The following is a 57,671-nucleotide window of genomic DNA, read 5'->3' as shown; positions in this document are numbered from 1 at the left end:
TCGATATGCCCACCGGCGTAGCAGTCGCTGGCGACCACTTCGCGGATGCGCTCGGGCGGCACCAGCCGGGTTTCATGCGGGTAGTCCGACGTGCTCAGCGACTCCTGCTCGCGGACCATGGCGGCGTACTGCGCCGGGGTGTTGGCCAGCTCGCAGAAGCCCCAGCGCAGGTCGCACTCGATACCCAGTTCGGCGATGCGCCCGGCGACCAGGGCCACCGAATCGACACCGGCCTGCTCCAGGTAGCGCACGCCGTCTTCACCGACGTACTTGGCGAAGCCGCTGACGTCGTGGCCGATGCCGCGGATCAACTGCCCGCCGTTGCGCCCGCTGGCGCCCCAGCCGATGCGCCGGGCCTCCAGCAGCACCACGGAGTGGCCGCGCCGGGCCAGCTCCAGGGCGGCGTTGACGCCGGTGAAGCCGCCGCCGATCACGCAGACGTCCGCGTGCACATCGCCCGCGAGGGAAGGGTACTGCTGGCGGTCGCGGGCGGTGGCGGCGTAGTAGGACGCGGCGTGTTCGGCGGTCTGCTTCATGGGTCTTTCTCGCGTCATTGGTTGAACTTGATCTTGCTCCAGCTGCGGGTCATCAGGCGCATGATCTTGGGCGGCGGCGCCTTGGCGATGTACAGCTTGTCGAGCACGGCCTGGCTCGGGTAGACCTCGGGGTTGTTCTGCATCTCCTCGGGCAGCAGGGTCTTGGCGTCAGCGTTGGCGCTGGGGTAGCCGACGTATTCGCTGATACCGGCGATCACCTTCGGATCGAGAACGTAGTTGATGAACGCCAGGGCCTGCTCCGGATGGCCGGCATCGGACGGGATGGCCATCAGGTCGAACCACAGGTTCGCGCCTTCCTTGGGAATGCTGTAGGCGATCTCGATGCCGTTCTTGGCTTCCTTGGCCCGGGCAGCAGCCTGGAACACGTCGCCGGAGTAGCCGAAGGCCACGCAGATATTGCCGTTGGCCAGGTCCGAGATGTACTTGGACGAGTGGAAGTAGGTGACGTACGGGCGCACCGCCACCAGCTTCGCCTCGGCCTTGGGATAGTCCGCCGGGTTGGTGCTGTTGGGATCCAGGCCCAGGTAGTTGAGCACCGAGGGGATCATCTCGTCGGGCGAGTCCATGAAGGCCACGCCGCACGCCTGGAGCTTCTTGATGTTCTCCGGCTCGAACAGCACCGCCCAGGAGTCGATCCTGTCGACGCCCAGCACCTGCTTGACCTTCGCCACGTTGTAGCCGATGCCGTTGGTGCCCCACAGGTAGGGCACCGAGTGCTTGTTGCCCGGATCGTTCTGCTCCAGCAGCTTGAGCAGCGTCGGGTCCAGGTGCTTCCAGTTCGGCAGCTTGCTGCGGTCGAGTTCGAGGAACACGCCGGCCTGCACCTGGCGGGTCAGGAAGTGGTTGGAGGGCACCACCACGTCGTAACCCGAACGGCCGGCCAGCAGCTTGCCTTCCAGGGTCTCGTTGGAGTCGAAGACGTCGTAGACCGGCTTGATCCCGGTGGTCTTCTGGAAACCGGCGAGGGTGTCCGGGGCGATGTAGTCGGTCCAGTTGTAGATGCTGACCGTCGGTGCAGCGTGTGCGGCCGAGGCGATGGCTGCCAGGGCGAAGGGCGCAAGGGTGCGCAGCAGTCTCATGGGGACTCCCGAATTGTTGTTGTGAAGTCGGTGACGCGGAATCAGACGCTCAGCAGGAGGAACTCGCGCTCCCAGGAGCTGATCACCCGCTTGAAGTTCTCGTGCTCGGTGCGCTTCACCGCCACGTAGCCCTGGACGAATTTCTCGCCGAGGAATTCCTTGAGCACGGCGCAGTCTTCCATCTGCTGCAGCGCGTCCTCGATGGTGATCGGCAGGCGCAGGTTGCGGCGCTCGTAGGCACGACCCTGGACGGCGGCGCTGGGGTTGATCTGCTCGATCATGCCCAGGTAGCCACAGAGCAGGCTGGCAGCCAGCGCCAGGTAGGGGTTGGCATCGGCGCCCGGCAGGCGGTTCTCCACGCGCATGGCGGCCGGCGGCGCGGCGGGGACGCGCAGGCCCACGGTGCGGTTCTCTTCGCCCCACTCGACGTTCACCGGCGCGGAAGTATCCGGCAGGAAGCGGCGGAAGGAGTTCACGTTGGGCGCGAACATCGGCAGCACTTTCGGGATGTACTTCTGCAGGCCACCGATGTAGTGCAGGAACAGCTGGCTCATGCCGCCGTTCTCGTCGGCGAAGATGTTCTGGCCGGTGGCGATGTCCAGCACGCTCTGGTGGATGTGCATGGCGCTGCCGGGCTCGTCGGTGATCGGCTTGGCCATGAAGGTGGCGCTGACGTCATGCTTGAGCGCGGCTTCGCGCATGGTGCGCTTGAACACGATGATCTGGTCCGCCAGGCTCAGCGCGTCGCCGTGACGGAAGTTGATTTCCATCTGCGCCGGGCCGTCCTCGTGGATCAGCGTATCCAGGTCCAGGCCCTGCAGTTCGCACCAGTCGTAGACGTCTTCGAACAGCGGGTCGAATTCGTTGGCGGCATCGATGGAGAAGCTCTGCCGGCCGCTTTCCGGGCGGCCCGAGCGACCGACGGGGGCTTCCAGCGGGAAGTCCGGGTCGCTGCTGCGCTTGGTCAGGTAGAACTCCATCTCCGGCGCCACCACCGGGCTCCAGCCCTTGTCGGCGTAGAGCTTGAGCACGCGCTTCAAGACGTTGCGCGGCGACAGTTCGATGGGGTTGCCGACCTTGTCGAAGGTGTCGTGGATGACCATCGCGGTCGGCTCCAGCGCCCAGGGCACCAGGTAGATAGCGTCCGGATCGGGCTTGCAGACCATGTCGATGTCCGCTTCGTCGAGCAGGTCGTAGTAGATGTCGTCGTCGACGAAATCGCCGGTGACGGTCTGCAGCAGGACACTTTCGGGGAGTCGCATGCCCCCTTCGCCGAGGAACTTGTTGGTGGGGGAAATCTTGCCGCGGGCGATGCCGGTGAGATCGCTCACCACGCATTCGACTTCGGTGATTTTCTGTTGCTTCAGCCGTTGCTCCAGTTGCTCGGCGGGGGTGGTCATACAAGCCTCGGACGTTTTTTGAATTTGTAATGGGTGCACGTGCAGCACAGGGCTGCCAGGCGAGGCTAGTTTCAGCGGGCAGGGCGGGGCGTTTCTATCCATTTTGCGCAGGTGTGCGCGCCGGGGCCGAGCAGGCTGCACCTGAGCTCCTGGGCCTGGAGGATCCGATATCAGGTGAGTGATCCAGTGAATGGAGGACAACCTGATGAGGATTCGTCCGGTTCGAATCGCGCTTTATCTGAAGGAAAAGTCTCAATAAGAGCAATGGAGCCTGCTCAAATTCGTTCGGAAAATGCCTGCCAATGGAATTTTCAACAAGAGAATTCCTACACACAGTTGAGAGTTCAAGGACCGCGGGAAGTGGGGGGTGATTTCTAGAATCGCCCCCAAAGCGCTGAGGGCTGTCCCCTTGGCGTGGCTCCTTCCCTCTTCAGGTGGCCCCATGAACATCAAGCATCTTGCGCTCCCGGCTGTAATCCTTGTCCTTGCAGGCTGTGGTCCCCAGGGCGTTTCCACTTCGCCTGCGGCGACCCGTGGCTGGGTCAGTGTTCCTGCCTTGCCACTGATCCAGGATGCGGTACGGGATCTGTCGCCGACCTTCAACGGCAAGCGTATCCCCGTGCTGATCAGCCAGCTCTGCGCGCTGGGGGCGGGCCAGGTGAGCCAGCAGCAGGCCGATGCAAAACTGACCCAGCTCGGCATCGACGCCAAGGCGCTGTCGCGCGATGGCAAGGATGCGATTGCACTGCTGGTCAATGGCGACCGCGCCGGTCAACTGACCGCTTGCGCCGCTGCGCAGGCGACTGCCGGGCTGACCCCGCTCAATCCGGGCGATGTGATGCGCAGCCAGCCCGCCAGTGCCGACAAGAATGCCAAGGCCGAGCAGGTCGTCGACCAGGCCGTGCTGGGCCGGCTGCTGTCGCAGAAGGTCGGCCAGGCACGGGCCAACGCCGACATCTTCGCGATCATCGCTGCCCGCCTGTCCGCCACGCCCGGCCTGACGGAGGAGCAATACCGCAGCCAGGCGCAGGGTATGTTCCGCGAACTAGCGCCGGATTATCTGCGGCGTATGAACCAGTTGCTGCCCCCTGAAGATACCCGCTACACCCTGCTCAAGCTGGATTACAGCCAATTGGCGTTTACCACAGATACTGGGCTGCGATATGAGCTGTCCACTAGCGATGGCTTGATGCTGATGAACAATGGTCAGCTCTGGTACGGCAAGGGCCAATTGCTTGGCGCGGACTACGGCCTTCATATGGTCGATCTGGCGAAGATCAGCAAATCCCCATTGGCAGTTAAGAAGTATTAGTCGGCGATCGTTCCGACTGACAATCCCTTAGTTGTACTTCAGCAGCAAGCCGGGGCCTGGTTGTAAGTAATTGATCAGGCAAGCCCCGGCTTTTTACTGAAAGATTTCTTTACTGCCTACCAAGTTGTCGGTGAGTCAGCGCAGAAGTCTTTTTTCGACTTGTGATTTATCACTTCGGATTTCTCTCCGTAGGTCGAGTTTTCGATTTTTCTTGAAAATTCTTTAGCAGAGAAAAGTACTACATACCCTTCAGGCGTCTACGACTTCGACCTTTTGACCTCCTCCTTAGCATCAGGCCAAACCAGCGGCGTGTTCATCAGTCGTCGCGGTGGCTCAGTGATATGGAGGAGCGGCAGCCATGCATTCAGGCAGTTGTCTTGTTGGCAAGTCGAGCAGAAATACAACCTCTCCCGCAGCGGCGCACTTGCGAGCATTTGCTTGTGCGCTAGCTCTCCTGTCCTGCGCCCACCTTTCCGTTCAGTACCCGAGCGACTCGCTCGAATCAACTCAGCAATGACTGGCGTGAAGGCCAGCAAGGACTATCCATGAACAAGAGCTATCAAATCGTCTGGAGCGCGGCGCGAGGACAATGGGTGGTCGCTTCGGAAGTTGCCAAAGGCATGAAGAAGAAGTCGATTCGACGCGTAATCATCGCTCTGGGTCTGGTTGCAGGAGCAACTTCCGCTGGCGAGGCGTCTGCAGCTGCTACTGGTACCAACGCTGTAGTACTGGGAACCTGCTCCACTGCCAGCGGTAACGGCTCGATTGCGATTAACAATAACGTGACGAGTCAGCCCTGTGCCGTAGCCAGCGGTATTAACGCATTCGCCATGGGCGCTGCCTCTATTGCCGGCGGTGCTGGTACAGGGACGTCGCTGGGCGGCGTAGCGGCAGGGGACTGGGATCAAGTTTCCTTTGGCATTCGCTCACGAGCCACCGCTTCAGGGGCGCTATCGCTTGGTACCGATGCCAAGGCCGAGGGCATCACTTCAGTTGCTGCAGGCTCTAACGCGAGTGCATCGGCCAACTCGACAGTAGCGATGGGCGAATCGGCATCTGCCAGCTCCCTGGGTGCGGTTGCATTGGGAGCGCTTTCTGCGGCTACCGGAGTGAACAGCGTCGCGTTGGGGGCTAAATCGGTTTCCGACCGGGATAACAGCCTTTCTGTGGGTAGTTCCAGTCAACAGCGCCAGATCATCCAGTTGGCCAAGGGCACTCAAGATTCCGACGCGGTAAACGTCGGCCAGCTGAAGGGGGTCACCGAAGCATTGGGCGGTGGAGCTCACGTGAGAGCAGATGGCACCATCAACGCTCCAAGCTTCGTTCTGGGGAATGCAAATCTCATTGGTGGTAACACCGGTGCTGCCGCCGACGTCGGCAGTGGCTTCGACAAGGTCGATGCTGCCCTGGGTGGTTTGAATACCCGAGTCACCACTAATGAAATCAATATTGCCACCATCGATGCTCAAGTTGCGCGCAACTCCTCGGACATCATCAATATCGATGGTCGCGCTATCAGTATTGATGCGCGTACCGTACAGAACACCTCCGATATCAGCTATCTGATATCCAATTTGAATAGCGGCACCATCGGTCTGGTGCAGCAGTCTGCTGCCGGTGAAAACCTCACCGTGGGCAAGGACACCGATGGCGCGGCCGTCGATTTCGCGGGTACTGACGGTGCACGCAAGCTGGTCAATGTAGCGGCCGGTACCCTGGCAGAAGATAGCCAGGATGCGGTGAATGGTTCTCAGCTGTTCGCAACCAATCAACAGGTGGAACAGAACACCACCGATATCGCCAACAACACCACGTCGATTTCCAATCTGGATAACCGCGTGACGGTCAACGAAGGCGATATCAACGTCCTCGACAACCGCGTTACCAACGTCGAAGGCGATATCTCCACTATCACCAACAACATCAATAGCGGCAGCATTGGTCTGGTGCAGCAGCTCGCTGCCGGTGAAAACCTCACCGTGGGCAAGGACACCGATGGCGCAGCCGTCGACTTCGCGGGCACCGACGGTGCACGCAAGCTGGTCAATGTAGCGGCCGGTACCCTGGCAGAAGACAGCCAGGATGCGGTGAATGGCTCGCAGCTGTTCGCGACCAATCAACAGGTGGAACAGAACACCACCAACATCGCCAACAACACCACGTCGATTTCCAACCTGGATAATCGTGTGACGATCAATGAAGGCGATATTTCTTCGATCAACACCACCATCAACAACATGGGTGGCGTACTCGCCGACGCGGTGAGTTACGACTCGGCGGATCACGACAAGGTTTCCTTCGGCAGTGTTGGTACGCCGGTCCGGTTGACCAACGTTGAAGCTGGTGAGCTTTCTGCCGAAAGCAGCGACGCCGTGAATGGTTCGCAGCTGTTCGCAACCAATCAGCAGGTGGAACAGAACACCACCAACATCGCTAACAACACCACGTCAATCTCCAACCTCGACAACCGCGTGACGGTCAACGAAGGCAATATCAGCGTCCTCGACAACCGCGTTACCAGCGTTGAAGGTGATATCTCCAACCTCACCAACAACATCAATAGCGGCAGCATCGGTCTGGTGCAGCAGTCTGCCGTGGGCGAAAACCTCACTGTAGGCAAGGACACTGATGGCGTGGCTGTCGACTTCGCCGGCACCGACGGTGCACGCAAGCTGATCAATGTGGCAAACGGCACTGTCGCCAAGGACAGCCAAGACGCCATCAATGGCGGCCAGCTGTTCGGCGTGAGCGAATCCATCGCCAACGCCATGGGCGGCGGTTCGTTGGTCAACGAAGACGGCTCTATTTCCGCGCCCAGCTACACGGTGACCAACGTCGATGGTTCGACCACCACCATCAACAACGTCGGCGATGCGTTGAGCAACATCGATAGCCGTACGTTCCAGAACACCACCGATATCTCCAACAACACCACGTCGATTTCCAATCTGGACAATCGCGTGACGGTCAACGAAGGCGATATCAGTGTTCTGGACAATCGGGTAACGGTTAACGAAGGCAATATCAGCGTCCTCGACAACCGCGTTACCAGCGTTGAAGGTGATATCTCCAACCTCACCAACAACATCAATAGCGGCAGCATCGGTCTGGTGCAGCAGTCTGCCGTGGGCGAAAATCTGACCGTGGGTAAGGACACCGATGGCGCGGCTGTCGACTTCGCCGGCACCGAAGGTGCACGCAAGCTGGTCAATGTAGCGGCCGGAACCCTGGCAGAAGACAGCCAGGATGCGGTGAACGGTTCGCAGCTGTTCGCGACCAACCAGCAGGTGGAGCAAAACACCACCTCGATTTCCAGCCTCGACAACCGCGTGACGATCAACGAAGGCGATATCAGCAGCCTGGACAATCGCGTCACCGTTAACGAAGGCAATATCAACGTCCTCGACAACCGCGTTACCAGCGTTGAAGGCGATATCTCCAGCCTCACCAACAACATCAATAGCGGCAGCATCGGCCTGGTGCAGCAGTCTGCCGTGGGCGAAAATCTGACCGTGGGTAAGGACACCGATGGCGCGGCTGTCGACTTCGCCGGCACCGAAGGTGCACGCAAGCTGATCAATGTGGCAAACGGCACTGTCGCCAAAGACAGCCAGGACGCCATCAATGGCGGCCAACTGTTCGGCGTGAGCGAATCCATCGCCAACGCCATGGGCGGCGGTTCGTTGGTCAACGAAGATGGCTCTATTTCCGCGCCCAGCTACACGGTGACCAACGTCGATGGTTCGACCACGACCATCAACAACGTCGGCGATGTGTTGAGCAACATCGATAGCCGTACGTTCCAGAACACCACCGATATCTCCAACAACACCACGTCGATTTCCAATCTGGACAATCGCGTGACGGTCAACGAAGGCGATATCAGCGTCCTCGACAACCGCGTTACCAACGTTGAAGGTGATATCTCCAACCTCACCAACAACATCAACAGCGGCAGTATCGGTCTGGTGCAGCAGCTCGCTGCCGGTGAAAACCTCACCGTGGGCAAGGACACCGATGGTGCAGCCGTCGACTTCGCGGGCACCGACGGTGCACGCAAGCTGGTCAATGTAGCGGCCGGAAACCTGGCAGAAGACAGCCAGGAGGCGGTGAACGGTGCGCAGCTGTACGCGACCAACCAGCAGGTGGAGCAGAACACCACCTCGATTTCCAGCCTCGACAACCGCGTGACGATCAACGAAGGCGATATCAGCAGCCTAGACAATCGCGTCACCGTCAACGAAGGCAACATCAGCGTCCTGGACAGCCGTGTAACGGTTAACGAGGGCAATATCAGCGTCCTCGATAGCCGAGTCACCACTGTCGAAGGTGATATCTCCACCATCACCAATAACATCAACACCGGCAGCATCGGTCTGGTGCAGCAGTCTGCCGTGGGCGAAAACCTCACTGTAGGCAAGGACACCGATGGCGCGGCCGTCGACTTCGCGGGCACCGACGGCGCACGCAAGCTGATCAATGTGGCGAACGGCACTGTCGCCAGGGACAGCCAGGACGCCATCAATGGCGGCCAACTGTTCGGCGTGAGTGAATCCATCGCCAACGCCATGGGCGGCGGTTCGTTGGTCAACGAAGATGGCTCGATTTCCGCGCCCAGCTACACCGTGACCAATGCCGATGGTTCGACCACCACCATCAACAACGTCGGCGATGCCTTGAGCAACATCGATAGCCGTACGTTCCAGAACACTACCGATATCTCCAACAACACCACGTCGATTTCCAATCTGGACAATCGCGTGACGGTCAACGAAGGCGATATCAGCGTCCTCGACAACCGCGTTACCAACGTTGAAGGTGATATCTCCAACCTCACCAACAACATCAATAGCGGCAGCATTGGTCTGGTGCAGCAGTCCGCTGCCGGTGAAAACCTCACCGTGGGCAAGGACACCGATGGCGCGGCCGTCGACTTCGCCGGCACCAACGGTGCACGCAAGCTGGTCAATGTAGCGGCCGGTACCCTGGCAGAAGACAGCCAGGATGCGGTGAATGGTTCGCAGCTGTTCGCGACCAATCAGCAGGTCGAGCAGAACACCACTGAAATCGCCAACAACACCACCTCGATTTCCAGCCTCGATAACCGTGTGACGATCAATGAAGGTGATATCAGCAGCCTGGACAATCGCGTCACCGTCAACGAAGGCGACATCAGTGTCCTGGACAATCGTGTAACGGTTAACGAGGGCAATATCAGCGTCCTCGATAGCCGAGTCACCACTGTCGAAGGCGATATTTCCACCATCACCAACAACATCAACACCGGCAGTATCGGTCTGGTGCAGCAGTCCGCGGCAGGTGAGAACCTCACCGTGGGCAAGGACACCGATGGCGCGGCCGTCGATTTCGCGGGCACTGATGGTGCGCGCCAACTGGTCAACGTAGCGGCCGGTACCCTGGCAGAAGACAGCCAGGATGCGGTGAATGGTTCGCAGCTGTTCGCGACCAATCAACAGGTGGAGCAGAACACCACCTCGATTTCCAGCCTCGACAACCGCGTGACGATCAACGAAGGCGATATCAGCAGCCTGGACAATCGCGTCACCGTCAACGAAGGCGACATCAGTGTCCTGGACAATCGTGTAACGGTTAACGAGGGCAATATCAGCGTCCTCGATAGCCGAGTCACCACTGTCGAAGGCGATATCTCAACCATCACCAACAACATCAACAGCGGCAGCATCGGTCTGGTGCAGCAGTCTGCCGTGGGCGAAAACCTCACTGTAGGCAAGGACACCGATGGCGCGGCCGTCGATTTCGCGGGCACCGACGGTGCACGCAAGCTGGTCAATGTGGCGAACGGCACTGTCGCCAGGGACAGCCAGGACGCCATCAATGGCGGCCAACTGTTCGGCGTGAGCGAATCCATCGCCAACGCCATGGGCGGCGGTTCGTTGGTCAACGAAGATGGCTCGATTTCCGCGCCCAGCTACACGGTGACCAACGTCGATGGTTCGACCACCACCATCAGCAACGTCGGCGATGCCTTGAGCAACATCGATAGCCGCGTGGCGGACAACTCCACGTCGATCAATGCCATCAACACCACCATCAACGGCATGTCTGAACTGATGGGCGATGCGGTGATGTACGACTCCCTGGCCCACGACAGGGTCAGCCTGGGAAGCGCCGGCAAGGCCGTTCAGTTGACCAACGTCAAGGCCGGCGAACTGAGCGCCGAAAGCCTGGATGCAGTCAACGGTGCGCAACTGTTCGAGACCAATCAGCAGGTCGCGGTCATCGACAGCCGTGTGACCAACCTGGAAGGCAGCGTGACCAGCATCGTCAACGGCGGAGGCGTCAAGTACTTCCATGCCAACTCCGTCAAGGCCGACTCGGTCGCCAGCGGTGCGGACTCCATTGCGATCGGTGCCAATGCCGTTGCCAGTGGCGTTGCAGCGGTCGCCGTGGGCGAAGGCGCACAGGCTTCGGCCGACGGCAGCGTCGCCCTGGGGCAGGGTGCCAGTGACAATGGTCGTGGTGCGGAAAGCTACGCCGGCAAGTACTCGGGCGCGGACAACGCGTCTGCCGGTACGCTGTCCGTCGGCAACGCCGAGACCAGCCAGACCCGCACCATCAGCAACCTCGCCGATGGCCGCGCGGCGACCGATGCGGTCAACCTGCGCCAGCTCGACGGTGCGGTGGCAGAGACCAAGGCATACACCGACAGCAAGGTCGACGGCATGATCGGCCAGATGGGGGGCAGCGTCACCGAGGTCACCGAGCGAGTCACCAAGGTGGAGAGCGACGTGGCCAATGTGCAGAACGGCACCGATGGCATGTTCCAGGTGAAGAACAGCCAGAACCTGCCCAAGCCCAAGGCGACCGGTGAGAATGCCGTGGCCGGTGGTGCCGGTGCCCAGGCCAGCGGGGCCAACAGCACCGCGATCGGCACGGGAGCCCAGGCCAAGGGCAAGAACTCGGTGGCCGTGGGCGCCAACTCGGTGGCCGAACGCGACAACAGCGTGGCCGTGGGCAATGCCGGCGCCGAGCGCCAGATCACCCACGTGGCCGCCGGAACCCAGCGTACCGATGCGGTCAACCTGGGCCAGGTTTCGGATGCCCTGGACGCCATGGCCAGCGCCACGGACAGCCGTCTGAACAGCCTCAAGCGCGACATCGACCAGCAGGGCGATGAACTCAGCGCGGGGATTGCCGGCGCCATCGCCATCGCCAGCCTGCCCCAGCCGATGATCAACGGCGGCAGCACCACAGCCGTGGGCGTGGGCACCTTCAATGGCCAGTCGGCGGTCTCGGTGGGTGTGTCGCATGTTTCCAACGACGGCAAGTGGACCACCAAGCTTGGCGGCAGCACCGATACCCAAGGCAAGTTCTCCGCGGGTGGCTCGGTGGGCTACAACTGGTGATCCGCAACTGATTGCCAGCCTGCTGGCGATCAGCGCAGCGGCCCTGCAATGAAAACGCCCTGGTGTCCTGCACCAGGGCGTTTTTCATGCGCTCACTCGTCTTTGGGCAGGCGTCTGAGCAGGTAGGTATCCATGATCCAGCCATGGGCGTCGCGGGCCTCGCGGCGCACGCGCTGGATTTCCCCGGCGACGTCGCTCAGGCGTCCTCTTCGCAGGATTTCATCCGCTGTGCCGACGTAGGCGCCCCAGCAGATTTCCAGCTGCGGGTCGTCCAGCTGACGGTAGGTGTCCTCGGCGTCGAGCATCACCACAACGCTTTCGGCATTGTCCGGGAAGCCCTCGGCCAGGCGCCGGCCGGTAGTGATCTGCACCGACTGGCCGATGGCATTCAGCGGCACCCTGTGGCGCGCGGCGAGGGCCTGCACGCTGGTGATGCCGGGGATCACCTGGTAGTCGAACTGCACGCGGCCGCTGCGCAGGATGGCGTCGAGGATGCGCAGGGTACTGTCGTACAGCGACGGGTCGCCCCAGACCAGGAAGGCGCCGCATTCACCGTCCTGCAGCTCCTGGTCGATCAGGCGCTCGAAGACCTGCTGCTTGGCGTCATTGAGGTCGCGCACCTGCCCGGCGTAGTCGCCTTCGCGCACGCGCTCGGGACTGTCGGCTTCGACGATGCGGTAATCGGGGGCGGTGACGTAGCGCTGGAGGATGTCGCGGCGCAGCTGGATCAGCTTGTCCTTGCTGCTGCCCTTGTCCATCAGGAAGAAGACGTCCGCGCGGTTCATCGCGTTGATCGCCTGGACGGTCAGGTATTCGGGATCGCCGGCGCCGATGCCGATGATGAGCAGCTGTTTCATGCGAGGGCCTGCGTGCCGGTGGTTGGGAAGGCCTGCAGATTACCCCGGTTGGACGCTGGGCTCACCTGCCGGATGGCCGCGGCCCGCATAGTGGGCATCACCCGCGCCGATATTACGCTGCGGGCGGATGTCGATCGCGGACGGAGTCCGCTCCTACGCGCGTGGCAACTTCCGTAGGAGCGGACTCTGTCCGCGATGTTTCAACGCCATGCCGATGATTCCACGGCGGATAACGCTTGGGGCGTTATGCGCCCTACGTGCTGCCGGATGGCCGCGGCTCGCAAAAGCGGACATGACCCGCGCCGAAATTCCGCTGCGGGCGGATGCCCATCGCGGACGGAGTCCGCTCCTACGGGCGCGACCACTTCCGTAGGAGCGGACTTTGTCCGCGATGTTTCAACGCCATACCGATGATTCCACGGCGGATAACACTTGGGGCGTTATGCGCCCTACGTGCTGCCGGAGGGCCGCGGCTCGCAAAAGCGGACATGACCCGCGCCGATAGTGCGCTGCGGGCGGATACCGATCGCGGACGGAGTCCGCTCCTACGGGCGCGACCACTTCCGTAGGAGCGGACTCTGTCCGCGATGTTTCAACGCCATGTCGATGATTCCACGGCGGATAACGCTTGGAGCGTTATCCGCCCTACGGGACCTCATCGAACGGCGCTCAACCCAGCAGCGCGACATCCCTGCGCAGCTCGCGGGCCGCCGCGACCATGTTGACCAGCGCCGCTTCGGTCTCCGGCCAGGCGCGGGTCTTCAGGCCGCAGTCGGGGTTGACCCACAGGCGCTCGGCGGGAATGCGTTGGGCGGCCTTGCGCAGCAGCTTGACCATCTCGTCCTTGCCCGGCACCCGCGGCGAGTGGATGTCGTAGACGCCCGGGCCGATCTCGTTGGGGTACTCGAACTTCTCGAAGGCTTCCAGCAGCTCCATGTCCGAGCGCGAGGTCTCGATGGTGATGACGTCGGCATCCATGGCGGCGATGGACTCGATCACGTCGTTGAACTCGCTGTAGCACATGTGGGTGTGGATCTGCGTTTCGTCACGCACGCCGCTGGCGCACAGGCGGAAGGCCTCGGTGGCCCAGTCCAGGTAGCGACCCCAGTCGTTGCGGCGCAGCGGCAGGCCTTCGCGGAAGGCGGCTTCGTCGATCTGCACGATGCGGATGCCGGCGGCTTCCAGGTCCACCACTTCGTCGCGGATCGCCAAGGCCAGCTGGCGCGCCTGCACCTCGCGGGGCAAGTCCTCGCGCGGGAAGGACCACATCAGCATGGTCACCGGGCCGGTCAGCATGCCCTTCATCACCTTGCCGGTGAGGCTCTGGGCGTACTTGATCCACTCGACCGTCATGGCTTTCGGGCGGCTCAGGTCGCCGAAGATCACCGCCGGCTTCACGCAGCGCGAACCGTAGCTCTGCACCCAGCCGAAGCGGGTGAACAGGTAACCGTCGAGTTGCTCGGCGAAGTACTCGACCATGTCGTTGCGCTCGGCTTCGCCGTGCACCAGCACGTCCAATCCGAGGTTTTCCTGGATCTGCACGGCGTGGCGAATCTCGCTGTGCATCGCCTCGGTGTAGTCGGCGGCGCTCAGCTTGCCCTGCTTGAAGGCCTGGCGCGCCAGGCGGATGGCCGAGGTCTGCGGAAAGGAGCCGATGGTGGTGGTGGGGAAGTCCGGCAGGTTGAGGCCGGCGCGCTGCTGGCCGATGCGTTCGGCGAAGGGCGACTGGCGCTGGCTGTCGGTAGCCTTCACGGCGGCGAGGCGGGCTTGCACCGCGGGCTTGTGGATGCGCGGAGAGGCGGCGCGGCTGGCCTGTACGGCGCGGCTCTGCTCCAGCGCCGCGATCACCTGCGGCGCCTCGGGCTCATTGACGGCGCGGGCGAGCAGGGCGACTTCGGCGCATTTCTGCACGGCGAAGGCCAGCCAGCTTTTCAGCTCGGCATCCAGCTTGTCTTCGCGCTCCAGGTCCACCGGGCTGTGTAGCAGCGAGCAGGACGGCGCGACCCACAGGCGCTCACCGACACGCTCATGGGCATAGCGCAGCACGTCCAGCGCCTTCTCCAGGTCGCAGCGCCAGACGTTGCGGCCGTTGACCACGCCCAGGGAGAGGATCTTGTAGGCCGGCAGGCGGTCGAGGATGCTCGGGAACTGCTCCGGCGCGCGCACCAGGTCCAGGTGCAGGCCGTCCACCGGCAGGCCGGCGGCCAGCCCCAGGTTGTCGTCCAGGCCGCCGAAATAGGTGGCCACCAGCTTCTTCAGCGGTTCGCTTTGCAGCAGGTTGTAGGTGCGCTCGAAGGCGTTCTTCCAGTCCTGCGGCAGGTCCAGGGCGAGGATCGGCTCATCGATCTGCACCCACTCCGCGCCCTGCGCGGCGAGGCGCCGGAAAATCTGGCCGTAGAGCGGCAGCAGGCGCTCCACCAGGTCGAGCTTGTCGAACTCCTGGCCCTTGGTCTTGCCCAGCCAGAGGTAGGTCAGCGGGCCGATCACCACCGGCTTCACCGCGTGGCCCAGGGCCTTGGCCTCATCGACCTCTTCGAACAGCTGTTCCCAGCTCAGCTCGAACTGCTGGTCCGCGGTGAATTCGGGGACGAGGTAGTGGTAGTTGGTGTCGAACCACTTGGTCATCTCTTGTGCGTGAGCGCCACAGCAGCCAGCACTGACACCCCGCGCCATGGCGAACAGGGTCTGCAGGGTCGGCTTCGCTTCGCCATGGGCGCGGAAGCGCTCGGGGATCACGCCGAAGGTCAGCGAGTGGGTCAGCACCTGGTCATACCAGGCGAAGTCGCCCACCGGCAGCAGCTCGATGCCGGCATCCTTCTGCGCCTGCCAATGGGCGGCGCGCAGTTCGCGGCCCACGGCACGCAGGCCGGCTTCGTCCAGTTCGCCCTTCCAGAAGGCTTCCTGGGCCTTCTTCAGCTCGCGGTCGCGACCGATGCGGGGGAAGCCGAGGTTGTGTGCCAGTGCCATGGGAATCTCTCCATTGAATCAACGATGGCGAGATTTTCGGGGTGAGCGCTTCATGAGACAAACTCAATGTTCTCGTGATGAAAACAAGTTTTCCTCATGATGAGGTGGGCGAATCAAGAAATGTCTCGAGCCAGATCAAGGTGAGTCTTGCGCTGAGGCAGCGGATGACTGGCAGTCGAAAGAACGGATTTCCTGCAAAATTTTCTCTACGGCGAGTAGGAAATGATCCTCTCCTGGTAAGGAAATCCGACCATACTTCCACTCGCCAGGCCCAGCCGGATGCGCCGGCTCCTCCCACTTCTTCAAGGCCCGGATTCATGAGCAAACGTGCGCTGATCGTCGATGACCACCCCCTGATCTGCCAGGCGATCCGCCAGGCGCTGGAATCCCTCGGCCATGAAGTGGCGGGTGAGTGCGCCGATGGCGTCGAGGCGTTGCGCCTGATCGAGTCGCTGCGACCGGAGATCGTCGTCCTCGACATCGGCCTGGAGAAGATGGACGGTCTCTCGGTGCTCAAGCGCATCACCCGCGAGCGGCTCGATACCCGCGTGCTGGTGTACACCGCGCAGCTCAAGGACTCCTACGCCATGCGTTGCCTGCAGGCGGGCGCTGCCGGCTTTGTCAGCAAGAGCGAGCCGGCCGGGCAACTGCTGAAGGCCATCGAGACGATCGTCGACGGCTATGTGTTCTTCCCCCGGGATGCCATTCCTTTCCACAGCAACACCGCAGCCTCGGCGGAGGGCGATCTCAGCGAGCTGACCGATCGCGAGCTGGAAATCCTCAAGCTGCTGGCCGAGGGGCAGTCCAACCGCGAGATCGCCGACAAGCTGCACCTGAGTTCGAAAACGGTGAGCGGCCACAAGATCAACATCCAGACCAAGCTGGCTGTGTCTTCGGTCGTCGACCTCGCCAATATCGCCCGCCAGAACAAGCTGATCTGATGGTCGCGCCGCTGACGCGCCTGGTCCTGCTTCTGCTGATGCTGCTGACCTCGGCGTCGGCCTGGGCGGAGGACTTGCAGCCACGGGCACGGCAACCGCTGAACGAACTGAAGGTGCAACTCACTGCAGCCGAGCGCGACTGGCTGCGGCAGCGGGGCGAGCTGTGGGTCGGCGTCCGCCGGGACGTGTTTCCGCCTTACCGGATCTTCACCGAGGAGCACGGCTTCGAAGGCATCGCGGCGGATTACCTGGTGGCCCTGCAGCGCGAACTGGGCGTGCCGATCCGCGTGCGCACCTTCGATTCGGCGCAGTCGGCCTACGCGGCTTTGCATGCCGGGCAGATCGACCTGCTTGCCAGTGCCACCGTTGTTGAGGCGCAAGAGCAGGGCCTGGATCTGACGCCGCCCTTTGCGCGCACGGAGCTGTCGCTGTTTTCGGAAGGTGGGGATTTGCGCGAGTACAGCACGCGCGATCCGCAGACCCGCATCGCGGTAGCCCATGACAGCGCCCGCGATCTCTATCTGCGCCGCGGCGGCCTGGGCATCCTGAAAGACTTCGACTCGCCCCTGGCGGCCATGGCGGCGGTGCTGACCGGCGAAGCCGATGTCTACCTCGGCGATACCTTTTCCACCCATTACCTGTCCAGCCAGCTGTTCAGCAACCAGCTGGTGGTGAACCAGAGTGCGCAGTTGCCGGAGATCGACCTGGGTTTCGCCACGGCGCCGGGGCAGACAGTACTCGCCGGCATCCTCCAGCGCGCGCTGGGTGGGCTCAACCGCTGCCAGGTACTCTCGGCGCAGGACGTCTGGGGCGATACCCGGAACTGCGACCCGAACGCTTTCCGCGGCAGCCTGAGCGAAGCGCAACGCGCCTGGCTGGCGCAGGCGCCGCGGGTGAAGCTGGCAGTCAGCGAAGACCTGGCGCCTTACGCTTTCTTCAACAGCCGGGGGCGCTTCAATGGCATCGCCTCGGACCTGCTCGACCTGATCCGCCGCAAGACCGGCCTGCGCTTCGAGATCACCCGCGTCAGCTCGCTGAGCGAAGCCGCTGCGCAACTGGCGAAGGGCGAGGCGACGCTCAGTGTCCTCCCGGACAGCGACCTGAGCGCATCGCCATTGCTGCATTCGCGGGCACTGTCCACTGCGCCGTACCTTTACGTGATCCGCCAGGCCGACGACCTGCAGCGCCTGCAACAGGGCGAATTCAGGGTGGCGGTGCCCCGTGGCTACCTCTCGCGCGAGCGCCTGGCCGGCCGTTATCCCAAGGCGCGCATCCTCGAGATCGATACCGTCGGCGAGGCCTTGAAGCAGGTCCGTGACGGCGAGGCGGACATGGTGCTGGCGCCGGCCAATGTCGCCCGCTACTACCTGTCCTACAAGTACGAGAACAGCCTGAAGATCGGCGGCATGCTCGAAGGCGTGGGCGCGCGCATCGTCTTCGCAGCACCGCGGGACCAGGCCATGCTGATCGCCATCCTCGACCAGGCAATGACCGAAATCCAGCCCCGGCAGTACCTGCAGATCACCGGGCGCTGGCGCGCCAACTCGGCCACCGACGACAAGTACTGGGAAGGCGTGGCGGGCTATATCTGGCGCTCCTTCGAGGTGCTCGGCGTGCTGCTGCTGGTGGCTGGCCTGCTGATCTTCATGCAGCGTCGGCGCATCCAGCGCAAGCGCCAGGACCTCGCCCAGCGCCAGTTGCTGCTCGACGAGCTGCAGGTCGCCAAGGAGTCGGCGGAGAAGGCCAGCCGCGCCAAATCGGTATTCCTCGCTACCATGAGCCACGAAATCCGCACGCCGCTCAACGCCATCATCGGCATGCTCGAACTGGTGCTGACGCGTCGCGACGATCCCGAACTGAACGCCCAGTCGGTGCACATCGCCTACGAATCCGCGATCAGCCTGCTGGCCTTGATTGGCGACATCCTCGACATCTCGCGCATCGAGTCGAGCAAGCTGAGCCTGGTGCCGGAACCGGCGCGCATGCAGGACCTGCTCGAATCGGTGGGCAACGTGTTCTCCGGCCTGGCACGACAGAAGCAGCTCAAGCTGCGACTCGACATCGATGCCCTGGCCGGCGAACAGGTCTGGGTCGATGGGGTCAAGGTCAAGCAGATCGTTTCCAACCTGGTGAGCAACGCGATCAAGTTCACCGAGCGCGGCGAAGTGCAGCTGCAGTGTGCGGTAGAGCCCCACGGCGACTCGGCGCTGCGTTTCGTAGTCAGCGTCAGCGACAGCGGCGCGGGGATTCCTGCGGCCCAGCTGGACCAGGTGTTCAAACCCTTCTTCGTGGTCGACGGCGCGGTCAACGACCCCAATGCCGGCGCCGGCCTGGGGCTGGCCATCAGCCAGGCGCTCTGTCTGCTGATGGGCGGTGAGCTGAAGGCGTACAGCGAAGTGGGTCAGGGGACTCGGATGACCTTCAGCGTCGAACTGGAGCGTGTAATCGCCGAACAGGTTCGGCCGCGCGCAGCTGCTTCCGACCAGACTGCGCCGGAGGTGAGAGGGCCGATGACTGTGCTCATCGTCGAGGACCACCTGCCCAGCCAGTACCTGCTCTACCAGCAGATCAGCTACCTCGGTCACCGTGTGCTGAGTGCCAGCAACGGCCTGGAGGCGTTGGCGATCTGGCAGGAACAGGAGATCGACACCGTCATCACCGACTGCAACATGCCGGAGATGGACGGCCATGAACTGACCCGCAGCATCCGCCGCCTGGAACAGACGCAGGGGCTGCGACCGTGCCTGATCATCGGCCTCACCGCCGATGCCCAGCGCGAGGAGCTGGAGCGTTGCCGCGACTCCGGCATGGACCACGCCCTGGCCAAGCCGATCAACCTCGCGGCGCTCAATCGCCTGATTCCGCTGTACGGCGAGGAGCAGGCGCGGGCAGCGGCGAACGCTTCACCCACCAGCGACATCCGCTCGGCCATGGCCGCGCAGGTGGTGCGCAGCAACGACACCGAGCAGGCAGCTCTGCGTCGTGCACTGGCAGAGGCGGATGTGGTCGAAGTACGGCGCATCGCCCACAAGCTCAAGGGCACCGCTTACCTGCTCAATCACCAGGGTTTGCTGGAGCGCTGCGTGGAGGTGGAAGACCTTTGTGCTGAAGGCGACCGTGAAGCGATAGCGGCAGCGGTGCAGGAACTGGATGACCTGTTGGTGACCATCAGTCAGTCGCTGCGGGGCGCCTGAAGCCCTTGTCGGCCTGAACGAAAAAGGCCGGGGATTTGCCCCGGCCTGGAATCAGTCGTAATCGATGATGTAGTTCAGCGTGGCGTTCGCCACTCCAGCTTCGGGTTTCTCCGAGCCCTTGCGCGCATAGCCGGCGCTGATCGGCAGGCGGTAGACCTCTCCGCCAGGTTCGCTGTGCTGCCATTGCATCGACAGCGCGCCGCCTTTGGAAAAGGGCAGCAGCGTACCGCTGTCGTTCTCCAGGGAAATCTCCACCCCTTTCGCGCCACCGGGCACGAGGTTCAGGCGGCCCGGCCCATTGGAATCGCCTTCGAAATAGACCTTCACCGGAATCTGCGTGCCCGCTGGCAGGCCGGAGCAGATCACGTCCAGGTTGAACGGCTTGCGTACCTTGCCGATTTCGCCCTGGGCCACGCGGCCCAGGGGAACCGTGAGCATCTCGACCCCGGCACAGCCGGAAAAGTAATTCTCGTTCTCCAGCACGGTGCTGCCACTGACGCTGATCTGTGCGGCTTCCCAGCCGTTGATGTCCTGCTCGATGCGGAAGTTCATGACGGCTGTGCCCTGGGCGACGTCCCGGGCCGTGCGGATGTATTCGAGTTGCACTGATTTGATCGTGTTGATGTAAGTGCGATCCGCGTTCGCATGGCCCAGGGCCATCGGCACGGTGTAGGTCGTGTTGCCCACCGTGCCCCGAACGCGGACGCCGATACCGGCGACACCGGTCTTGTAGACGTCCGTGTAGCCTTCAACCAGTTCGGCGCCGACGACGTAGTATTCGCCGGAGTAGCGGGGTGTGGCTGGGTAGGGGCACTTGATCTGCCAGATCTCGTTGTGGATGGTGGCCGGGGAGGACGTGGCCAGCGTCCCGCCGACGGAGACCTTCTTCAGCTCCATTTTTGCTGGAGCGACCATGGAGAAGAAGCGCTTGTTCGAACCGGAGCTGCCAGTGTTCCAGTAGCAATTGTCCGGGTTCGCCGCCTGGGCGGTGTTCAGGGCCAGGGCGGCGCAGGTGGTGGCCAGGGCCAGTACCGTCAGTTTCATCTCAGGACTCCATTGCCGGCTGGGCGACGCAAGTCGCCTGTGCCGGTCGTCCAGCAGGAACGTGGCCTGCTCGGGGAAAGGGTGGGCGCGTTCGCGCCCGATCAGGATTTCGGCGCCGGCTGGGGCTGCACGCCACAGATCGCCTTGACTTCGTCGTACACCAGGGTCGCGTCGGGCTCGGGCAACTTGTAGGGCACCGAGCAGCCACCGGCCGCCCAGCGCACTTTCAGCCAGCCTTGCTGGGGGATGCCGAACACCAGGGCGCGGGACTGGTTGTCCACCACCGCCAGCAGGTTGTCCTTCTCATCCAGCAGTTGCGCACCGAAGGGCAGGGTGGCGCCGTCGGCCAGGCGCAGGACGAACTGCACGCGGCGGCCGGAAGCCGCGGCGAAGCGCGCCTTGACCACTGCACCGCGGCGCGGCACTACCTGCTGCGAGGTGTCGCTGACTTCCACGTCGCTGCCCAGGGTCTGGGTATCGAGGTTCATCCAGTTGTAGCGGTAGGGCTGTACGTAGCCCTCGATGGTGTAGCCGGCGCTGTCAGTGCGGGCGGTGGCGTTTTCCAGGCCGACGTTCTTCACGCCCGGCACCTCGACCAGTGCGAAGGTCTCGCCCACGGGTTGGCCGAAGGTCACCCCGTCGCTGTGCGCCACCACTACCCCGGCGGCAGTCAGGTCGATGTGCCGCGAGTCGCCGGACTTCGAATAGTTGCCGGCGAGTTTGCTCGACGGCGCGTCCCAGCTCAGGCCGACGCTGCCCGACTGCTCGTGGCCGTAGCGCCCGGCCTGGGCGCTGTAGGCCAGGGCGCCGGCATCGTCCAGGTAGCCGGAAACGCCGGCCTGCAGATCGGTATCGCCACGGTTGGACTTGGTCGCGCTGCTGTACAGGCGATGGGAGCGCGCACGGGAGCCGAACGGCACGCTGAAGGACACTGCCAACTGGTTGTCCGAGCCGCCGGAGCGCCCCGCGTCCTGGGTATGCGAGGCCGAAACACTGTAGCTGACGTCGCGGTAGGTGCCGCTGTAGCCCATCTGCAGACGGCGCATGCTGCCGCCGCGGTTCCAGTAGTCGGTCTCGCCGGCGCTGAGGAACACCGAGCCATTGCCCAGCGTCTGGTTGACGTTGAGGTCCAGGCGGTTCTTCGGCCGGCCGCCGGCGTAGCCGTCGCGGTCCTGGTAGTCCAGCTCGTCGATGTGCTCGGCGAGGGTGCGGTAGCCGGAGGTCGAGTAGCGATAGCCGGCCATGGTGAAGGTGGTGTCGGTGGCGTTGAGCGTCTTCGAATAGAGGAAGCGCACGCTCTGCCCGCTGTTGGAGCGGCCGTGGCCGGCATTCGAACGGCTGTTGGTGACGTCCACCGACATGCCGCCCAGCGCCGAGTTGACGCCCACGCCCAGGTTGAGCGCGTTGTAGCGCTCGGCACTGAGCACGCCGCCGTAAGTCGTCAGGTTGTCGGTTGTGCCATAGACCGCAGTGGCCTGCAGCAGGTTGGGCGAGGGCGCGCCATCGCTGTCGTACTGGCCGGCCGACAGGCTGTACTGGAAGTTGCCGCGGCGGGTCATCACCGGCAGGTAGGAATAGGCCTGGGTGTACTTACGCTCGCGCCCGTCGGACTCGATGATGGTGATTTCCATGTCGCCATTCGAGCCGCTGGGGTAGATGTCGTGGATCTCGAAGGCGCCCGGCGACACCGTGGTCGAATAGATCACGTAGCCGTTCTGGCGGACTTCCACCGTCGCGTGGGTCTCGGCGATGCCGCGCACCACCGGCGCGTAACCGACTTCGTTGTCGGGCAGCATGCCCAGGTCGGAGCTCAGCTGCACGCCCTTGAAGCGGCTGCTGTCGAAGATGTCGCCGTTGCTGAACAGCTGGCCCAGGGCGAAGCGGCCCTTGAGCGAGCTGACATCGCGCTCAAGGTAGGTGCGGTTGCTGGAGAAGGAGCGCGTCATGCCGGTGCCCTGGCTGATCGACGAGTCGTTGCGCAGGCGCCACAGGCCGAAGTTCAGGCCGTTGCGCAGGCCCAGGTAGCCGTAGTCGCTGGAATAGCCATCGCCGCTGTTGCGGTTGAAGTTCGCCTGGTAGTTGGTGAACGCCGCGGTGATGCCTTCGTCCCACAGCGAAGGGTCGACGTAACCGCGCGAACGGCGCTGGATATAGGCCTGCGGCACATCGACGAACAACGCGAGCTTGTTGGCGTCGTATTGCACCGCCGCGCCCTCGATGCGCAGCAGGTACACCGGCTCGTCGTCGGCGCTGTCGGGCGCAACGATGCCTTCGTGCACCAGGCGCTCGATGTTCACGCCCATCTCGCGCAGCAGGCCCAGCGGCAGCAACGGTTGCGCGTCGGCGTGCTCGGCCTCGCTATCGGTACGGAAGCTGATCTCCTGGCGCCGGTCCAGGCGCTGGTTCAGGTACAGGTCGACGCTGTAGGTGCCGGGCACCACGCCGTTGTTCTGCTCGAAATAGCGCAGGTCCACCGCCGAGCCCTTGTCCTGCAGGAACATCGGGTTGAATTGCGCCGCGGCCAGGTCGCTGGAGCCGAGCAGGCTGGCGGCGGCCAGGCAGGACAAGCGGGCAGGGGAATTCAACTTGGAAGTTTTCATCGGTCGGCAGTGGAGTAAACGCAAGTCCAAGACAGCACCTTCCTGTGCAGGGAATATCCCGGGGCCATGATTCCCAAGGAGAGAAATTCAATAAGTAGTGAGTACTTAGAAGTTCACTGGCGCCTGGTGATCGACCAGTCCGCCGTAATCATTGATCGACTGCCAGTGCACTTGGGCAGTGCCGCGAAATGAACTGGGAAGTCCTTTCAATTTGAACTTTGCCGTGCCTCTTGGGTTGAGCATTCTGGCGTCGGCGAAGTATTCCTTGTTGTCCGCGACGACTTTTATCTTGGCCAGGGAAACATGGAATACCGAAGGGTTGGCGGCAAGTAGCAGCGGTTGCCCGGCCTCATTGAGGAAGTTCCAGTTCAGGTTCTTCGCCGCTTCTTCCGCCGTACCGGGAAGATGGTGCGGCCGATAGAACAGTTTGAGGCGCTGGCGGAAGGCGATCTGCAGGCTGTTGGAGTCCTCCGCGACCTGCGGAATCTCCTGCACGCTCAGCCAGAACACCGACTCCTGGTCTTCGGGCAGGCCCTTGCCCTGGTAGAAGATGCGCAGCATCTGCTGCTGCTTGCCGCCCAGGCGCGCCAGGGACGGGGTAATGGCGAAGGGCACGGGGGACCCTTTGGCCTCTGGCGCCGGCTCGACCCAGGACTGGATCATGATGTCTTCGCTGCCCTCGTTGCGCACCTGGATGGAGGCCTCGCGGCTGCTGGCGGGGAACACCACGCGCGTGCCACCGACCTGGATGCCGGCCGGGCTGGAACTGGAAAAGGCAGAGAGCCCCAGCAGCAGGCTGAAGCACAGGAGATTGGAGGCTTTCATCATCGGCTCGCGAAAATAGAGCGGGGGCGTTGCGCCCCCGCGGGCAGGGCTTATTCGTAGGACAGGGTGAACGGCAGGGTGCCGTTGGCCGCGCCCGGAACGATGGTGTCGCCGTTGGCCACATAGCCGGCGCGCAGGTTCAGGGTGGCCTTGTAGCTGTCGTCGGCTTCCTTGACGATCTCGCCGGTGTAGCCTTCGTTGGCCGCCAGGTTGATCAGCTGGTTCTGGTCGTTGTACAGACCGATACCCACGCCGCCGGCACCGCCGGTGACCTTGAGCAGGGAGTTGTTCTTCAGGTCCAGGCCCGAACCCGAAGCCGGGTCGAAGGCCAGCTTGACGTTGCTCAGGTCCTTGCCGGTGGCGCCGCAATCCAGGCTCAGGCTGATGTTGGTGCCGGCAGCGATGCCGCCGCCTGCGGTACCCGAGATGGAGTCCGCGCTGACCTTGCCCAGCTTGACGTCGACGGTCTGATGGCCCACGTCGCCACCCACGACGGCGCCGGTGTTGGCGCCGACCTTGCAGGAAGCGGCGATGATTTCACCGGTGAAGTTGATGGTGCCATCGGCGGCCAGGGCGTTGCCGGCCAGAGCGGTCATGGCGGAAGTCAGCAGCAGAAGTTTGAAAGCTTTCATTGAAACTTATGTCCTTGAGGAGTGTTTAGCATTAACAAATGGCCCCATCTGGAGCGCCGGGAAATGTTAAGTAGCTCGCTAAACAATGACCACAAGGTGAAACTTGGCGTGGGGCAAGAAATTTCTTGAGTTGATACTTTGCAGGGATTTCGTAGAAGCGCTGATTTGCTGGGATTGCGGGCAATAAGACGTTTCTTATTCTTGGTTTTACGCAGTGCGGTGGTAACTTCGGCGCCGTGGATAGTGCCGCTGAATATCAAGTAAGGCAATGCACATGACTTGATATTCAGACCAGCTGTTCTGTTGGCTTCAGTTCTTCACTTCGCTGAAGTACGGAATCTGCTCCCACGGCACCCACAGCTCCCCCTGCCAATCCAGCAAGGTCACGCGGCGGGCGCACCAGTTCATCAGCAGCCGGCGGGGATAGTGGCCTTCGTTCTGGTGCTGGTCGCGCAGCAGCGGAATTACTTCTTCGTGCAGCCAGCGGCCCAGCTGGCGTGTTTCCGGGTTGGCGAAGCGCAGCAGGGCCTTGTACAGCGCGGGTTCGTTAAGGACTTCAGCGCGGTGTTCGCCGCCGCCGTGGTCAAGCAGCCTGATATGGCGCACCTCGTGCGGCTCCACGCGCTGGGCCAGTACGTTGGGATGGTGCAGGCCGAGCAGGCGGGCGAAGTCGCAGGCGACGAACCAGGGCTGGTTGTCGATCAATACTCCGCGCAAGGGGCGGTTGTGGCGCAGGAAGGTTGTAGCGGTTAGGGCGTCCATGGCATTGCTCCAGCACGAGGTTAGGAGCCGCCGCCATCTGTCACCAAGCAGATGGAGGCGGACCGCATGAGGTTGGTGAACCGGGTACTGGAACCGGCAGGCCCGAAGGCCTCCCCATGCGATCCGCCATGGAAGCGGTGCAGCTTAATCTGCATTCGCACGGGGTCCTACAGAAACGCTTCGCAGTTTCCGTACGCACCTTCGGCGCAATCGCGCCAGTAGCCTCTGGGTCACCAAACCCGGTCACGGGATTGACCGTGACGCGGCGCAATCTAGCGAGGGGCCTTGTAAGCCCACAAGGCGGTTTGCCGGTGGGAGATTTCTCGCAGTAGGGCGCATAACGCTGCAGGCGTTATCCGCCGTCGGCATGCGACGGATAACCCGTTCCGGGTTATCCGTCCTACGAGTCTGCAGGACCGAGGGGGACGCCTGGTCCTTGCTCGCCAATGCCTAGCACCCATCCCGCCAGCGGATCACCCACGTAGGATGGTGTGGAGCGAAGCGATACCCATGCTGTCCGGAGCAGTAGTAGGGCGCATAACGCCTCAGGCGTTATCCGCCGTCGGCATGCGGCGTATAACCCGTTCCGGGTTATACGCCCTACGGTTCTGTAGGACCGAGGGGAACGCCTGGTCCTTGCTCGCGAATGCCCAACACCCGTCCCACAAGCGGATTACCTGCGCGTGTGCTGCTTGCTGAGAGCGGCTACTGCGCACTACGCATCTGCCGCGCCAGGGCGCCGGGCGAGGTATTGAGCTGGCGCTGGAACAGCTCGATGAAGGCCGAAGTGGATTCATAGCCGAGCTCGCCGGCGATCAGCGTTACCGGCTCGCCACGCTCCAGCCTTGGCAGCGCCGCCAGCAGGCGTACACGCTCGCGCCATTCGCGGAAGGACAGGCCGGTCTCGTCGCGGAACAGCCGCGCCAGGGTGCGTCGCGAGGCGCCCACGCGGTGTGCCCAGTCCTCGATGCTCATGCGTTCGCCTGGGTATTCCTGCAGGTGGTCGGTCACCCGGCGCAGCCGCGAGTCGCGCGGCAGCGGCAGGTCGAGGCCGGAGTCCGGGGCGTTGTGCAGCTCATCCACCAGCACCTGCATGAGGCGGGCGTGCGGGCCTTCGTCGGGGTAGTCGGGGCCGAATTCGCTGGCGCGCTGGATCAGGTTGTCCAGCAGCGGGGAAATCTCCAGGACCCGGCACGGGCCCAGTTGCGCGGCGATTTCCGGGATCAGGTAGAAGCTGCGGAACACCACCGCGGTGCGCGCCCGCACGCTGTGCGCCACACCCACCGGTAGCCACATCGCCCGGCGCGGCGGAATCACGCAGGCGTGCTGTTCGGTGGTGGCTTCCAGCACGCCGCTGGCGGCGTACATCAGCTGGCCCCAGGGATGCGAATGCGGCTCCACGCGGTGCCCGGCGGGCATATCGAAGGCGCGCAGCCAGACGGGCCGGGGCAGACTGGTGAAACCGGGAAGGTCGAGCGGATCCTGTCCCTTCGGCGGCATAGCTTGTCTCTCTTGCGGAAGTGGGTCATGGAAGGCCGATGTTAGCGTCTTCCCCGTCCAATGCCAGCCCGAAGAAGGGGATTCCCATGAGTGTTCATCGTCCGCAACCCCGCCTGTCCACCCTGGACATCCGCAACCGCCGCGATCCTGGCAGCCTGGTCGTGCTGACTGCTTACTCGGCTCCCATGGCGCGCCTGCTCGATCCCCACGTGGATGTGCTGCTGGTGGGCGACTCGCTGGGCATGGTGCTCTACGGCATGCCGCATACCCTGGCAGTGAGCCTGGACATGATGATCGCCCACGGCGCTGCCGTGGTGCGCGGCTCGCAGAGCGCCTGCGTAGTGGTGGACCTGCCGTTCGCCAGCTACCAGGCCTCACCGCAGCAGGCCTTCCTCAGCGCGGCGCGGGTGCTGGCCGAAAGCGGTGCGCAGGCGGTGAAGCTCGAAGGCGGGGCGGAGATGGCGCCGACCATCGCCTTTCTCGTCGAGCGCGGCATTGCGGTAATGGCCCATGTCGGCCTGATGCCGCAGAAGCTCAATACCCTCGGTGGCTTCAAGGTGCAGGGCAAGGAAGAGGCGGGCGCCGCACAGGTGCTGCGCGACGCCGAGGCGGTGGCCGCCGCCGGTGCCTTCAGCGTGGTGCTGGAGGGCGTGCTGGAACCGTTGGCGCGGCAGGTCTGCGAGCGCCTGGAGATCCCGGTGATCGGAATCGGCGCCTCACCGGCCTGCGCCGGGCAGGTGCTGGTGACGGAGGACATGCTGGGGCTCTCCGGGGAACAGATTCCGCGCTTTGCCGAGCAGTACGTGCGGGTGGACCAATTGATCGGCGCGGCGGCCGAGCGCTTCGCCCGTGAGGTGCGCGGGCGGGAGTTTCCGCAGGGGCGGCATTGCTTCGGGATGCCGTCTGGTGCGGCGTGAGGTCATCACGGAGGTGCCGTACGGTTCGCGAGCAAGCTCGCTCCTACGAAGAGCACGCAGATGTCCAGCCTGTATGAGCGAGCCTGCTCGCGAACCGCATTGCACGGACCGTAGGGCGCAAAACGCGTCAGCGTTATCCGCCGGGAGGCAGGCGGCGGATAACCCGTTCCGGGTTATGCGCCCTACGTTCGCAGATTGATGCTGGCTCTGGCTCTTGATCTGGCTTTTGAGGATTTCCAGCGAAACATCCGCACGCTCCGGAGTGCCCCTATCAGGAGGCCGAAGGTGATCGGAGTTCCAGGGGTTGAGCGACATGGATGTCGCGAGAGCTGCGATGGGCCAGGGATGGCCCTTCGCAGCGGGCCCCTGGAACTGCGAGGAACTGAGGGTACTTTTCGCGAAGCGAAAAGCCGGATGGCAGGGGCGAAGACCTTTGCCTCCTTTGGGTGGGGCGGCCATCCGTCGTTTGCCAAAGGAGGTCGCCCGAGGGGGCGAAACACAGAGTCTACGCGCGTGCCGAAGCGACGCTGGAACACCCAACTACAAGCAAGAGCATCGCGGACGGAGTCCGCTCCTACGTAACCGGGAAAGCCGGAGCTGGCCTGCAATCGCCGGTCCTGCCAGCAGATCGCGGGCATGGCCCGCGCCTACAGGGTCAAGCAGTGCTGGAAATCACTGCGCCAACGGCAACTCGAAACAGAACATCGCCCCGCAGGGCTCGACATTCTGCGCCCAGATATCCCCGCGGTGCCGCGAGACGATGCTCTGGCACAGCGCCAGACCAATGCCGTTGCCGCTGACCTTCGACGTGAAGAAACCGTCGAACAGCCTCTCCTGGGCGCCCGCATCGATACCCCGGCCCTGGTCGAGGACCGACAGCCGCGCACTGTTCGCTTCGCAGGATGTGCGAATGCGCAGCAGGCGGCGCTCTTCGGGAAGGTTGAGCATCTCCTCGATGGCGTTGAACGCGAGGTTGAGAATCACCTGGCCGACCAGCACCTTCTCGCAGCTCACCCACAGCGGTTCTGCGCAGCGCTCCAGCTCCACCCTCACATTGCTCGGCTGGGCCTTCAGGGTGATGAAGTAGAGCGTCTCGCCCAGCAGTTCGTTGAGGTCGATGCGCTGCTCCGCCTGCTCCAGCTTCACCACGTATTCGCGCACGCTCTTGATGATCAGCGAGGCGTGTTCGATCTGCCGTACTGCGCTGTCCAGGCCCCAGGCGGCAGAGGCTTCGGCTTTCTGCTCGCGGTCCAGGCGGATCAGCGCGCCCTCGATGAAATTGCGCGTGGCTGCCAGCGGCTGGCTGAGTTCGTGGGCAATCGCCAGGGCCATCTCGCCCATGGCGTTGTAGCGCGCCAGGTATTCCAGTTTCTGGTCGCTCTGGCGCTGCGCCTGGGCGGCGCGGACCTGCTCGGTGACGTCGCGGAACAGCAGCAGGTGGCCGACCAGGTCGTCCTCGATCTCGATGTAGCGGCAGGTCGCGTGGTGCCAGCGCCATTCGCCGTCCAGGCGCTGCAGCTGGTAGCTGACGGAATAAGGCTCGCGACTCGGCGGCTGCATGGCCAGGTGGTGCTCCAGGCGCGGGCGGGTGGCGCTGTCGCAGCGGCCGAGGAAGTTGTGCGCCAGCCAGTCGTCCTGGCTACCGCCCAGCAGGGGCAGGGCGGATTCACTGAGAAAGCGCAGGTTGCCGTCGGCATCCAGCACCGCCACGCCTTCGGCGAGGTCCTGCATGAAGGCCTTCAGGCGGCTCTCGAAACGCTGCAGGTCGCGCTCAACCTGCTTCTCTTTCGAGATATCGCGGAACTGCACCATCAGCACGTCGCGCTCCTGCAGGTGGACGCGGGTGGCGACCGCTTCGGAAAGAATCTCCACACCCTGCTTGGAGCGATAGCACCACTCGATGGTGCGCTGGCCGGTGCGCGCGGCGCCTTCCAGCCAGCGCAGGCCGACCGAGCGGCGGTACTGCGGGGCGTTGGCGGTCATGTCCGGGGCCTTCAGCGGCACCAGCTCTTCCAGGGTGAAGCCGAGCACGGCCAGCGCTGCGTGGTTGGCCCAGAGGATTTCCTTGGTCTGCGCATCGTGGAGGATCACGCACAGCGGCATGGCCTGGAGCAGGGCGAGGAAGTCGTCGGGCTGGGGCTGGAACATCGGCTTTGTCTCGGTAAGCAGTGGCGTCTTTATACCGCGCAGCGTAGCGCGAAGGGACTGCGGAGTAACCCGGCGCCGACTAGGGGATTTCTTTAGGCATGGGGCTGCACGCCCCAATAGTTGGGCGGGCAGGGCGGTTCATACACTGGCCCCAACGACGACCGGCCCGCATCGAACGGGCCGGCCCTACAAGAACAACCGGAGATGACGCCATGCTGCGTGCCGCCCTCGCCGAACCGCTCGATGCGGACGGCCAGTTCCAACGCGTGCTCGATGAAGTCCGCCAGCGCCGCGAGGAGTTCGACAGCCGCTCTCACGTGCCGCGCGACATGATCGAACGCTTCCGCGACGTGGGCATCTACCGCGCCGCCACGCCGAAATGCTTCGGCGGTGATGCGCTGCCGCCGGCTCAGTTCCTCCGCCTGGTCGAGCGCATCGCCGAGGCCGACGGCTCCGCCGGCTGGGTCGCCAGCTTCGGCAGCGCCAGCACCTACCTAACCGCGCTGCCGCGCCATACCCTGGCCGAACTCTATGCCGACGGCCCGGACCTGGTGTTCGCCGGCGGCCTGTTCCCGATCCAGCCGGCCACCCAGGTGGAAGGCGGCTGGCGCGTCAGCGGCACCTGGAAGTTCGCCAGCGGCTGCAAGGGCGCCGACGTGCTCGGCGTCGGCATCGGCATCGGCGGCCCCGGTGGCAAGCCACGCACCGCGCTGCTGCGTGCCCGGGACGTGGAGATCGTCGAGAACTGGAACGTGGTCGGCCTCAAGGGCACCGGCAGCCACGACCTGAAGCTGGACAACGCCTTCGTCGCCGACGACTGGACCTTCATCCGCGGCGGCGAATCGAACATCGACGAGCCACTGTACCGCTACCCGACCATCGCCTACGCCGCCCAGGTGCTGGCCGTGGTCAACCTCGGCCTGGCGCGCGCGGCGCTGGACGAGATCACCCGCATGGCCTCGTCCAGCGGCGTGACCGGTGCGCCCAAGCTGGGCGACCGCGCTTATGTACGCATCGAGATCGGCAAGGCCGAGGCCGAGCTGCAGGCCGCGCGCGGGTTCTTCTACGACGCCACCGAGACCGTCTGGGAATCCATCCTCGCCGGCAACGCCGTGACGCCCGAGCAGGTCAGCCAATTGCGTCTGGCTGCTGTGCACGTGTCCCGCGCCGGCGCCGACGTGGTACGCCGCGCCTACAGCCTGGCCGGTACCACGGCGATCTACCTCAACCACCCGCTGCAGCGCTACCTGCGCGACGCCATGGTGGTCACCCAGCACGCCTTCTTGAGCGATGGCATGTACGACGGCGCCGGCGCGGTGCTGCTCGATGTGCCGCCGTTCCCCGGATACATCTGATTCAAACCCATAAGAACAAGGACCCGAACCATGACCCGTCCGACCACCGAACCCTTGCGCGTACTGTTCTGCATCGGTATCGCCCAGCCGTTCTTCGACCTGCCCACCGGTGAAGGCATCACCGTGTGGAAGGGCTTCTCGCAGATGATGAGCGACCTCGGCGCGCTGCCGGGCATGAACGTGCTCGGCGTGCTGGATGACGACCGCCTGATGGTCGGTCCGTCCACCACCTCGCCGTGGACCGTCTACATCATGGCCGACGTGGATTGCCACCAGACCGTGATCGACGCCTGCAACCTGTTCCGCACCACCCCGGTGGGCGAGTACAGCCTGTGGAAGTACGCCAAGGTCGAGGCGCGCATCGGCCGTCCGCTGACCATCCCCGAAGCTGCGCGGACCTGAGCCATGAGCAGCCTGAGCATGGCCGAGCTGAACCGCCGCCTGGAGACCCTCGAAGGGGAAAGCCAGGTGCGCCGGCTGATGGCCCGCTACATGGACCTCTGCGACGTGCCGCACGCGCCGGTGGCGATGAGCGAGCTGGCCGAGCTGTTCAGCGAGGACGCGGTGTGGGAGGGCATCGGCACCTCCACCGCGCAGACCTTCGGCCATCACCAGGGCCGCGAGGCGATTGCCGCGTTCGTCTACGGCTACCTGCCGCCGTCGCCGCACTTCACGTTGAACCTGCACTTCCTCACCAGCGAGTCGATCCGCGTCGACGGCCGCACCGCGCGCGGGCAATGGATCATGCAGCAGCTCTCGACCTATGCCGAGGGCCACAGCGAACTGTTCGGCACGCGCCTGGACATCGATTTCCGCGAGATCGACGGGCGCTGGCAGATCAGCCACTTCCGTACCCAGCGCCTGTCCCAGCGTCTGCTGGGCCGCGCCGAGGAGAGCCGGGCATGAGCACCTTCGTCAGTGAATTTCTCCTGGGCGGCAATGGAGGCGGCAAGCGTGTTGCGGTCAAGGACAGCATCGACATCGCCGGCTACCCGACCCGTTGCGGCACCCGTGCGCTGGCTGATGCTGCGCCGGCCGAGCGCAATGCCTTGGTGGTCGATGCCGTACTGAATGCCGGCTGGCAGATCGTCGGCAAGACCAACCTGCACGAACTGGCCTTCGGCGTCACCGGCATCAACGACTGGACCGGCACGCCGATCAACCCGATGGCGCCTGATCGCGTGCCGGGTGGCTCCTCCAGCGGTTCGGCATCTGCCGTCGCCGCCGGCCTGGCGGACATCGCCCTGGGCACCGACACCGGTGGCTCGGTACGCGTGCCGGCGGCCTGCTGCGGTATCGCCGGCCTGAAGCCGACCTTCGGCCGTGTCAGCCGCGACGGCGTGCATCCGGCGCAGAGCAGCCTGGATTGCGTCGGTCCGTTTGCGGCCAACATGGCCGACCTGATCGCCGCCATGCAGGTCATCTGCCCCGGTTTCGGCAGCGTGCAGATGCCGGGCGAGGGCGCCCGCGTGGCCTTCCTCGAAGTGCCGTCGGCGCCGCACATCCAGGCTTGCCTGGGCGCTGCCGCCGACCGCGCCGGCTGGCGCCGCAGCCACCTGTTCCTCGGCGAGTTCGAGGCGGCCTTCCAGGCCGGGCTGGTGGTGATCAACCACGAGAACTGGGCGGCCTATCAGGGCTTTACCGGCAAGGGCCTGGTCGGCGCCGACGTCGAGCAGCGCCTGCTGCTGGCCAGCCGCACCACCGACGCCGAGCGCGCCGAGGCGGAGAAGGTACGCGAGCACTTCACCCGCGCCATCGACGCCGCGCTGGAGGACTTCGAAGTCCTGCTGTTGCCGACCATGCCCGACCTGCCGCCGCTGCTGACTGATGCGCGCAACGGCAAGTCCGTAGCCGGCATGACGCCCCTGGTACGGCCTTTCAACCTCAGCGGACACCCGGCGCTGACGGTGCCGGTGGAACTGGATTGCGGCGGGCTGAAAGTCGGCCTGCAGATCGTCGGCCGCAAGGGCGACGACGAACATGTGTGCGCCTTCGGCGCGCAACTCGAACACAGCCTGGCTGCCACGCGGCCTGCGCAAAAACATAAGAAATCGGCATGAGGAGATGGGCATGAGCGCTCACGAATACCGGCTGATCGCCCGGTCGCGCAGCGTCGAAGAGCTGGTCGGCGACGACCGCGTCGATGTTTCGCTGTACAACGACCCGCAGCTGTTCGAAGCGGAGATGGACAAGATCTTCTACCGCACCTGGGTGTGGGTCGCCCACGAAAGCGAAGTGCGCAACTCCGGCGACTTCAAGACCACCAGCGTCGGTCGCCGCCCGGTGATCGTGGTGCGCGACAAGAAGGGCAACATCAACGTCCTGGAAAACCGCTGCCGCCACCGTGGCGCCACCGTGTGCGAAAAGCACAAGGGCAATGCCACCGGCTTCACCTGCCCGTACCACAGCTGGTCCTACGCGCTGGACGGCAAGCTGCGCGCGCTGCCGTACCCGGATGGCTACGAGGACATCCTCGACAAGTCCGAGCTGCCGCTCACCAGCCTGCGGGTGGAGAGCTACGCCGGCATGGTCTTCGCCACCTACAACGACGAGATCGAGCCGCTGCAGGACTTCCTCGGCGGGGCGAAGCACTGGATGGACCTGTTCATGAAGCAGGGCGCCGGCTACCCGATCAAGACCCAGGGCGAACACAAGTTCACCTTCCGCGGCAACTGGAAGATCCAGCTGGAGAACACCACCGACGGCTACCACTTCCCCATCGTGCACAAGTCGTTCATGTCCTCGGTGGATGAAGAGACCGAAGAGATGCTCTCGTTCATGAGCGACGAGCAGGCGGTCACCCACGCCCTGGGCAATGGCCACAGCGTGATGGTGATGGTCCCCGAGCACGTTGACCTCGACCATGACGACGGCACCGAGCAACTGCAGGAACGCTTCGCCCACGTCACCGAGGAACTGTCGAAAACCATGCCGCCGGAACAGGTGCGCCGCATCGTCCGTTCGCTGCACGGCGCCGGCTTCAACCTCAACCTGTTCCCCAACGTGGCCATGTCCATGTCGTTCTTCCGCGTGCTGCGGCCGATCTCCGTCACCGAGACCGAGATTCGCCACGTGGCGCTGGGCATGGACGGCGGCCCGGAAATCGCCAACCGCGAGCGCATGCGTATCCACGAGCACTTCCAGGGCCCGTTCGGCTTCGGCAGCCCGGATGACGCCGAGGCCTGGGACCGCGTGCAGCGTGGCTCCTACGCCGGCGTCGACGCGCCGATCCTGGTCAACCGCGGCCTCAACCGCGAAGTGCTCGCCGAGAACGGCGACAAGGTCTCCCACGCCACCGACGAAGGCGGCATGCGCGAGGCGTACCAGATGTGGAAAAGGATGATGAGCCAATGAGCAACGACACCCTGAACGGCTTCTCCGGCCCGCTGGCCAAGGCCATCGAATTCGTCTGGCGCGAAGCCGAGTTGCTGGACCGCAAGGACTACGCGCAGTGGTCGCAGCTGTGGAGCGAGGACGGCGTCTACGTGGTGCCGATCGACGGCGAGGACGATGACTTCGCCTCGCGCCTGAACTACGTCTTCGACGATGCGCGCATGCGTGCACTGCGTATCGAGCGCCTCACCGGCGGCCATTCGCCCTCGGCAGTGGACGCGGCGAAGACCGTGCGTACCGTCTCGCGCTTCACCCTGGTGGAAGCGGCGGGCGATGTGGTCGAGGTGAGCTCGGCGCAGGTGCTCTACGCCTACAAGCGTGGCGTGGCGACCCCGTTCATCGCCGACCTCAACCACCGTATCCGCTTCGTCGACGGCCAGCCGCGACTGGAGCGCAAGGTGATCCGTCTGATCAACGCCGAAGACGCGCTCAACGCGCTCGGCTTCCTGCTCTGAGGGCCACGCCATGCAACGAGTAGCCCTGGTAACCGGCGCCGCCCGCGGGCTGGGTGAAGTCATCGCGCGCCGCCTGCACGCCGCCGGCCTGCGTGTGGCGCTGGCCGACCTGCAGGAAGAGGCCGTGCAGCACCTGGCTGACGAACTCGATCCCGAGGGCCGCACGGCCCTGGGCATCAAGCTGGACGCACGGGAGAAGGCTGACTTCGAACGCGCCCGTGATCTGATCGCCGAGCGCTGGGGTGGCACCGATATCCTGGTGAACAACGCTGGCATGTCCAAGGTCGCCGCGCTGATGGACATCAGCCCGGAGGACTTCGACGCCTCCATGGCGGTGAACCTGCGCGGCACCTTCGTCGCCTGCCAGGTGTTCGGCACGCACTTCGCGTCCCGTGGCTTCGGCCGCATCGTCAACATCGCCTCGCTGGCCGGGCAGAACGGCGGCACCGCCACCGGCGGCCACTACGCCGCGGCCAAGGGCGGCGTGGCGACCCTGACCAAGGTGTTCGCCCGCGAACTCTCGGGGCAGGGCGTGACCGTCAACGCCATCTCACCGGGGCCGCTGGACCTGCCGGTGGTCTACGAGAGCGTGGCGCCGGAGCGCCTGGAACAGATCCTCAAGACCATCCCCGCCGGCCGCCTGGGCGACCCGACCTTCATCGCCGACAGCGTGTTGCTGCTGTGCGCGGAGAACGCCGGATCGGTGACCGGGGCCTGCTGGGATATCAATGGTGGGTTGTTCATGCGCTGAGGTTCTGGGCCGAGTGGTCGGCGGATAACGCTGCGCGTTATGCGGCCTGCGTTCGGCTTGATTTTGGGTGATGGCGGTTAGAGCCCCTCACCCTAACCCTGGCTGCGCGCCCCGCTCCTGAGGGAGAGGGGACTGTTCGGAGCAGGATGAAACCGTGGCATCAGCCGGCACATTCTGCCCCCTCTCCCTCTGGGAGAGGGCTGGGGTGAGGGCAAGGCCCCCGCTCGGAAGCCAACCATTCGGAGAGAGGAAACCCTCTTTCCAGAGCAACACCGTAAACCCGTCCGCTCGTGAAAAAGAGGCCGGAAAGGGGCCACAGAGCCCGCACTCAACGCCTTGCAGGTAACGCCATGATGAAGGTCAGAATCGAAAGGATCGTCGAGGAAGCGCAGGACATCCGTTCCTTGCGTCTCGTACGTTGTGATGGCCAGCCGTTCGACGCCTACGAGCCGGGCGCCCACGTCGACGTCACCGGGCCCACCGGGGTGACGCGCCAGTATTCGCTGTGCAGCCCGCCGGACGACCGTGCGGCCTACCTGGTGGCGATCAAGAAGGAAGGCGCCTCCCGTGGCGGCTCCGTTGCCCTGCACGAAGTGCAGGAGGGCATGGAGCTGGACATCGGCGCACCGCGCAATCTGTTCCGCCTGGCGCCGGAAGCCCGCGAGCATGTGCTGTTCGCCGCCGGCATCGGCGTCACGCCGCTGCTGAGCATGGCCTACCGCCTCAACGCCAAGGGCGAGTCTTATCGCCTGCATTACTTCGCCCGCTCCGCCGAGCACGCCGCCTTCATCGAACTGCTGGCCGGGGAAGCGTTCGCCGGCAAGGTGGAGCTGCACTACGGTGTCGAACCCGCCGACCTCGACCGCGTGCTGGGCGAGTGCCTGGAGCGCGCGCCGCAACAGGCCCACGTCTACACCTGCGGCCCGGCGCCGTTCATGAACAAGGTGGTGGAAATCGCTGCGCGCAGCCGCTCGGAGGACGCCATCCACCTGGAGCACTTCCAGGCCGACCCGGCCGCCAACCCGGCGCCGGCCGGTTCCTTCGAGGTGGAACTGGCCAGCTCCGGCGTGGTGCTGCATGTTCCGGCGGACTCGACGCTGGTGGACGTGCTCCAGGCCCACGGCTGCGACATCGATACCGAATGCCGCGAAGGCATCTGCGGCACCTGCATCGTCGAGGTGCTGGAAGGCGAACCGGAGCACCGCGACAACTGCCTGTCGAACAAGGAGAAGGCGGCCAACAAACAGATCTGCGCCTGTGTTTCGCGGGCCAGGTCGGCGCGGTTGGTGCTGGACCTGTAAGCCGAACCGCTCTTCGTAGGATGGCGTGGAGCGAAGCGATACCCATCATTCTGCTGTGCCCGACAGCATGGGTATCGCAAGCTCCACCCATCCTACGGGGTGCCACCGCCGGCCATTGGTGTGGTGCGGCCGGGATTTTGCCGGCGCCAGGTGGCAGCGCTGGCAATTCGTCTGGCAGGCAGCCACACTCGCGCGCCGCCGGAGCTTGCTAGCCTCCGGTAACCGTTCCTCGTTCGGAGTCCCCCATGCCTGCGCTGATCGCGCGCCTGGCGCTCGGTTGCCTGCTGCCGGTCGCGGTCCTGCTTGGCCTCGGCGCCATGCCGGGACTTGGCTATGCCTGGGATTTCGCCAATGCCGCCGGGTTGCTTGGCGCCTGCCTGCTGGGGCTGCTGTTCGTCATCGGCGGCCGGCCGCAGCCGCGTCCGCGCTACGAGGGCAAGTTCTTCCTGCGCCTGCACCGTGACCTGGGCTTTGCCGCCGTGGCGTTGTTGCTGGTGCATGTCGTGGTGATGCTGATCGATGAGCCGCTGCTGATCGAAGACCTGCTGCCTTCTGCGCCGGGCTACATGCTGGCCGGGTTGGCTTCGGCGATCCTGATGTTGCTGCTGGCGGTCTCCAGCCTGAACCGTGTGCGCCCGCGCTGGAGCAGCAGCGCGGCCATGTTCCGTCGCTGGCATTACGGCGGCAGCCTGCTGGCGCTATTGCTGATGGCCGTGCACGTGTTGGGCGCAGGCTACTACAGCGGCGGCCTCTGGAAGGGGGCGCTGCTGGTGGCGCTGATGCTGGCGGCGGCGCTCTGGCCACGGCTGCCCAAGCCGGCCAATGGCATCAGCGGTCGCCAGCGCAACACGGCGCAGCGCGCCACCTGGTTCGCGCTGGCAACCAGCGGCGTGATCATCGGGCTGTCGGCGCTGTACAGCGTGCTGGCGAATCTGGAGTTGCCGCTGTGAAGCGCCTCTGGATCGGCGTATCCATCGTTGCGCTCGCAGCGCTGTCGGCGGGAGTGTGGTTCGCCCACGAACACTGGCAAGGCAGCCGCCCGCTGATGCCACTGGCGTTCCCCCATGAGCCGCACGCCTCGGTGAACTGCATCACCTGCCACCACGACTACAAGGACCAGTCGCCGTCGGTCTCCGGCAACCGCAGCTGCATCCTCTGCCACAAGCAGAGCCCGGCCCTGGCCGTGCGCATGGAGGCGGATTTCCACCAGCTCTGCCAGAGCTGCCACCTGCAGCGCCTGCAGGCGTTCCACGCCAGCGGGCCGGTGCGCAGTTGCCAGGCCTGTCACAGTGATTCCGCCGGAACACCGAACCTGTAGAAGCGGGCCACGCCCGCAAACGCTGGAGAGGGTTCGCCGCCGCAAAAGCCCCTCACCCTAGCCCTCTCCCAGGGGGAGAGGGAACTGATTGGCATGAGGGGGAACAACGCCATCCGCCGGCACGGACAGCTCCCTCTCCTGGGGGAGAGGGCTGGGGTGAGGGGATAGCCCAAACGCCGAGGCAGTGATTGGCTCCGGCCCGTAGGGCGAATAACGCCTCAGGCGTTATCCGCCATTGCGGCGGATAACCCGTTCCGGGTTATGCGCCCTACTGGGTTGGCCACGTGCATGAAGAAAGCCCGGCTTGATGCCGGGCTTTTTCAGCTGCGATACAGCACCGGCCGCCGCAGGTGCACATAGCTGTACCCCTCGCGCGCCAGGGCGATGCGCTGCGGGTCCAACTCGGCCACCAGCAGTTCCTCGCTGTGCTTGGCCTTGCTCAGCACCTGGCCGTCGGGGGCGACGATGCTGCTCAGGCCGCAGTACTCGATCTCTCCCTCGCTGCCGACATAGTTGGCGTAGGCGAGGAACACCTGATTCTCGTAGGCGCGGGTCGGCACCAGCACCTGGGCGACGAACTCGTAGGGATGCATGTTGGCGGTCGGCACCAGCACGACGTCCGCGCCGGCCAGGGCGAGCGTGCGCACGGCCTCGGGGAATTCCACGTCGAAGCAGATCAGCAGGCCGACCTTCCAGCCGTCCAGCTCGAAGATCGCCGGCGGCTCGTCGGAGGCGCTGAACTGGCTGCGGTCCAGATCGCCGTAGAGGTGGGTCTTGCGGTAGTTGGCGCGGCGTTCACCCTGGCGGTCGATCAGCTGCACGCTGTTGAAGACAGCGCCGCCGGCGTCACGCTCGGGGTAGCCGTAGAGGATGCCGAGCCTGTGCTCGCGGGCGATCTCGGCGATGCGCTGGGCGGACGGGCCGTCGCAGCTTTCCGCCAGTTCGGCGACGCGCTTCGCGCCGATGTTGTAGCCGGACAGGTACATCTCCGGCAGCACCAGCAGGTCCGCACCATTCTGCACCGCTTGCTGCGCGGCCTGTTCCAGGCGGCGCAGGTTGCCGGCGACGTCTTCAGGACCGGGTGGGCACTGGTAGAGGGCAAGGTACATGGTGTTCTCCTTCGAAACGCGCAAGGCCGGGACCCGGCAGTGTGCACCCGATCCCGGCCTCGCGCGAGCCGCTGTTCAGTCGGCGGCAGGGGTCAGTCCGGCAGTTCCATCGGGCCCAGCTCGGCGAAGCGGTCGCCCGGGCCGGGGTTCTGCGGATGGGTGGCGCCACCGAAGTGCTTCATGATGCCCCACACGGCGTTCAGCGAAGTCTGCACCGCGCCTTCCACCCAGGCCGGGGTCCAGGACACGTCGTCGCCGGCGATGAAGATGCCGCGCTGCTCGGCGGGCATCTCGTCCTGCATGAAGTGCGCATACATGCGCTGGTTGTAGCGGTAGTGGCCCGGCAGCGCACCCTTGAAGGCGCCGAGGAAGTGCGGGTCGGCCTCCCAGGAGACGGTGATCGGGTTGCCGATGATATGGCCGGCGATATCCACCTTCGGATAGACCTTCTTCAGCGCGTCCAGGGCCAGCTGCACGCGCTTCTCCACCGGGTGCGGCAGCATCTTCATGGCGTCGCTCATCCAGGAGTAGGACAGGCAGATCACCCCCGGCTTGTCGTCGCCATTGTCGAACAGGTAGGTGCCGCGGGTGAGGCGGTCGGTGAGGGTCATGCTCATCACGTCGCGGCCGGTCTGCGGGTCCTTGTCCTTCCAGAACGGCCGGTCGACCATCACGAAGGTCTTCGACGACTGCATGTAGCGGGTGCGGTCCAGGGCCATCCACATTTTCTGCGAGAACAGGGCTTCCTCGCACTCGATCTGGGTGGTCAGCAGCCAGGTCTGGCAGGTCGCCAGGACGGCCGCGTAATGGCGGGTGTCACCCCAGTAGTCGGTGACGGCGAAAGTGCCGTCGGCGGCGCGGGCGATCTTCTTAACGCCCGGACGCGGTGCGCCGTTGTGCAGCGAGGCGAGGGAAGTGCCGGCCGGCCAGTGCGCGCAGTTTTCCGGCACATGACTCCAGATACCACGTGGTACCTGCTCGACGCCGCCCACGACCAGATGCTGGTGGTCGTCGCAGTTGGTCATCACCACGCGGAAGATTTCCAGCATGGAGTTGGGGAAGTCCGAGTCCCAGCCGCCGGTGCCGAAACCGACCTGGCCGAAGATTTCGCGGTGGCGGTAGGACAGGCGCGAGAACGCCTTGGAGGTGGCGACGAAGTCGTAGAAGGTGCGGTCGTCCCACTTGGGTACCAGCTCATCCCAGAGGGCCTTGAGCTTGACCGTGTCGCGCTCGCGCAGCGCATCCTGCACTTCGGAGAAGCGCGCGCCGTCTTCCAGCGCCTCGGCCCAGGCCTGGGCGACTTCGCGGAAGATTTCCGGCAGGTCGGCCATCTTCTCGGCGTAGTGGCTGGTACCTTCCAGGTCGACCACGGTGCTGCCCGAGGCCGGGGTCAGCGGGTTGGGGAAGGGCTTGGTCTCCAGGCCGAGCTTGTCGACGTAGTGGTAGAAGGCGGTGCTGGACACCGGGAAGCGCATGCCGCCCAGCTCGGCGATGATGCCGTCGGCGCCCTGGAAGGTTTCCGAGCGCAGCCGGCCACCCATCTTCGAGGCCTCGTAGACCACCGGTTTGAGGCCCATCTTCATCAGCTCGTAGGCGGCCACCAGGCCGGAGATGCCGGCGCCGACGATGGCCACTTCCTGGCCGTGCTTCTCGGCCGGAATGCTGCCCAGGCCGGCGGGGTGTTCGATCCAGTCGTCGAAGGCGAAGGGGAAGTCCGGGCCGAAGATGGTCACCGGTTTCTTGCCGGGGGTATGGGGGTGGCGGTTCTTGTGCATGGGGGCTCCCTTCTATTTATTCGACGTCTGCGCGTGCCGGCGTGTATCAACCAGCTTGGCAAGGCTTTGCGCGGCCCGCAGAGGCCAGTCGATGGATGGCGCGCGGGCAAAGAAATGGCGAGCTGTCTGGGCTCGCCGTGGCATCCACTATTGCAAAGGCCGTCGTTGAAATGAACCTGACAATCTGCAAGATTGGCGAGAGCTTTCAGGCAGATTGACCAATACCATGAGCAATATGACGAAAAACGCCGACGCGGCGCTGTTGAACCTGCTGCGCGCCAACGCCCGCGAGTCGATCTCCGAGCTGGCGCGCAAGCTCGGGGTATCGCGCTCCACGGTGCAGAGCCGCATCGAGCGGCTGGAGCAGCAGGGCATCATCAGCGGTTATTCGATCAAGGTGTCGGACAGCTACGCGCAGTCGCTGGTGCGTGCCCACGTGCTGGTGACGGCGCTGCCCAAGCTGTCGCACCCGGTGGTGCAGGCGCTGGAGAAGATCGCCGAAGTGAAGACGCTGCATTCGGTGAGCGGCAACTTCGACATGATCGTGATCGTCGAGGCGCTGTCGATCCGTGACCTGGACGCGGTGCTGGACCGCATCGGCGCCCTGGACGGGGTGGAGCGGACGATGTCGTCGATCATCCTGTCCACCCGTATCGATCGTTGAGGCGCGCCGCGGCGGAAGGGCCTATTGGTCTGCCGCTATTGCCGGGAATTGGCTATTCGTGGCGGCGCGCGACGGCGCTAACTTAGTCCCATTCCCGCGGTACCCGCGGGCCCCCACTGGAGATCAGCATGAGCGCACGTATCGAATGGCCGAAAGCTTCCCCCGACGCCTACAAGGCGATGCTCGGCCTGGAGCAGGCGCTGGAGAAGTCCGGCCTGGAACACTCGCTGCTGGAGCTGGTGCGCCTGCGCGCCTCGCAGCTCAACGGCTGCGCCTACTGCGTGAACATGCATGCCAATGACGCGCGCAAGGCCGGCGAATCCGAAGCCCGCCTGCAGACCCTGAGCGTGTGGCACGAGACGCGCTTCTTCACCGACCGCGAGCGCGCTGCCTTGGCCTGGGTGGAAAGCCTGACCCTGCTGGCCGAGAAGCATGCGCCGCAGGAGCAGTTCGATGCCCTGCGCGAGCAGTTCAGCGAGGCGGAGATCGTCAACCTGACCCTGGCGATTGCCACCATCAATGCCTGGAACCGCTTCGGCGTGGGCATGGCGATGGTGCCCTGAGCAAATCGTCTGGATGAAGGCGCCCAAGGGCGCCTTTTTCGTGGGGGTGGGCGTTCCTGCAGGGCGCATAACGCGCCAGCGTTATCCGCCGTTGCAGCAATCGGCGGATAACCCGTTCCGGGTTATGCGCCCTACGGTTGGGTGGTAATGGTGGTGCCGTGCGGTTCGCGAGCAAGCTCGCTCCTACGAAAAGCGCGCCGACGCCGCCTTGTAGGAGCGAGCTTGCTCGCGAACCCGCCCAGCTGCGGAGGTCAACGCGGACAAGGTGATCCCGCGCAGACTGAGCTCAGCGCTTGTAGAGAATCACCGCCGCCCGCAGTTTGCTGCGGCCGAAGCGACTCATCTGCTCGAACTCGGCGTGGCTTACCGGGATGTGCTGGCAGTCCAGCGGTTCGCGGTGCTGGCTGTGGTCGACGTCGGGGTCGTGGAGGTAGACGAAGTCCTCGTCGCAGTCGGTGACCACCACCCAGTGCGGCGCCTTGGAGCGGGTCAGGCGGTAGCTGCTGATCAGCACCAGCGGCTGGCCGCCGGCGGCGAGCACGGCGGGCAGGTCCAGCTTGCTGCCGCGCAGCCGTTCCACATTGCTTTGCGCCAGCTGTGCGCTGAAATCCGCGTGGACCAGACGCATCACCTCGCGCTTCTCTTCGCTGCGTACGCCGTCGAGGAACAGCGGTCCTCTCACCGACACCAGCAACTGCACGCGAAAGCCCCGGTGCAGGGCCGCCAGCGCCAGGCCCTGGGGGCTGCAGCCACCGTGGCCGGCAGTCATGTAGATGGTGGTCGCTTCGCGCCACAGGCGCAGTTCCTCGGTGCGCTCCAGGCGCCGACCGGGTTCCAGCGCGCCCATGGCCATCATCAGCGCCGACGGGCCGCAGGTGAACTCGGTGGTCTGCCGGTAATACGGCACGCGACGGTGGTGGCGTTCGTCGATGTGCAGGATGCGCTTCTCGAAACGTAACGCTTCGCTGTGATCCTCGTAATAGTCGGCGACGGTGGCGAAGGGGCGGTAGCAGTTGCGTTGGTAGAGCGCGATGGCGCCGGGGTTGTCCGGGCGCACTTCCAGGCGCAGGTAGGCGCAGTCGTGCTCCAGCGCATCGGCTTCGGCGCGCTCCAGCAGTTTCTGCCCCAGGCCCATGCCACGCGCGCCCGGGTCAACCGCGATGGAGTAGAGCCGCGCCAGCGAGGTGCCCTGGTGGAACAGCAGCAGCGCGTAGCCCAGCAGCTGGCCGGCCGATTCGGCGACGGTGAGGCTGGCGTGGGCACGGCTGATCATCCACTGGAAATTGCGCCGGGACAGGCGATCGTGTTCGAAGCAGCGGTTTTCCATCTCGACCAGGGCGTTCAGGTCGTCGGTGTGGGCGGCACGGAACTGCAGTTTCATAGGCTAAGCATTCGTTAATCCAGGGGGCGCACCGTGTTCGATGCCGACCGCGAACGGGAGTTGCATCGCGCGGTCTTAGCTGCAACGAGTATTGTCCCTGGGCTGGTGCGCGACAAGCGTGCGGCCGTCTTCGGAGGTGTCGTGAGCAAGCTGTTCATCATTGTGGAACGTAAGGAAGACTGGGCTTCGTACTATCCCAGCGAGGACGTGGTCAGCGCCCAGGAATACCTGGAGATGCCCATCGACGACGACAACGGCAAGCGCGTGCAGGTGATCAACCTGTGCCGCAACTACCGGTACCTCGGCCACGGCTACTACTGCTCGCTGCTGGCCGAGGCGCGCGGGCACAAGGTCATCCCGTCGGTGCGCAGCATCAGCGAGCTGGCGAAGAAGTCGCTCTACAGCCTGGCCCTGGAGGACCTGGAAAAGACCCTCGACAAGGCCCTGGCCGACCATCCCTACGGCAGCACCGATGGTTTCACCCTGACCCTGTATTTCGGCCGCACCGACATCGAGCCGCTGCAGGACCTGGCGCGCCAGCTGTTCGAGGCGCTGCCATGCCCGATGCTGCTGGTGGAGTTCCGCAAGAACCGCGGCTGGCACATCGAAGGCGTGAAGCCGGGGAACATCCACAAGCTGCGCGAAGACCAGGAAGACCAGTTCGCCAGCGCCCTGGACAGTTTCAGCCGGCAGATCTGGCGCAAGCCGCGCTCGCGCCGGCAGTACCGCTACGACCTGGCGATCCTGCACGACCCGCAGGAGGCCTTTCCGCCGTCGGACCGCAAGGCGCTGAAGCACTTCATCCGCGTCGGCCGCAGCCTGGGCATCGACGTCGAACTGATCGAGAAGAAGGACTACTCGCGGCTGGCCGAGTACGACGCCCTGCTGATCCGCGAGACCACCAGCGTCAGCGACCATACCTACCGCTTCGCCAAGAAGGCCGAGAGCGAGGGCATGGTGGTGATGGACGACCCGGTGTCGATCCTGCGCTGCACCAACAAGGTCTACCTGGCGGACCTCCTGCGCAGCCACAAGCTGGGTATGCCGGTCACCGAGATCCTCTACAAGGACAACCCGCAGGAACTGGAGAAGGTCGGCGAGCGCCTGGGCTTCCCGCTGGTGCTGAAGATTCCCGACGGCAGCTTCTCCCGCGGGGTGATCAAGGTGAGTGACCAGCAGGAGCTGCTCAAGGCCAGCGCCGAGCTGTTCGAGCGCTCGGTGCTGCTGCTGGCCCAGGAATTCTTCTACACCGAATACGACTGGCGGATCGGCGTCCTGAACCAGAAGCCGATCTTCGCCTGCCAGTACTTCATGTCCAAGGGGCACTGGCAGATCTACGACCACAGCCCCGATGCCCAGGAAGTCAGCGGCGACTTCCGCACCATGGCCGTCCACGAAGCGCCACGCAAGGTGGTGGAGCTGGCGGTGAAGACTGCCAATCTGATCGGCGACGGGCTCTACGGCGTGGACCTGAAACAGTCCGGTGATCGGGTGGTGGTGATCGAGGTGAACGACAACCCGAACATCGATTGTGGCGTGGAGGATGTGTACCTGGGCGACGACCTCTACAAGCTGGTGCTGGAGGAGTTTGTGAGGCGGCTCGAAGTCAAGCGACTTGGGCGTGGATGGTGAGATCGATTCGTCATTGACCTTATAGGAAAACGGTCGATGTGCGGCGTCAAGATATTGCTAGCTTTACAAATTGGAGCGCCAAGCAACTGTTTTTTAAAGTTTTTCAAAATAATGGCGCCAAGGAAGGGAGCATGCTCGAAGCGGCCGCGAATATTCGTCGCCTGCTGGTGGTCGATCCATGCGACGACTGCCGCAGGTTATTACCCGGACTACGGGCAGCAGGGTGGGAGGTAGACAGCTGCGAGCTGGATAGCGCCAGCAATCGCGGTTGTGACGTCGGCCTGCTGCGTTTGCAACCCCGGCACCTCGAACGCCGGGAGTCCGTCAAGGAACTCATCAGCCGTAGTGGCACGGAGTGGATAGCCGTGCTCAGCCCCGATGTCCTGCCCCTGCACGAGGTGGGCGACTTCGTCAGTGAGTGGTTCTTCGATTTCCATACCTTGCCGTTCGATGTGGCGCGGGTGCAGGTCACCCTCGGTCGCGCCTTCGGCATGGCGCGCCTGCGCGGGCGTGGCAGCGTCCACAGCGACGAGCGACAGCACGAGTTGCTGGGCGAGAGCCGGGACGTGCGCGAGCTGCGCAAGCTGCTGGCGAAGTTCGCGCCCACCGAGTCACCGGTGCTGATCCGCGGCGAGAGCGGGACCGGCAAGGAGCTGGTGGCGCGCACGCTGCACCGCCAGTCGCGGCGGGCGGTGCGGCCATTCGTGGCGATCAACTGCGGGGCGATCCCGGACAACCTGATCCAGTCCGAACTGTTCGGTCACGAGAAGGGCGCGTTCACCGGGGCGCACCAGCGCAAGATCGGCCGTTTCGAACAGGCCAACGGTGGCACGCTGTTCCTCGACGAGATCGGCGACCTGCCGCTGGAGCTGCAGGCCAACCTGTTGCGGGTGCTGCAGGAGAAGCAGATCGAGCGGGTCGGCGGCAGCCAGGCCATCGGTGTCGACGTGCGCGTGCTGGCGGCGACCCATGTGGACCTGGAGCAGGCGATCCACGCCGGGCGCTTCCGCGAGGACCTGTACTACCGGCTCAACGTGCTGCAGGTCTCCACCTCACCGCTGCGCGAGCGCAATGGCGACCTGGCGTTGCTGGCCAATCACTTCGCCCATCTCTACAGCGTCGAGACCGGACGCCGGCCGCGGCGCTTCAGCGACGATGCGCTGGCGGCCATGGCTGACCACGGCTGGCCGGGCAACGTGCGCGAGCTGGCCAACCGGGTACGCCGCGGCCTGGTGCTGGCCGAGGGCCGACAGATCGAGGCCCGCGACCTGGGGCTGGAGCGCGAGAAGGGCCGCTCGCCGCACCTGCCGCTGGTGACCCTGGAGGAGTACAAGCTGGGCGCCGAGCGGCAGGCGATGTGCGACGCGCTGGCGCGGCACGGCGACAACCTCAGCGTGGCGGCGCGGATGCTGGGGATTTCGCGACCGACTTTCTATCGTTTGCTGCACAAGCATCAGTTGCGCTAGGGCGGGGAAACCGGTCGGGGCGGGAACGGACGTGGATCCGTTACCCGCCGCGATACGGTGAGTCCTTGGGGATTTCTGCAATGCATTTCGCGGGCACGGCCCGCTCCTGCGCAAGCCTCGTCCCTCACCGCATCGGTTCATTCCCTTTCTTGATGTTTTCCAGGAGGTAGGGCGCATAGCGCGCCCGCGTTATGCGCCGTGGTGGCTGCGGCGGATAACGCGGTCCGGGTTATCCGGCCTACTTATTTGCTGGCGAAGCATCTTTGGCTGCCGGCTGCCGGCTGCGGGCTGCGGGTTTCGTAGGAGCGGACTTCGTCCGCGATGAGCCTGCCTCGCGTGGGGTTTCCAGCGTCGCTTCGGTGTGCGCGTGGACTTCGTGTTTCGTCCCCTCGGGCGACCTACTTTGGCAAACGACGGATGGCCGCCCCACCCAAAGTAGGCAAAGGTCTTGCCCCAATCATCCGGTTTTTCGCTTAGGCGAAAAATTCCCTCGTTGAAGCGAAGCTTCAGGGGCACGCTGCGAAGGGCCATCCCTGGCCCATCGCAGCTCTCGCGACATCCATGTCGCTCAACCCCTGAAACTCCGCTTCAACGAGGCCTCCTGAACGGGGCGTTCGGAGTGCGTGGGCGTTTCTCTGGAAATCTTCAGAGCCAGAGCTAGAGCTGGATTGGTGGCGGCGGAGCTCTTCGTAGGAGCGAGCTTGCTCGCGAACCTGCATGGCACGGTGCTGGGCGGTTCGCGAGCAAGCTCGCTCCTACAATCGGGCGCTGAACATCGGTGTTATCTGGGAAGACCGAAGTTCGCCGCGAAGGATCTCGCGGACAAGGTCCGCTCCTACGCCACCGGGAAAGTCTTGACCTCGTAGGGCGCATAACGCGCCAGCGTTATCCGCCGGGAGGCAAACGGCGGATAACCCGTGCCGGGTTATGCGCCCTACTTTCTGGCTCTGGCTTTTGAAGTCTTCCAGCGAAATATCCGCACGCGCCGAGGTGCCCCTTTCAGGAGGCCGAAGGTGATTGGAGTTCCAGGGGCCCGCGTTGTCGGGCCAGGGATGGCCCGTCGAGGGGGACGCCTAGTTCGGGCCCCTGGAACTCCGAGGAACCGAGGGTACTTTTCGCGAAGCGAAAAGCCGGATGGAAGAGGCGAAGACCTTTGCCCACCTTTGGGTCTTTCCAAAGTGGGTCGCCCGAGGGGGCGAAACACAGAGCCTGCGCTTACGCCGAAGCGACGCTGGAATACCCAACAACAAGCAAGGGCATCGCGGACAAAGTCCGCTCCTACGCAGCTGGTTAGCCTGGAAAACGTTGGGGGCATAACCCGTAAGGCCTTACGCGCCACCATGGTCTGCCGTTGCAGTAATCCCCGCGAGCAAACCCCACCGCCATGAACGACAAAGGCCCCATCCTGGGGCCTTTGCGTTGGCACAGCCGAACCGTCAGAAGTAATACGGGAATTTCACGCTGAAGCTGAAATCCGGCGCATCCGGCGAGATGCCGATGGACAGGTTCGGAACGATGGTCAGGTTGGGGCTCCAGGCATAGGTCAGGCCCCAGTTGAAGTAGGCCGCGTTGGCATCGCTGCCGGTGACCGTGGTCCAGTCGCCGCCGTCGGCCTTGACCTTGCTCTTCTGGGCGATCAGGTCGGAGAAGGAGAACGACATGCTGGTCTTCTCGTTGAGGGCAAAGGCCACGCCCGCGCCGATCTGGAACCAGTCGCCGAGGTCGACCTTGCCGCCCTGTTTCACGCCCTGGGTGGGGCTGATGTCGTCGAAGGACTCCTCGAAGTTGTAGGTGTAGGAGAAGCTGCCGAACAGCACGGCGGGGTCCACGGTCTTGACCAGCGAGATGCCGGGGGTGACCGACCAGACGCCATTGCCGGTGGGCAGGGACTCGGGCACGTTGAGGTTGTCGTTGTTCGCCGCGCGCTTGAGCTTGATGCCGTAGGGCTCCTTGCCGGTGGGGGCCTTCACCCGCAGGCTGACCACCGCATCCGGGCGCGATTCGGTCTCGTCCATGAACTTGTAGGCGATGCCGAAGTTGACGTCGCCCAGGGTCGGGTCGCGGGTGACCTTCTTGTCGGTGGACTGCGCCGTGGAGTTGCCGGCGCCGGCCGATTCGTAGGTGCTTTCGCGGTAGACCACCGGGGCGTTGATGTCGAACTGCCAACGGTTGTTCCAGTTATAGCGGCCGGTGAGGTCCAGGGTCCAGTTGTCGGCCTTGATGTTGTCCACGCCGATATTGCCCAGGAAGATGGTGTCCAGCGCCAGGAAGCCGTTGAGGATCAGCTGCTTGGTGTCGTAGTGGGTGTAGGTGAGACCCGTCTCGAAGCTGAAGCTGCCATTGCCGAAGAAGCCGCTGGCCTCGTCGTAGAGGTTTTCCACGCTCTTGGGCGGGGTGGCGTCGTCCTTGAGTGACTCGCCATAGGAGCTGCCGCTGGAGGCAACGGTGGTGCCGGTTCCGGGCGGCGTGGGTTTGCCAGTGGACTTGACCAGGCGCTTGGGCTGCGCGGGCGAGGCCGGTGCTTCCTCCACCTGCCTGACGCGCTGCTCCAGCACCATCAGGGCATTCTGCTGCGCTTCGTAGCGCTGCTTGAGTTCGATCAGTTCCTGTTTCAAAGCCTCCACCTCGGCTTCCGTCGCGGCGGCGGCGAAGGTCGAGGGGAGTAATGCGGACACACAGATAGCGGTTCTAATGCCTAGCGATCGGTGCATGGCGCGCTGTCCTTGACTTATAGGTTGGACTTCACAGTCGCACGTGAGCGTAGATCACATTCCCATGGTGCGTAGCCCTTTGAGCTGATCCAGATTGCAGTCCAGCGCACCAGTCGACGGAAGGTTGTTTCGCAGCACCACGCTCAGCTGCGCGACGTTGTTGACGGCATTGTTGCCGCCGATCATCTGGGCGGCCTGCAGCAGGCCGCCTGCGGCCAGCTGCTGCATGCTGCTGCCCTGGCCATTGGCGTTGATCGCCATCTGGATACCGCCGTTGCCCGGGTTGACGCTGACGGTGCCGGCGCCGTTGCTGGCGCTGACCGGGCCGTCGAGCGGGGTGCCCTGCTGGGCCACCACCGGCGCCTGGTTGGCTTCCTTGACGTCGATGCTGACGTTGTTGGAGGCGGTGTTGTAGTCGCCCGCCGAGCGCACGCTCTGGGTGACGCCCTGGGTCTGGCTCAGACCCGCGCCCCCGGTCACCGTGCCGGTGCCGGCGGCCGGCGTTGCGCCGTTGCCTTTCTCGTCGATGGTGGAGACGTAGAACTGCGGTTTGATCGTGGATTCCTGGACCTGCATGCTGACCTTGGCGCCGATGTTGTCGCCCACGGCATTCTTCCAGGTACTGCTCATGACGATGCCGAAGCTGATGACCCGGCCAGGCATCACGTACTTGCCGCGAAGTTGGGCCAGCTCCTGATCATGCAGCTCGATCGGCTTGAAGACGCTTTCTGCCTGGACCGGCAGGCAGGCCAGCAGGCAGCTGGCGGCGAGCAGTGGCATCGCTTTCATTGTTTTTCTCCCCGGAAGGACTCCTGCCTTCCGTTCTGGTTCGGTCAGAGGAAGTCGCTCTGGATGAAGCCGAATTCCATGAGTTCCGCATCCTTGACCGGGCGGAAGGCATTGAGTCGGTCCTTGGCGGTCAGCGGGTCGGGCGGATTCATCAGGGCGTTGGCCTGTTCGTAGCCCGGACCGATGACGGCGAAGATGATGCCGTTCCAGCCTTTGAGAAAGTCTTCCTGGGTGAAGCGCTTGTGGCCCAGCACCGGATCACCGATGTAGACGTAGCCCTTGTAGGCCCGCTGCATCACCACGAAATGCTTGTAGCCACGGATGTCCATCAGCACTATCACCGGGATCGTCAGCTTCTCCAGAGAGGACGCCGGGATGCGATAACCACGGGCGCGCATGCCGATGGCTTCGAGGTAGGACTTCATGTCCAGCATCGAGAAGCCCTGGGTGCGTACCAGATCGGGGTCGGCGCGGACCAGCATGCCCTTGATCACGAATTCCTCGTCCACGTCCAGCGCGTAGGCCTGGCGGAGGATCGTCGCCAGCGCGGCGGCGCCGCAGCTGAAGTCGGTCTTCTGCTGGACCAGGTTGCTGAACTTGCGCTCGCGGATGCTCTCGACGTGCTTGTAGGCCATGGTGCCGCCGGGAAGAATGGCGAAGGGGAGTTGCGCGGCCTGAGTCGTGAGCGAAAGGAGGGCGAGCAAAAGCAGGGCGGACGTACGCATGATCGTGACGCCTGGGGGTCGGCTCGGGAGAAGGAGGCTCCGTTGCCGGAGCCTCCAGGTGCTACGCTGGATCGCTTACAGGCAGGATTTGCAACCTGCGGCGATGGACAGCGAGTTGCTCTGCTGGTTGCCGACACCGGCAGCGATGTTCGCACCAACGTTACCCGACACGTTGTTCAGCGAATTGGTCATGCTGGCGTCGTTCTTGACCGGGTCTTTCCAGCCCGATTGCACCAGGACCTGGGAGGTAGCCTGGCCACGCAGGTCGACAGTGCCGGCCTCGACGAAGAACAGCGGATCGAGGTCCGGTTTGCTGCTGCCATGACGGTCGTCACGACCACCGCTACGACCGGAGTCGTCCACCACCACCCCTACGCCAGCACCCTTGTAGGTACCGTGGGCACGGAACTCGGTCTTCAGAGTTTCCTTGTCGTAGGTGGCCAGGGCGGCGTTGGCTACACCGTTGCCGGTGGAAGTCTGCTCGGCGCCGCTGTAGGAGTCGGCAGAACGGCCACCGGATACGGCGGCTGCCATGTCGTTTTTCTGTTGGTTGTAGTTGCCGGAGGCCACGTTGATACCGACGTTACCCGAGGCGCCGTTGGCCGAGTTGCTCAGGGTGGCCTTGTTGGTGGTGGAGAAGTTCCACGCCTGGTTGGCGGTGTTGTCCTGGGTCACGCTGGTGGAAGCGTAGGCGGTACCGAAGATGAATTTCTCATCGGCGGTAGCCAGGGCGGCAGCGTTGGCCTGCTGGTTCATGTCGCCGGCCGCGGCGTTGACCCCCACGTTGCCGGATGCTCTCCCCAGAGATCCGTCAATGGTGGCGGTGTTCTTGGTGCCCTGGTTGATCACCACGTTGTCCGAACTCATCTGGGAGTCTTCCACCGTGGCGCTGGCGCCAGCTTCGATCCGCGGGTCCTTGTAGGGGTCATACACAGGCTTGGGTTGATGTTGTTCATGACCATTGCCATGGCCATGCCCGTTGTTGTTGTTACGGTTATCCGCGTGCACTGCTACAGCCATGATCGCTGCCACAGCGAATACCAGGGGCTTGAGAGCCATTGTCGGTTTCATGGTGTATCTCCTTTGCTTTGTTTGGCGTGTTTAGTGTTTTAGGAGTTGGCTTGGGTCAATCCGCGACCCGGATGCTCAGGGTGTTGGCAATTCGATTGCCGACCCCGGCGCTCTGGCTCACCTGGACCACACCCCGGCTGCCGGCAAAGGCCTGGTCGCTGGTGACGACCTGCCGGCTACCCGTGGTGGAGTCCGATGAGCCTGAGTTCACTGGCAGCGCGACGTTCTGCTGGGAAAGCACGCTGTCATCGACGCTCTGCGGGATGGCGCTGACGCTGATCCGCATGGCGTTCACTTGCTGGTTGGAGGCCCCGGCCGCCTGGTTCACGCCCAGGGCACCGTTGCCGTTGGAGAAGGCGTTGCCGTTGATGCTGGCGGACGCGGCCTGGCTGAGATCGACATGGGTATTGGCGTTCTGGCGCACCACGGTGGTGGCCTGGGCGTTGGTACCGATGGCGATGGCGCGGGCGTTGCTCTGCTGCTGCTCATCGCCGGCCGCCTGGTTCACGCTGGCCACGCCGCGGTAATTGCGCACCGCGTTGTCGATGCTGGCGTTGTTGATCGTCGAAGGATCGGCGCTGAAGGCGGAGGCTGAGCAGAGCAGGAGGGGCAGGACGAGCAGGCGGGTATTCATCTCAGCGATCCCCCGTCAGCATGCGCAGCGGCGAGAGGCCCTGCTGGACGGTGCGGTTCACCGAGTTGGAGATGCCGGCACCACCGCCGGCCGCGCCGGCGCCCATGCTGCTGCCGTTGAGGCTCTGGTTGGCGCCGTTGTCCATGCCGACCAGTTGGCCGCCGGGCATGATGTGGCGTTCCAGGCTGGAGCCGCTGGTGACGCCAGCGAAATCGCTGTCGCTCAACTCGGCATTGCCGGTCTGGCGCACGATCTGTTCGGAAATGTTCGGATTGACGGTGATCGGATTAGGGTCGGGAATGTCGGTCGGCCGGGTGGCGACGCGAGGCTGGACCTGGCGTTGCAGGACGATGGTGCCGTCCCCGGCACTGGCGGTGGAGCACAGCGGGACGCTGGCCACGGCGCAGGTGAGCGTGACGAATAGACCGACGATCCTTGAGTCGATGTTCCCCATGATGGCGGTTCCTTCTTGGTGCGCTGAGCCCTAACCAGCGGTACCAGGAAGGAGCAGTTGCCGTGCCGCTTTTGCATTGCCATTGCGAATCAATGGCTTGCGCAAAGACCCCATGATCCATCCGGGGGCGGGTGTTTCGTCGGCGATACAGGACGGCCGTGCCAAAGCCGGCGGGGGCCTTGGGACGGGGGCTGGATCACGGCTGACGCAGATTCTGTTTCGCCGCTGATACACAACTTTGGATGGGCAGGCCGAAGTCGCGCGGCGCCTGCGTTAGAGGGTGGTTCGGTTGTAACGCGGGGCTAACACAGAAGGGACTTGCGGAGGCTTTCTGGTACTCAAGTACCTGTTGAAATTCAACGAATTAGCCTTTCTGTTCGGCAGGGCGAACCCGGACGTTCGGCGGTTGTCTGCTGCACGCGTGACGAAATCGTCTCGTCGAAGCTGCCAACCCATCGACTGACGAGGCATCCAGATGCGAAATTTTCGTGACATGCGTAGCAATCAGCGCCCAATGCATTAGCATGCCGGCGCCGCCCCGGCGCTCACGAGCCGGGAGCTGCAGGCCCTGTCCAGCGACCGGGCCCTATCATTAGAAACAGGCGAGCCAGCGTGCCTCGCGGGGGAAGTGCAGTATGGATTTGTGGAGCGCCTTCCAGGCCTTCATCCTGGGCGTCGTCGAGGGGCTGACCGAGTTCCTGCCGATTTCCAGTACCGGTCACCAGATCATCGTCGCCGACCTCATCGGCTTCGGTGGCGAACGTGCCGAAGCCTTCAACATCATCATCCAATTGGCGGCGATCCTCGCCGTTGTCTGGGAGTTCCGTCGAAAGATCCTCGAGATCGTCTGCGGGCTGCCGACCCAGCGCAAGGCGCAGCGTTTCACCGTCAACCTGCTGATCGCCTTCTTCCCGGCCGTGGTCCTGGGCGTGGCCTTCGCCGACTACATCCACCACTACCTGTTCAACCCGATCACCGTGGCGGTGGCCCTGGTGGTGGGTGGCGTGATCATGCTCTGGGCGGAGAAGCGCCAGCACCGGGTGCACGCCGAAAGCGTCGACGACATGACCTGGAAGCAAGCCCTGAAGGTCGGCTGCTGCCAGTGCCTGGCGCTGATTCCGGGCACCTCGCGCTCCGGCGCCACGATCATCGGCGGCCTGCTGTTCGGCCTGTCGCGCAAGGCCGCCACCGAGTTCTCGTTCTTCCTGGCGATGCCGACCATGGTCGGTGCGGCGGTGTATTCGGGCTACAAGTACCGCGACGTGTTCCTGCCGTCCGACCTGCCGGTGTTCGCCGTCGGCTTCGTCACCTCGTTCATCTTCGCGATGATTGCCGTGCGCGGCCTGCTCAAGTTCATCGCCAACCACAGCTATGCGGCCTTCGCCTGGTACCGTATCGTGTTCGGCCTGCTGATCCTGGCGACCTGGCAATTCCACCTGATCGACTGGAGCAGCGCGAAACCCTGATCTGGTGCGAGCGAGCGTGGAAAAGAACGGTGTAGTGAGTCGCTGGGACGACGACAAGGGCTTCGGCTTCATCCGTCCGCAGTCCGGCAGCCAGGACGTCTTCCTGCATATTTCGGCGTTTCGTGGCGACCGCCGCCCCGTCAGCGGCGACCAGGTGTGCTACGTCGAGGGCGTCAGCAAGGACGGCAGGCCGCGCGCCGAGCACGCCCGGCTGGCCGGGCTGGCCATCGACGCGCCGGCCATTCGCCGCAAGCCGGCCGCCGCTGCCACCCGCGAGCGGGCCCGCAGCGGCCGCGAGGTAGCCTTCCCCAGTGCGCCCAAGCGCTCCCTGGGACGCTCGCTGCCGGTCCTGGCCGTGCTGCTGGCGTTGCCCGTCATCGGCTCGGTGCTCTGGCTGAAAGATCACTACTTCGTCTGGTTCCTGCTGCTCTATCCACTGTTCAGCGTCCTCGCTTTCCTCGCCTACTGGCGCGACAAGCGCAAGGCCGAACAGGGACTGTGGCGCACTCCGGAAAGCAGCCTGCACCTGCTGGAGCTGCTCGGCGGCTGGCCTGGCGCCTTCCTGGCCCAACAGGTATTCCGCCACAAGACCCGCAAACTGTCGTTCCAGCTGGTGTTCTGGGCCATCGTGGCGCTGCACCAGCTGTTCTGGATCGACTGGCTCAGCGGCGGGCGCCTGCTGGGTTGGGTCGGTGTCCTGCTGGGCGTGGGCGCAGGCCCCGTCTGAGCGCGCAGCTCAGATCGGCCAGTCATCCTTGGCGAAACCTTCGGCCAGGTAATCCAGCAGCGCCCGCACCGCCGGCAGGACGCCGCGCCGATGCGGGTAGACCGCCTGCAGGAAGGCTTCCGGCTCGCTCCACTCGGGCAGCACCAGCACCAAGCGGCCATCGGCCAGTTCCTCCGAGCAGTAGTGCAGCGGCAGCACCGTCACACCCAGGCCCGCCAGCGCCACGTTCTTGCGCAGGTTGAAGTCCTCCACCGCCAGCCGCGCCTCCAGGGCGACCTCGCGGATCGCGCCGCCGGGGCCGTGGAGTTTCAGGTGCACCTTGCGGTCGCTTTCCAGGGAGCCGAGCACGGGGAGGTTGGCCAGGTCTTCCGGCGTGCTGGGCCGCTGCCCGGCGAGCAGCGCCGGAGCGGCCACCAGGGCGGTCTTCGCCGTGCGCAGGCGGCGGGAAATCAGTGACAGGTCCTCATCCCCCGGCGCCCGTACGCGCAGCGCGATGTCGACGCCTTCATTGAGCAGGTCGACGCGGCGGTTGGTCAGCAGCAGTTCCAGGTTCACCTGCGGGTAGGCGGCGAGAAATCCCGGCAGCATGTCGTTGAGCGAGGTCTCCGCCAGGGCAACCGGACAGGACAGCTTCACCCGCCCGCGCGGCTCGGCGCTGAGCTGGGCGACCACCTCGTCGGCCATTTCCGCTTCCACCAGCATCGCCTGGCAGTGCCGGTAATAGCGCTCGCCCAGGTCGGTGAGGGCCAGTTTGCGCGTGGTGCGCTGCAGCAGACGCACCCCCAGGCGCGTCTCCAGCTCCGCCACCCGCCGCGACAGCCGCGACTTGGGCAGCCCCAGCAGGCGCCCGGCGGCGGCGAATCCGCCGGCTTCCACCACCTTGGCGAAATAGAAGAGATCGTTGAGGTCCTGCATGGGATTGTCCTGCTGGTAAGACGAATCGTCACATTTTTGCCGACTTATCGCGGATTGGCCACATGCGTAGTCTTTCTCCCAACGACGAATTCTTCCGCCAACCCACTTGGCCACTTCTTTCGGAGAACACCCATGAAACTGCTGCACATCGATTCGAGCATCCTTGGCGACAACTCCGCTTCCCGTCAGCTGAGCGCAGAACTGGTCGCTGCCTGGGCCGCCGCCGAAGCCGGCGTCGAAGTCACCTACCGCGACCTGGCCGCTGACGCCATCAGCCACCTGTCGTCCGCCAGCCTGGTCGCCGCCGGCACCCCGGCCGAGCTGCGTGACGCCGCCCAGAAGCACGAAGCCGAACTGGGCGAGAAGAGCATCGAGGAGTTCCTCGCCGCCGACGCCATCGTCATCGGCGCGCCGATGTACAACTTCTCCATCCCCAGCCAGCTCAAGGCCTGGATCGACCGCATCGCCGTGGCCGGCAAGACCTTCCGCTACACCGAGAGCGGCCCGGTCGGCCTGGCCGGTGGCAAGAAGGTGATCATCGTGTCCACCGCCGGTGGCATCCACGCCGGCCAGCCGACTGGCCAGGCCCACGAGAGCTACCTGCAACTGGTGCTGAACTTCCTCGGCGTGACGGACATCGAGTTCGTCCGCGCCGAAGGCCTGGCCTATGGTGACGAGCCGCGCCGCAACGCCATCGCTGGCGCCCAGGCGAGCATCGCCAGCCAGTTTGCCGCTGCCTGAGTCGCCGCTGCCTGATCTGCTATCTGAAAAGCCAGGTGAATGAAAAAAGCCCCGCGATTGAACTGACCCCCGAAAGTTGGACAGTTGGACTGGGCCGCTAAGCTGCCAATGACTGAGCCCTGTATTGAACGGGGCTCAGTCCCTTCAACTTG

The 57,671-nt window shown here is 64.4% G+C and carries 44 protein-coding genes (1 of these 44 running past the window's edge); 22 read left to right on the top strand and 22 right to left on the bottom strand.

The window, feature by feature from the left end; all coding sequences use genetic code 11:
* The 3 genes in view from HNP46_RS14520 to HNP46_RS14510 are tightly spaced (at most 41 nt apart) and all read right to left on the bottom strand, a layout consistent with a single transcriptional unit that may run on beyond the window.
* A protein-coding gene (locus tag HNP46_RS14520; RefSeq protein WP_184590052.1) for an NAD(P)/FAD-dependent oxidoreductase crosses the window boundary here: on the bottom strand, nt 1-536 show its 5' end (the start). It extends 760 nt beyond the left edge of the window; only the first 536 of its 1,296 coding nucleotides appear in the window; it begins with the start codon at nt 534-536; its stop codon lies off the left edge, out of view.
* 14 nt (nt 537-550) lie between these two features.
* Nucleotides 551-1,636 carry a polyamine ABC transporter substrate-binding protein gene (locus HNP46_RS14515; RefSeq protein ID WP_184590050.1) on the bottom strand — a complete coding sequence of 362 codons (1,086 nt, stop codon included), beginning with the start codon at nt 1,634-1,636 and terminating at the stop codon, nt 551-553.
* 41 nt (nt 1,637-1,677) lie between these two features.
* Nucleotides 1,678-3,036, bottom strand: coding sequence for a glutamine synthetase family protein (locus HNP46_RS14510; protein ID WP_184590048.1), 1,359 nt, complete (start codon nt 3,034-3,036; stop codon nt 1,678-1,680).
* Between the two features lie 442 nt (nt 3,037-3,478).
* Between HNP46_RS14510 and HNP46_RS14505 the strand changes: the two genes are divergently transcribed.
* Both HNP46_RS14505 and HNP46_RS14500 read left to right on the top strand, forming a co-directional pair.
* On the top strand, nt 3,479-4,348 hold the full coding sequence (locus tag HNP46_RS14505; protein ID WP_184590046.1) for a hypothetical protein: 870 nt from the start codon (nt 3,479-3,481) through the stop codon (nt 4,346-4,348).
* Between the two features lie 545 nt (nt 4,349-4,893).
* Nucleotides 4,894-11,736 (top strand): YadA-like family protein, encoded by a 6,843-nt coding sequence (locus HNP46_RS14500; RefSeq protein ID WP_184590044.1) that lies wholly within the window; start codon nt 4,894-4,896, stop codon nt 11,734-11,736.
* Between the two features lie 92 nt (nt 11,737-11,828).
* On the opposite strand, the gene cobF is transcribed toward HNP46_RS14500, so the two are convergent.
* Nucleotides 11,829-12,593: a precorrin-6A synthase (deacetylating) gene (gene cobF, locus HNP46_RS14495; protein ID WP_184590042.1), complete on the bottom strand. Its 765-nt coding sequence runs from the start codon at nt 12,591-12,593 to the stop codon at nt 11,829-11,831.
* Nucleotides 12,594-13,262: 669 nt separating this feature from the next.
* The gene (metE, locus tag HNP46_RS14490; protein WP_184590040.1) at nt 13,263-15,560 is read right to left on the bottom strand and encodes a 5-methyltetrahydropteroyltriglutamate--homocysteine S-methyltransferase; all 2,298 of its coding nucleotides are present in this window, start codon (nt 15,558-15,560) and stop codon (nt 13,263-13,265) included.
* 317 nt (nt 15,561-15,877) lie between these two features.
* Between metE and HNP46_RS14485 the strand changes: the two genes are divergently transcribed.
* The gene (locus HNP46_RS14485; RefSeq protein ID WP_184590038.1) at nt 15,878-16,501 is read left to right on the top strand and encodes a response regulator; all 624 of its coding nucleotides are present in this window, start codon (nt 15,878-15,880) and stop codon (nt 16,499-16,501) included.
* Nucleotides 16,501-19,695 carry an ATP-binding protein gene (locus HNP46_RS14480; RefSeq protein WP_184590036.1) on the top strand — a complete coding sequence of 1,065 codons (3,195 nt, stop codon included), beginning with the start codon at nt 16,501-16,503 and terminating at the stop codon, nt 19,693-19,695. Before HNP46_RS14485 ends, HNP46_RS14480 begins: the two co-directional genes overlap by 1 nt.
* Before the next feature lie 51 nt (nt 19,696-19,746).
* Here HNP46_RS14480 and HNP46_RS14475 read toward each other — a convergent pair whose 3' ends face one another.
* From HNP46_RS14475 to HNP46_RS14450, 6 genes are all read right to left on the bottom strand, one after another.
* On the bottom strand, nt 19,747-20,739 hold the full coding sequence (locus HNP46_RS14475) for a fimbrial protein (protein WP_184590034.1): 993 nt from the start codon (nt 20,737-20,739) through the stop codon (nt 19,747-19,749).
* 101 nt (nt 20,740-20,840) lie between these two features.
* On the bottom strand, nt 20,841-23,339 hold the full coding sequence (locus HNP46_RS14470; RefSeq protein WP_184590032.1) for a fimbria/pilus outer membrane usher protein: 2,499 nt from the start codon (nt 23,337-23,339) through the stop codon (nt 20,841-20,843).
* 105 nt (nt 23,340-23,444) lie between these two features.
* Entirely contained in the window at nt 23,445-24,164 is a 720-nt protein-coding gene (locus HNP46_RS14465; RefSeq protein WP_184590031.1) for a fimbrial biogenesis chaperone, read from the bottom strand.
* Nucleotides 24,165-24,214: 50 nt separating this feature from the next.
* Nucleotides 24,215-24,796, bottom strand: a complete 582-nt coding sequence (locus HNP46_RS14460; protein ID WP_184590029.1) for a fimbrial protein — start codon at nt 24,794-24,796, stop codon at nt 24,215-24,217.
* A gap of 309 nt (nt 24,797-25,105) precedes the next feature.
* Nucleotides 25,106-25,558, bottom strand: coding sequence for a BRO-N domain-containing protein (locus HNP46_RS14455; protein ID WP_184590027.1), 453 nt, complete (start codon nt 25,556-25,558; stop codon nt 25,106-25,108).
* A gap of 705 nt (nt 25,559-26,263) precedes the next feature.
* Nucleotides 26,264-27,058 carry an AraC family transcriptional regulator gene (locus HNP46_RS14450; RefSeq protein WP_184590025.1) on the bottom strand — a complete coding sequence of 265 codons (795 nt, stop codon included), beginning with the start codon at nt 27,056-27,058 and terminating at the stop codon, nt 26,264-26,266.
* Between the two features lie 86 nt (nt 27,059-27,144).
* Between HNP46_RS14450 and panB the strand changes: the two genes are divergently transcribed.
* A complete protein-coding gene (panB, locus tag HNP46_RS14445; protein WP_184590023.1) occupies nt 27,145-27,975 on the top strand; it encodes a 3-methyl-2-oxobutanoate hydroxymethyltransferase in 831 nt (276 codons plus the stop codon).
* A 672-nt stretch (nt 27,976-28,647) separates the two neighbouring features.
* Here panB and HNP46_RS14440 read toward each other — a convergent pair.
* Nucleotides 28,648-30,123: an ATP-binding protein gene (locus tag HNP46_RS14440; protein ID WP_184590020.1), complete on the bottom strand. Its 1,476-nt coding sequence runs from the start codon at nt 30,121-30,123 to the stop codon at nt 28,648-28,650.
* A 212-nt stretch (nt 30,124-30,335) separates the two neighbouring features.
* Here HNP46_RS14440 and HNP46_RS14435 point away from each other — a divergent pair, with 212 nt between their 5' ends.
* The 10 genes from HNP46_RS14435 (at nt 30,336) to HNP46_RS14390 (ending at nt 38,696) form a co-directional block, all read left to right on the top strand.
* On the top strand, nt 30,336-31,478 hold the full coding sequence (locus HNP46_RS14435; protein WP_184590018.1) for an acyl-CoA dehydrogenase family protein: 1,143 nt from the start codon (nt 30,336-30,338) through the stop codon (nt 31,476-31,478).
* Between the two features lie 30 nt (nt 31,479-31,508).
* Nucleotides 31,509-31,880, top strand: a complete 372-nt coding sequence (locus HNP46_RS14430; RefSeq protein WP_017516776.1) for a hypothetical protein — start codon at nt 31,509-31,511, stop codon at nt 31,878-31,880.
* 3 nt (nt 31,881-31,883) lie between these two features.
* A complete protein-coding gene (locus HNP46_RS14425; protein ID WP_409372437.1) occupies nt 31,884-32,384 on the top strand; it encodes a nuclear transport factor 2 family protein in 501 nt (166 codons plus the stop codon).
* Nucleotides 32,381-33,538: an amidase gene (locus tag HNP46_RS14420; RefSeq protein WP_184590016.1), complete on the top strand. Its 1,158-nt coding sequence runs from the start codon at nt 32,381-32,383 to the stop codon at nt 33,536-33,538. The genes HNP46_RS14425 and HNP46_RS14420 overlap by 4 nt, the downstream gene beginning before the upstream one ends.
* A gap of 10 nt (nt 33,539-33,548) precedes the next feature.
* Nucleotides 33,549-34,832 carry an aromatic ring-hydroxylating oxygenase subunit alpha gene (locus HNP46_RS14415; protein ID WP_184590014.1) on the top strand — a complete coding sequence of 428 codons (1,284 nt, stop codon included), beginning with the start codon at nt 33,549-33,551 and terminating at the stop codon, nt 34,830-34,832.
* Complete coding sequence (locus HNP46_RS14410) at nt 34,829-35,326, top strand: aromatic-ring-hydroxylating dioxygenase subunit beta (protein WP_184590012.1); 498 nt, start codon at nt 34,829-34,831, stop codon at nt 35,324-35,326. Before HNP46_RS14415 ends, HNP46_RS14410 begins: the two co-directional genes overlap by 4 nt.
* A gap of 10 nt (nt 35,327-35,336) precedes the next feature.
* The gene (locus tag HNP46_RS14405) at nt 35,337-36,077 is read left to right on the top strand and encodes an SDR family NAD(P)-dependent oxidoreductase (RefSeq protein ID WP_184590010.1); all 741 of its coding nucleotides are present in this window, start codon (nt 35,337-35,339) and stop codon (nt 36,075-36,077) included.
* 350 nt (nt 36,078-36,427) lie between these two features.
* Nucleotides 36,428-37,378 (top strand): PDR/VanB family oxidoreductase, encoded by a 951-nt coding sequence (locus tag HNP46_RS14400; RefSeq protein ID WP_184590009.1) that lies wholly within the window; start codon nt 36,428-36,430, stop codon nt 37,376-37,378.
* Between the two features lie 245 nt (nt 37,379-37,623).
* A complete protein-coding gene (locus HNP46_RS14395; RefSeq protein ID WP_184590007.1) occupies nt 37,624-38,328 on the top strand; it encodes a ferric reductase-like transmembrane domain-containing protein in 705 nt (234 codons plus the stop codon).
* Nucleotides 38,325-38,696 (top strand): cytochrome c3 family protein, encoded by a 372-nt coding sequence (locus HNP46_RS14390; RefSeq protein ID WP_184589999.1) that lies wholly within the window; start codon nt 38,325-38,327, stop codon nt 38,694-38,696. Before HNP46_RS14395 ends, HNP46_RS14390 begins: the two co-directional genes overlap by 4 nt.
* Before the next feature lie 320 nt (nt 38,697-39,016).
* On the opposite strand, the gene HNP46_RS14385 is transcribed toward HNP46_RS14390, so the two are convergent.
* Nucleotides 39,017-39,805, bottom strand: a complete 789-nt coding sequence (locus HNP46_RS14385) for a carbon-nitrogen hydrolase family protein (RefSeq protein WP_184589997.1) — start codon at nt 39,803-39,805, stop codon at nt 39,017-39,019.
* A 92-nt stretch (nt 39,806-39,897) separates the two neighbouring features.
* Nucleotides 39,898-41,580: a flavin monoamine oxidase family protein gene (locus HNP46_RS14380; RefSeq protein ID WP_184589995.1), complete on the bottom strand. Its 1,683-nt coding sequence runs from the start codon at nt 41,578-41,580 to the stop codon at nt 39,898-39,900.
* A 226-nt stretch (nt 41,581-41,806) separates the two neighbouring features.
* Between HNP46_RS14380 and HNP46_RS14375 the strand changes: the two genes are divergently transcribed.
* Both HNP46_RS14375 and HNP46_RS14370 read left to right on the top strand, forming a co-directional pair.
* Nucleotides 41,807-42,244, top strand: coding sequence for an Lrp/AsnC family transcriptional regulator (locus HNP46_RS14375; protein WP_221454975.1), 438 nt, complete (start codon nt 41,807-41,809; stop codon nt 42,242-42,244).
* Between the two features lie 128 nt (nt 42,245-42,372).
* Nucleotides 42,373-42,807 carry a carboxymuconolactone decarboxylase family protein gene (locus tag HNP46_RS14370; protein ID WP_184589993.1) on the top strand — a complete coding sequence of 145 codons (435 nt, stop codon included), beginning with the start codon at nt 42,373-42,375 and terminating at the stop codon, nt 42,805-42,807.
* 286 nt (nt 42,808-43,093) lie between these two features.
* Here the strand turns inward: HNP46_RS14370 and HNP46_RS14365 are convergent, their stop codons facing one another.
* A complete protein-coding gene (locus tag HNP46_RS14365) occupies nt 43,094-44,188 on the bottom strand; it encodes a GNAT family N-acetyltransferase/peptidase C39 family protein (protein ID WP_184589991.1) in 1,095 nt (364 codons plus the stop codon).
* Between the two features lie 141 nt (nt 44,189-44,329).
* Between HNP46_RS14365 and HNP46_RS14360 the strand changes: the two genes are divergently transcribed.
* Nucleotides 44,330-45,820, top strand: coding sequence for a RimK family protein (locus tag HNP46_RS14360; RefSeq protein WP_184589989.1), 1,491 nt, complete (start codon nt 44,330-44,332; stop codon nt 45,818-45,820).
* Nucleotides 45,821-45,951: 131 nt separating this feature from the next.
* Nucleotides 45,952-47,286: a sigma-54 dependent transcriptional regulator gene (locus HNP46_RS14355; protein WP_184589987.1), complete on the top strand. Its 1,335-nt coding sequence runs from the start codon at nt 45,952-45,954 to the stop codon at nt 47,284-47,286.
* 1,436 nt (nt 47,287-48,722) lie between these two features.
* Here the strand turns inward: HNP46_RS14355 and HNP46_RS14350 are convergent.
* The 6 genes from HNP46_RS14350 to HNP46_RS14325 form a co-directional block, all read right to left on the bottom strand.
* Nucleotides 48,723-49,997 carry a hypothetical protein gene (locus HNP46_RS14350; RefSeq protein WP_184589985.1) on the bottom strand — a complete coding sequence of 425 codons (1,275 nt, stop codon included), beginning with the start codon at nt 49,995-49,997 and terminating at the stop codon, nt 48,723-48,725.
* Nucleotides 49,998-50,051: 54 nt separating this feature from the next.
* The gene (locus tag HNP46_RS14345) at nt 50,052-50,786 is read right to left on the bottom strand and encodes a hypothetical protein (RefSeq protein ID WP_184589983.1); all 735 of its coding nucleotides are present in this window, start codon (nt 50,784-50,786) and stop codon (nt 50,052-50,054) included.
* A 44-nt stretch (nt 50,787-50,830) separates the two neighbouring features.
* Nucleotides 50,831-51,511 (bottom strand): C39 family peptidase, encoded by a 681-nt coding sequence (locus HNP46_RS14340; protein WP_184589981.1) that lies wholly within the window; start codon nt 51,509-51,511, stop codon nt 50,831-50,833.
* Between the two features lie 75 nt (nt 51,512-51,586).
* On the bottom strand, nt 51,587-52,582 hold the full coding sequence (locus HNP46_RS14335) for a heme utilization protein (RefSeq protein ID WP_184589979.1): 996 nt from the start codon (nt 52,580-52,582) through the stop codon (nt 51,587-51,589).
* Nucleotides 52,583-52,637: 55 nt separating this feature from the next.
* The gene (locus HNP46_RS14330; protein WP_184589977.1) at nt 52,638-53,216 is read right to left on the bottom strand and encodes an adhesin; all 579 of its coding nucleotides are present in this window, start codon (nt 53,214-53,216) and stop codon (nt 52,638-52,640) included.
* 1 nt (nt 53,217) lies between these two features.
* Nucleotides 53,218-53,670: a hypothetical protein gene (locus HNP46_RS14325; RefSeq protein WP_184589975.1), complete on the bottom strand. Its 453-nt coding sequence runs from the start codon at nt 53,668-53,670 to the stop codon at nt 53,218-53,220.
* 635 nt (nt 53,671-54,305) lie between these two features.
* Here HNP46_RS14325 and HNP46_RS14320 point away from each other — a divergent pair.
* Together HNP46_RS14320 and HNP46_RS14315 are read left to right on the top strand one after the other, a co-directional pair.
* Nucleotides 54,306-55,136, top strand: a complete 831-nt coding sequence (locus HNP46_RS14320; RefSeq protein WP_184589973.1) for an undecaprenyl-diphosphate phosphatase — start codon at nt 54,306-54,308, stop codon at nt 55,134-55,136.
* 16 nt (nt 55,137-55,152) lie between these two features.
* The gene (locus HNP46_RS14315) at nt 55,153-55,863 is read left to right on the top strand and encodes a DUF1294 domain-containing protein (RefSeq protein WP_184589971.1); all 711 of its coding nucleotides are present in this window, start codon (nt 55,153-55,155) and stop codon (nt 55,861-55,863) included.
* Nucleotides 55,864-55,872: 9 nt separating this feature from the next.
* Here HNP46_RS14315 and HNP46_RS14310 read toward each other — a convergent pair whose 3' ends face one another.
* Nucleotides 55,873-56,778, bottom strand: coding sequence for a LysR substrate-binding domain-containing protein (locus HNP46_RS14310; protein WP_184589969.1), 906 nt, complete (start codon nt 56,776-56,778; stop codon nt 55,873-55,875).
* Between the two features lie 132 nt (nt 56,779-56,910).
* Between HNP46_RS14310 and HNP46_RS14305 the strand changes: the two genes are divergently transcribed.
* Nucleotides 56,911-57,519, top strand: coding sequence for an FMN-dependent NADH-azoreductase (locus tag HNP46_RS14305; protein WP_184589967.1), 609 nt, complete (start codon nt 56,911-56,913; stop codon nt 57,517-57,519).
* Nucleotides 57,520-57,671 lie beyond the last annotated feature (152 nt).

The organism is Pseudomonas nitroreducens (genome assembly GCF_014204515.1).
Lineage (GTDB): Bacteria > Pseudomonadota > Gammaproteobacteria > Pseudomonadales > Pseudomonadaceae > Pseudomonas > Pseudomonas nitritireducens_A.
The sequence above is the reverse complement of the archived record's forward strand: the minus strand, read 5'-3'. Positions and strand labels throughout refer to the sequence as shown.

What these genes read in the sequence shown, in the direction of transcription:
- HNP46_RS14435 (WP_184590018.1), top strand. Translation starts at nt 30,336, where the DNA reads ATGCTGCGTGCCGCCCTCGCCGAACCGCTCGATGCGGACGGCCAGTTC.
- HNP46_RS14430 (WP_017516776.1), top strand. Translation starts at nt 31,509, where the DNA reads ATGACCCGTCCGACCACCGAACCCTTGCGCGTACTGTTCTGCATCGGT.
- HNP46_RS14325 (WP_184589975.1), bottom strand. Translation starts at nt 53,670, where the DNA reads ATGGGGAACATCGACTCAAGGATCGTCGGTCTATTCGTCACGCTCACC.
- HNP46_RS14510 (WP_184590048.1), bottom strand. Translation starts at nt 3,036, where the DNA reads ATGACCACCCCCGCCGAGCAACTGGAGCAACGGCTGAAGCAACAGAAA.
- HNP46_RS14395 (WP_184590007.1), top strand. Translation starts at nt 37,624, where the DNA reads ATGCCTGCGCTGATCGCGCGCCTGGCGCTCGGTTGCCTGCTGCCGGTC.
- HNP46_RS14375 (WP_221454975.1), top strand. Translation starts at nt 41,807, where the DNA reads ATGAGCAATATGACGAAAAACGCCGACGCGGCGCTGTTGAACCTGCTG.
- HNP46_RS14330 (WP_184589977.1), bottom strand. Translation starts at nt 53,216, where the DNA reads ATGAATACCCGCCTGCTCGTCCTGCCCCTCCTGCTCTGCTCAGCCTCC.
- HNP46_RS14415 (WP_184590014.1), top strand. Translation starts at nt 33,549, where the DNA reads ATGAGCGCTCACGAATACCGGCTGATCGCCCGGTCGCGCAGCGTCGAA.
- HNP46_RS14385 (WP_184589997.1), bottom strand. Translation starts at nt 39,805, where the DNA reads ATGTACCTTGCCCTCTACCAGTGCCCACCCGGTCCTGAAGACGTCGCC.
- HNP46_RS14505 (WP_184590046.1), top strand. Translation starts at nt 3,479, where the DNA reads ATGAACATCAAGCATCTTGCGCTCCCGGCTGTAATCCTTGTCCTTGCA.
- HNP46_RS14455 (WP_184590027.1), bottom strand. Translation starts at nt 25,558, where the DNA reads ATGGACGCCCTAACCGCTACAACCTTCCTGCGCCACAACCGCCCCTTG.
- HNP46_RS14365 (WP_184589991.1), bottom strand. Translation starts at nt 44,188, where the DNA reads ATGAAACTGCAGTTCCGTGCCGCCCACACCGACGACCTGAACGCCCTG.
- HNP46_RS14405 (WP_184590010.1), top strand. Translation starts at nt 35,337, where the DNA reads ATGCAACGAGTAGCCCTGGTAACCGGCGCCGCCCGCGGGCTGGGTGAA.
- HNP46_RS14400 (WP_184590009.1), top strand. Translation starts at nt 36,428, where the DNA reads ATGATGAAGGTCAGAATCGAAAGGATCGTCGAGGAAGCGCAGGACATC.
- metE (WP_184590040.1), bottom strand. Translation starts at nt 15,560, where the DNA reads ATGGCACTGGCACACAACCTCGGCTTCCCCCGCATCGGTCGCGACCGC.
- HNP46_RS14410 (WP_184590012.1), top strand. Translation starts at nt 34,829, where the DNA reads ATGAGCAACGACACCCTGAACGGCTTCTCCGGCCCGCTGGCCAAGGCC.
- HNP46_RS14440 (WP_184590020.1), bottom strand. Translation starts at nt 30,123, where the DNA reads ATGTTCCAGCCCCAGCCCGACGACTTCCTCGCCCTGCTCCAGGCCATG.
- HNP46_RS14345 (WP_184589983.1), bottom strand. Translation starts at nt 50,786, where the DNA reads ATGAAAGCGATGCCACTGCTCGCCGCCAGCTGCCTGCTGGCCTGCCTG.
- HNP46_RS14380 (WP_184589995.1), bottom strand. Translation starts at nt 41,580, where the DNA reads ATGCACAAGAACCGCCACCCCCATACCCCCGGCAAGAAACCGGTGACC.
- HNP46_RS14465 (WP_184590031.1), bottom strand. Translation starts at nt 24,164, where the DNA reads ATGAAAGCCTCCAATCTCCTGTGCTTCAGCCTGCTGCTGGGGCTCTCT.
- HNP46_RS14475 (WP_184590034.1), bottom strand. Translation starts at nt 20,739, where the DNA reads ATGAAACTGACGGTACTGGCCCTGGCCACCACCTGCGCCGCCCTGGCC.
- HNP46_RS14305 (WP_184589967.1), top strand. Translation starts at nt 56,911, where the DNA reads ATGAAACTGCTGCACATCGATTCGAGCATCCTTGGCGACAACTCCGCT.
- HNP46_RS14310 (WP_184589969.1), bottom strand. Translation starts at nt 56,778, where the DNA reads ATGCAGGACCTCAACGATCTCTTCTATTTCGCCAAGGTGGTGGAAGCC.
- cobF (WP_184590042.1), bottom strand. Translation starts at nt 12,593, where the DNA reads ATGAAACAGCTGCTCATCATCGGCATCGGCGCCGGCGATCCCGAATAC.
- HNP46_RS14500 (WP_184590044.1), top strand. Translation starts at nt 4,894, where the DNA reads ATGAACAAGAGCTATCAAATCGTCTGGAGCGCGGCGCGAGGACAATGG.
- HNP46_RS14420 (WP_184590016.1), top strand. Translation starts at nt 32,381, where the DNA reads ATGAGCACCTTCGTCAGTGAATTTCTCCTGGGCGGCAATGGAGGCGGC.
- HNP46_RS14335 (WP_184589979.1), bottom strand. Translation starts at nt 52,582, where the DNA reads ATGAAACCGACAATGGCTCTCAAGCCCCTGGTATTCGCTGTGGCAGCG.
- HNP46_RS14355 (WP_184589987.1), top strand. Translation starts at nt 45,952, where the DNA reads ATGCTCGAAGCGGCCGCGAATATTCGTCGCCTGCTGGTGGTCGATCCA.
- HNP46_RS14470 (WP_184590032.1), bottom strand. Translation starts at nt 23,339, where the DNA reads ATGAAAACTTCCAAGTTGAATTCCCCTGCCCGCTTGTCCTGCCTGGCC.
- HNP46_RS14515 (WP_184590050.1), bottom strand. Translation starts at nt 1,636, where the DNA reads ATGAGACTGCTGCGCACCCTTGCGCCCTTCGCCCTGGCAGCCATCGCC.
- HNP46_RS14485 (WP_184590038.1), top strand. Translation starts at nt 15,878, where the DNA reads ATGAGCAAACGTGCGCTGATCGTCGATGACCACCCCCTGATCTGCCAG.
- HNP46_RS14340 (WP_184589981.1), bottom strand. Translation starts at nt 51,511, where the DNA reads ATGCGTACGTCCGCCCTGCTTTTGCTCGCCCTCCTTTCGCTCACGACT.
- HNP46_RS14480 (WP_184590036.1), top strand. Translation starts at nt 16,501, where the DNA reads ATGGTCGCGCCGCTGACGCGCCTGGTCCTGCTTCTGCTGATGCTGCTG.
- panB (WP_184590023.1), top strand. Translation starts at nt 27,145, where the DNA reads ATGAGTGTTCATCGTCCGCAACCCCGCCTGTCCACCCTGGACATCCGC.
- HNP46_RS14350 (WP_184589985.1), bottom strand. Translation starts at nt 49,997, where the DNA reads ATGCACCGATCGCTAGGCATTAGAACCGCTATCTGTGTGTCCGCATTA.
- HNP46_RS14320 (WP_184589973.1), top strand. Translation starts at nt 54,306, where the DNA reads ATGGATTTGTGGAGCGCCTTCCAGGCCTTCATCCTGGGCGTCGTCGAG.
- HNP46_RS14450 (WP_184590025.1), bottom strand. Translation starts at nt 27,058, where the DNA reads ATGCCGCCGAAGGGACAGGATCCGCTCGACCTTCCCGGTTTCACCAGT.
- HNP46_RS14370 (WP_184589993.1), top strand. Translation starts at nt 42,373, where the DNA reads ATGAGCGCACGTATCGAATGGCCGAAAGCTTCCCCCGACGCCTACAAG.
- HNP46_RS14460 (WP_184590029.1), bottom strand. Translation starts at nt 24,796, where the DNA reads ATGAAAGCTTTCAAACTTCTGCTGCTGACTTCCGCCATGACCGCTCTG.
- HNP46_RS14425 (WP_409372437.1), top strand. Translation starts at nt 31,884, where the DNA reads ATGAGCAGCCTGAGCATGGCCGAGCTGAACCGCCGCCTGGAGACCCTC.